At 47.0% G+C, this 57,671-nt stretch carries 50 protein-coding genes, 1 tRNA gene and 3 rRNA genes (2 of these 54 running past the window's edge); 17 read left to right on the forward strand and 37 right to left on the reverse strand.

The genetic code is table 11. The features are described from left to right. A protein-coding gene (locus EXU85_RS02755) for a DUF3748 domain-containing protein (protein ID WP_246859409.1) crosses the window boundary here: on the forward strand, window positions 1-424 show its final stretch. The gene continues 902 nt to the left of window position 1, outside the view; only the last 424 of its 1,326 coding nucleotides appear in the window; its start codon lies beyond the left edge, outside the window; the stop codon is at window positions 422-424. 674 nt (window positions 425-1,098) lie between these two features. On the opposite strand, the gene EXU85_RS02765 is transcribed toward EXU85_RS02755, so the two are convergent. The 8 genes from EXU85_RS02765 to EXU85_RS02805 form a co-directional block, all read right to left on the reverse strand. Continuing rightward, window positions 1,099-1,629, reverse strand: a complete 531-nt coding sequence (locus EXU85_RS02765) for a TspO/MBR family protein (protein ID WP_142770606.1) — start codon at window positions 1,627-1,629, stop codon at window positions 1,099-1,101. Window positions 1,630-1,724: 95 nt separating this feature from the next. Continuing rightward, window positions 1,725-2,666 carry an AraC family transcriptional regulator gene (locus tag EXU85_RS02770; RefSeq protein WP_142770607.1) on the reverse strand — a complete coding sequence of 314 codons (942 nt, stop codon included), beginning with the start codon at window positions 2,664-2,666 and terminating at the stop codon, window positions 1,725-1,727. A gap of 120 nt (window positions 2,667-2,786) precedes the next feature. Beyond that, window positions 2,787-4,379, reverse strand: a complete 1,593-nt coding sequence (locus EXU85_RS02775) for a DNA mismatch repair protein MutS (RefSeq protein ID WP_142770608.1) — start codon at window positions 4,377-4,379, stop codon at window positions 2,787-2,789. Between the two features lie 8 nt (window positions 4,380-4,387). After that, window positions 4,388-5,020: a hypothetical protein gene (locus EXU85_RS02780; protein WP_142770609.1), complete on the reverse strand. Its 633-nt coding sequence runs from the start codon at window positions 5,018-5,020 to the stop codon at window positions 4,388-4,390. Between the two features lie 3 nt (window positions 5,021-5,023). Beyond that, on the reverse strand, window positions 5,024-5,509 hold the full coding sequence (locus tag EXU85_RS02785) for an RNA polymerase sigma factor (RefSeq protein ID WP_142770610.1): 486 nt from the start codon (window positions 5,507-5,509) through the stop codon (window positions 5,024-5,026). 22 nt (window positions 5,510-5,531) lie between these two features. After that, the gene (locus tag EXU85_RS02790) at window positions 5,532-6,026 is read right to left on the reverse strand and encodes a hypothetical protein (protein ID WP_142770611.1); all 495 of its coding nucleotides are present in this window, start codon (window positions 6,024-6,026) and stop codon (window positions 5,532-5,534) included. Window positions 6,027-6,047: 21 nt separating this feature from the next. Then, window positions 6,048-6,323 carry a hypothetical protein gene (locus EXU85_RS02795; protein ID WP_142770612.1) on the reverse strand — a complete coding sequence of 92 codons (276 nt, stop codon included), beginning with the start codon at window positions 6,321-6,323 and terminating at the stop codon, window positions 6,048-6,050. Between the two features lie 656 nt (window positions 6,324-6,979). Next, window positions 6,980-7,201 (reverse strand): hypothetical protein, encoded by a 222-nt coding sequence (locus EXU85_RS02805; protein ID WP_142770613.1) that lies wholly within the window; start codon window positions 7,199-7,201, stop codon window positions 6,980-6,982. A gap of 160 nt (window positions 7,202-7,361) precedes the next feature. Here EXU85_RS02805 and EXU85_RS02810 point away from each other — a divergent pair, with 160 nt between their 5' ends. After that, window positions 7,362-8,267, forward strand: coding sequence for an NAD(P)-dependent oxidoreductase (locus EXU85_RS02810; RefSeq protein WP_142770614.1), 906 nt, complete (start codon window positions 7,362-7,364; stop codon window positions 8,265-8,267). Between the two features lie 253 nt (window positions 8,268-8,520). Here EXU85_RS02810 and EXU85_RS02815 read toward each other — a convergent pair whose 3' ends face one another. From EXU85_RS02815 to EXU85_RS02860, 11 genes are all read right to left on the reverse strand, one after another. Beyond that, complete coding sequence (locus tag EXU85_RS02815) at window positions 8,521-11,784, reverse strand: histidine kinase dimerization/phosphoacceptor domain -containing protein (protein ID WP_142770615.1); 3,264 nt, start codon at window positions 11,782-11,784, stop codon at window positions 8,521-8,523. A 28-nt stretch (window positions 11,785-11,812) separates the two neighbouring features. Further along, entirely contained in the window at window positions 11,813-12,325 is a 513-nt protein-coding gene (locus EXU85_RS02820; protein ID WP_142770616.1) for a DUF4440 domain-containing protein, read from the reverse strand. A 21-nt stretch (window positions 12,326-12,346) separates the two neighbouring features. Continuing rightward, the gene (locus tag EXU85_RS02825) at window positions 12,347-12,751 is read right to left on the reverse strand and encodes a hypothetical protein (protein ID WP_142770617.1); all 405 of its coding nucleotides are present in this window, start codon (window positions 12,749-12,751) and stop codon (window positions 12,347-12,349) included. An 83-nt stretch (window positions 12,752-12,834) separates the two neighbouring features. Then, on the reverse strand, window positions 12,835-13,371 hold the full coding sequence (locus EXU85_RS02830; RefSeq protein WP_142770618.1) for a GNAT family N-acetyltransferase: 537 nt from the start codon (window positions 13,369-13,371) through the stop codon (window positions 12,835-12,837). Window positions 13,372-13,846: 475 nt separating this feature from the next. Further along, window positions 13,847-15,091, reverse strand: coding sequence for a DUF1624 domain-containing protein (locus tag EXU85_RS02835; RefSeq protein WP_142770619.1), 1,245 nt, complete (start codon window positions 15,089-15,091; stop codon window positions 13,847-13,849). A 110-nt stretch (window positions 15,092-15,201) separates the two neighbouring features. Then, window positions 15,202-15,696 carry a RidA family protein gene (locus EXU85_RS02840; RefSeq protein ID WP_142770620.1) on the reverse strand — a complete coding sequence of 165 codons (495 nt, stop codon included), beginning with the start codon at window positions 15,694-15,696 and terminating at the stop codon, window positions 15,202-15,204. 60 nt (window positions 15,697-15,756) lie between these two features. After that, window positions 15,757-16,296, reverse strand: a complete 540-nt coding sequence (locus EXU85_RS02845; protein WP_142770621.1) for a nuclear transport factor 2 family protein — start codon at window positions 16,294-16,296, stop codon at window positions 15,757-15,759. Between the two features lie 71 nt (window positions 16,297-16,367). Further along, window positions 16,368-17,474 (reverse strand): DUF4440 domain-containing protein, encoded by a 1,107-nt coding sequence (locus EXU85_RS02850; RefSeq protein ID WP_142770622.1) that lies wholly within the window; start codon window positions 17,472-17,474, stop codon window positions 16,368-16,370. Then, the gene (locus EXU85_RS35935; RefSeq protein WP_256366026.1) at window positions 17,461-17,586 is read right to left on the reverse strand and encodes a hypothetical protein; all 126 of its coding nucleotides are present in this window, start codon (window positions 17,584-17,586) and stop codon (window positions 17,461-17,463) included. Before EXU85_RS35935 ends, EXU85_RS02850 begins: the two co-directional genes overlap by 14 nt. A 156-nt stretch (window positions 17,587-17,742) precedes the next feature. Continuing rightward, window positions 17,743-17,955 carry a hypothetical protein gene (locus EXU85_RS02855; protein WP_142770623.1) on the reverse strand — a complete coding sequence of 71 codons (213 nt, stop codon included), beginning with the start codon at window positions 17,953-17,955 and terminating at the stop codon, window positions 17,743-17,745. 190 nt (window positions 17,956-18,145) lie between these two features. Beyond that, window positions 18,146-18,883 carry a LytTR family DNA-binding domain-containing protein gene (locus tag EXU85_RS02860; RefSeq protein WP_142770624.1) on the reverse strand — a complete coding sequence of 246 codons (738 nt, stop codon included), beginning with the start codon at window positions 18,881-18,883 and terminating at the stop codon, window positions 18,146-18,148. Between the two features lie 654 nt (window positions 18,884-19,537). Here EXU85_RS02860 and EXU85_RS02865 point away from each other — a divergent pair. Beyond that, window positions 19,538-20,680, forward strand: coding sequence for a hypothetical protein (locus EXU85_RS02865; RefSeq protein ID WP_142770625.1), 1,143 nt, complete (start codon window positions 19,538-19,540; stop codon window positions 20,678-20,680). Window positions 20,681-20,780: 100 nt separating this feature from the next. Here EXU85_RS02865 and EXU85_RS02870 read toward each other — a convergent pair whose 3' ends face one another. After that, a complete protein-coding gene (locus EXU85_RS02870) occupies window positions 20,781-21,731 on the reverse strand; it encodes a FlxA-like family protein (protein WP_142770626.1) in 951 nt (316 codons plus the stop codon). 160 nt (window positions 21,732-21,891) lie between these two features. Here EXU85_RS02870 and EXU85_RS02875 point away from each other — a divergent pair, with 160 nt between their 5' ends. Continuing rightward, the gene (locus EXU85_RS02875; protein ID WP_142770627.1) at window positions 21,892-22,305 is read left to right on the forward strand and encodes a response regulator transcription factor; all 414 of its coding nucleotides are present in this window, start codon (window positions 21,892-21,894) and stop codon (window positions 22,303-22,305) included. A gap of 71 nt (window positions 22,306-22,376) precedes the next feature. Here EXU85_RS02875 and EXU85_RS02880 read toward each other — a convergent pair whose 3' ends face one another. Continuing rightward, window positions 22,377-22,703, reverse strand: a complete 327-nt coding sequence (locus tag EXU85_RS02880) for a YXWGXW repeat-containing protein (RefSeq protein WP_142770628.1) — start codon at window positions 22,701-22,703, stop codon at window positions 22,377-22,379. A gap of 373 nt (window positions 22,704-23,076) precedes the next feature. On the opposite strand from EXU85_RS02880, the gene EXU85_RS02885 reads away from it, so the two are divergent. Next, a complete protein-coding gene (locus EXU85_RS02885) occupies window positions 23,077-23,499 on the forward strand; it encodes a BLUF domain-containing protein (RefSeq protein ID WP_142770629.1) in 423 nt (140 codons plus the stop codon). A gap of 1,359 nt (window positions 23,500-24,858) precedes the next feature. After that, on the forward strand, window positions 24,859-25,140 hold the full coding sequence (locus EXU85_RS02890; protein ID WP_142770630.1) for a hypothetical protein: 282 nt from the start codon (window positions 24,859-24,861) through the stop codon (window positions 25,138-25,140). A gap of 364 nt (window positions 25,141-25,504) precedes the next feature. Here the strand turns inward: EXU85_RS02890 and EXU85_RS02900 are convergent, their stop codons facing one another. From EXU85_RS02900 to EXU85_RS02915, 4 genes are all read right to left on the reverse strand, one after another. Further along, a complete protein-coding gene (locus EXU85_RS02900) occupies window positions 25,505-26,587 on the reverse strand; it encodes an acyltransferase family protein (protein WP_142770632.1) in 1,083 nt (360 codons plus the stop codon). Between the two features lie 670 nt (window positions 26,588-27,257). Further along, window positions 27,258-27,330: transfer RNA gene (locus EXU85_RS02905), tRNA-Gly, on the reverse strand. Window positions 27,331-27,384: 54 nt separating this feature from the next. Continuing rightward, window positions 27,385-28,656: an adenosylmethionine--8-amino-7-oxononanoate transaminase gene (bioA, locus tag EXU85_RS02910; RefSeq protein ID WP_142770633.1), complete on the reverse strand. Its 1,272-nt coding sequence runs from the start codon at window positions 28,654-28,656 to the stop codon at window positions 27,385-27,387. A 100-nt stretch (window positions 28,657-28,756) separates the two neighbouring features. After that, the gene (locus EXU85_RS02915; protein ID WP_142770634.1) at window positions 28,757-29,269 is read right to left on the reverse strand and encodes an HAD family hydrolase; all 513 of its coding nucleotides are present in this window, start codon (window positions 29,267-29,269) and stop codon (window positions 28,757-28,759) included. A 47-nt stretch (window positions 29,270-29,316) separates the two neighbouring features. Between EXU85_RS02915 and EXU85_RS02920 the strand changes: the two genes are divergently transcribed. From EXU85_RS02920 to EXU85_RS02930, 3 genes are all read left to right on the forward strand, one after another. Continuing rightward, entirely contained in the window at window positions 29,317-30,753 is a 1,437-nt protein-coding gene (locus EXU85_RS02920; protein ID WP_142770635.1) for an RNA methyltransferase, read from the forward strand. Next, entirely contained in the window at window positions 30,750-31,802 is a 1,053-nt protein-coding gene (locus tag EXU85_RS02925; protein WP_142770636.1) for a carboxylesterase, read from the forward strand. The genes EXU85_RS02920 and EXU85_RS02925 overlap by 4 nt, the downstream gene beginning before the upstream one ends. A gap of 110 nt (window positions 31,803-31,912) precedes the next feature. Next, complete coding sequence (locus tag EXU85_RS02930; protein ID WP_142770637.1) at window positions 31,913-32,728, forward strand: enoyl-ACP reductase; 816 nt, start codon at window positions 31,913-31,915, stop codon at window positions 32,726-32,728. A 73-nt stretch (window positions 32,729-32,801) separates the two neighbouring features. On the opposite strand, the gene EXU85_RS02935 is transcribed toward EXU85_RS02930, so the two are convergent. Then, window positions 32,802-33,623, reverse strand: coding sequence for a hypothetical protein (locus EXU85_RS02935; protein ID WP_142770638.1), 822 nt, complete (start codon window positions 33,621-33,623; stop codon window positions 32,802-32,804). Between the two features lie 252 nt (window positions 33,624-33,875). Further along, complete coding sequence (locus EXU85_RS02940) at window positions 33,876-34,895, reverse strand: alkaline phosphatase D family protein (RefSeq protein ID WP_142770639.1); 1,020 nt, start codon at window positions 34,893-34,895, stop codon at window positions 33,876-33,878. A gap of 328 nt (window positions 34,896-35,223) precedes the next feature. Between EXU85_RS02940 and EXU85_RS02945 the strand changes: the two genes are divergently transcribed. Further along, a complete protein-coding gene (locus EXU85_RS02945) occupies window positions 35,224-35,973 on the forward strand; it encodes a nuclear transport factor 2 family protein (protein ID WP_168207727.1) in 750 nt (249 codons plus the stop codon). Window positions 35,974-36,256: 283 nt separating this feature from the next. On the opposite strand, the gene EXU85_RS02950 is transcribed toward EXU85_RS02945, so the two are convergent. Continuing rightward, a complete protein-coding gene (locus tag EXU85_RS02950; protein ID WP_142770640.1) occupies window positions 36,257-39,367 on the reverse strand; it encodes an AAA family ATPase in 3,111 nt (1,036 codons plus the stop codon). Further along, window positions 39,364-40,590 (reverse strand): exonuclease SbcCD subunit D, encoded by a 1,227-nt coding sequence (locus EXU85_RS02955; RefSeq protein ID WP_142770641.1) that lies wholly within the window; start codon window positions 40,588-40,590, stop codon window positions 39,364-39,366. Before EXU85_RS02955 ends, EXU85_RS02950 begins: the two co-directional genes overlap by 4 nt. A 722-nt stretch (window positions 40,591-41,312) precedes the next feature. On the opposite strand from EXU85_RS02955, the gene EXU85_RS02960 reads away from it, so the two are divergent. The 7 genes from EXU85_RS02960 to EXU85_RS02990 all read left to right on the forward strand — a co-directional run bounded on the left by EXU85_RS02960 (window position 41,313) and on the right by EXU85_RS02990 (window position 48,996). Next, window positions 41,313-42,819 (forward strand): 16S ribosomal RNA (locus tag EXU85_RS02960). A gap of 211 nt (window positions 42,820-43,030) precedes the next feature. Next, window positions 43,031-45,864: ribosomal RNA gene (locus EXU85_RS02965) — 23S ribosomal RNA — on the forward strand. Window positions 45,865-45,995: 131 nt separating this feature from the next. Further along, a 5S ribosomal RNA gene (rrf, locus tag EXU85_RS02970) occupies window positions 45,996-46,106 on the forward strand. Together the 16S, 23S and 5S rRNA genes form the textbook arrangement of a ribosomal RNA operon. A 158-nt stretch (window positions 46,107-46,264) precedes the next feature. Then, window positions 46,265-46,618: a transposase family protein gene (locus EXU85_RS02975; protein ID WP_142770642.1), complete on the forward strand. Its 354-nt coding sequence runs from the start codon at window positions 46,265-46,267 to the stop codon at window positions 46,616-46,618. A gap of 19 nt (window positions 46,619-46,637) precedes the next feature. After that, a complete protein-coding gene (locus EXU85_RS02980; protein WP_142770643.1) occupies window positions 46,638-47,591 on the forward strand; it encodes a transposase in 954 nt (317 codons plus the stop codon). Window positions 47,592-47,669: 78 nt separating this feature from the next. Then, a complete protein-coding gene (locus tag EXU85_RS02985) occupies window positions 47,670-48,032 on the forward strand; it encodes a transposase family protein (RefSeq protein WP_142770644.1) in 363 nt (120 codons plus the stop codon). A gap of 46 nt (window positions 48,033-48,078) precedes the next feature. Then, window positions 48,079-48,996: a transposase gene (locus EXU85_RS02990; protein WP_246859410.1), complete on the forward strand. Its 918-nt coding sequence runs from the start codon at window positions 48,079-48,081 to the stop codon at window positions 48,994-48,996. Window positions 48,997-49,043: 47 nt separating this feature from the next. Here the strand turns inward: EXU85_RS02990 and EXU85_RS02995 are convergent, their stop codons facing one another. The 8 genes from EXU85_RS02995 to bla form a co-directional block, all read right to left on the reverse strand. Beyond that, window positions 49,044-49,505, reverse strand: a complete 462-nt coding sequence (locus tag EXU85_RS02995) for a hypothetical protein (RefSeq protein WP_142770646.1) — start codon at window positions 49,503-49,505, stop codon at window positions 49,044-49,046. 115 nt (window positions 49,506-49,620) lie between these two features. Next, on the reverse strand, window positions 49,621-50,760 hold the full coding sequence (locus tag EXU85_RS03000) for a 2-isopropylmalate synthase (protein WP_142770647.1): 1,140 nt from the start codon (window positions 50,758-50,760) through the stop codon (window positions 49,621-49,623). Between the two features lie 258 nt (window positions 50,761-51,018). Continuing rightward, window positions 51,019-52,095: a 3-isopropylmalate dehydrogenase gene (gene leuB, locus EXU85_RS03005; protein WP_142770648.1), complete on the reverse strand. Its 1,077-nt coding sequence runs from the start codon at window positions 52,093-52,095 to the stop codon at window positions 51,019-51,021. A gap of 178 nt (window positions 52,096-52,273) precedes the next feature. Next, window positions 52,274-52,969, reverse strand: coding sequence for a bifunctional 2-polyprenyl-6-hydroxyphenol methylase/3-demethylubiquinol 3-O-methyltransferase UbiG (locus EXU85_RS03010; RefSeq protein WP_142770649.1), 696 nt, complete (start codon window positions 52,967-52,969; stop codon window positions 52,274-52,276). 176 nt (window positions 52,970-53,145) lie between these two features. Further along, complete coding sequence (locus EXU85_RS03015) at window positions 53,146-54,666, reverse strand: alpha-isopropylmalate synthase regulatory domain-containing protein (RefSeq protein ID WP_142770650.1); 1,521 nt, start codon at window positions 54,664-54,666, stop codon at window positions 53,146-53,148. 103 nt (window positions 54,667-54,769) lie between these two features. Then, window positions 54,770-55,366 carry a 3-isopropylmalate dehydratase small subunit gene (gene leuD, locus EXU85_RS03020; protein ID WP_142770651.1) on the reverse strand — a complete coding sequence of 199 codons (597 nt, stop codon included), beginning with the start codon at window positions 55,364-55,366 and terminating at the stop codon, window positions 54,770-54,772. Between the two features lie 96 nt (window positions 55,367-55,462). Continuing rightward, a complete protein-coding gene (gene leuC, locus EXU85_RS03025) occupies window positions 55,463-56,872 on the reverse strand; it encodes a 3-isopropylmalate dehydratase large subunit (protein WP_142770652.1) in 1,410 nt (469 codons plus the stop codon). A gap of 325 nt (window positions 56,873-57,197) precedes the next feature. After that, on the reverse strand, window positions 57,198-57,671 hold the 3' portion of the coding sequence (bla, locus tag EXU85_RS03030; protein WP_142770653.1) for a BlaB/IND/MUS family subclass B1 metallo-beta-lactamase. 264 nt of this gene lie beyond the right edge of the window; only the last 474 of its 738 coding nucleotides appear in the window; the start codon falls outside the window, past its right edge — the gene reads right to left on this strand; the stop codon is at window positions 57,198-57,200.

A 57,671-nucleotide genomic window follows, 5' to 3' on the forward strand; every position in this document is an offset into this window, starting at 1 on the left:
ACACCAAAGACGGCTTACTTATTCTGAAAAAGGGCTTTCGGATACCCGGCATTGGTTGCGTTCAAGCCCTGATGGGAAATTTATTTACGCGTTGGCGAAGGGCCAGAATGAGTATAGTCAACTTGTTGAAATTGAGGGAAATACAGGGAATTTGAGGTTTTTGACCAATAATAATTTTTCCATTGACTACTCTTTTAATCTGAATAAAGAAGGCAACAAGATAGCGTATGTGGCTCAAAATTCTGTTTATCTTTTCGATCTGATAAAAGGGGTTTCTACAAAACTTACCAGCAGCGAGAACGGAAAAATCATAGGCGCTCCTTCTTTTTCCCCTCGTGATCATTTATTGGTTTTCAATCAATATAGTAAAGACCGAAACGGAAACGATTTTTTGCAAATTCGAAAGATTGGTCTGCCTGAATAAACCGATTCTTCTCAATTACTTAGTCCGTTTGTCTTAAAGAAGGGTTCCCCGAACGTAGATTGTGTATACTCCATTTGGTGAGTGTATGTGACAGATAGCATTGGACAGCTATTAAAATTTTCGCACGGGGTCTCGATCCGAATCGGAGGGTTTCGTAAACGAATTTTCTGATTATAAAATGCTAACTAACGTCTTGACGATTAGTAAATTGACTTGTTCAATAAATATAGAACAACTGCCTTTTACTTGACAGATCTGAAAATGACTTATGCAATGATTCGCTTTAGTAATTGCACCCTATAAGATATATTCTCCATCTACCGCTTCGATTAGGCTGGGGACCGCTGAACAGTTAAGAACGTGTTTGGGAATTGAAAGGAACCGGTAGCGGGGATCAACTTTGTGGTCGCCAAACTACAGAGCCATGACTCCCGGCCTGAGTCAGCCAGGGGATTTGCACCGATTGCCGAGCGTTGGTTGTCGAACGGAGCATCAGTTGGACAACCAACGCTCGGCTAGTGAAAGACTACGAGCACACCGTATCATCTTCGGTTAACTGGTTGTATTTAGCCAATATACAAATCATGTTGAAGCGAATTCAGCACAAGAACCAAACCTAATTCCCCAATACACTCTAACAAGTTTACAGGTTTATGTTTATGCGCTTAAGTGTTTTACGGGTTGGACAGCCATAACAAAATTTTAAATAAGGCCGTTATAGGCATCCAGAGAATCAAGGGCAACAAATAGTAAAAAGCCGTTCGGGAGTACCTGGAAAAAAGCCATCCCAGTAGTACCGCCGTCAGAATGCCGTTTATGTCCATAAAGGTCATGATGGCAGGATTTCCCTTCGATACATTGGCAATGGGTAGAAACATGAAGTTTGTCAATAAGACAGACAGGTAGAAAATCATGGCCCCCCGAATGTCGTACTCATCTCGTTTTAACCAGATATGCCCCGCTGCTAAACCCATGGTAGGGTAAAGAATAAACCAAACCACCCAAAACAACCACTGAGGTGGATAAAGGCCTGGCAACTTGTAGGTGTGATCGAATGGGAACAGCGAAAAGCTGAGATAGGCCGTCAGCATGCCTACAACCAACGTACCGATTGCAAAGAAAGCCAGCACATACCACGGTTTACTTCCGGTTCCCGACATAGTCGGTGCACTGCCCTGTGGTTGAACAAATGATGTCGTTTTCATGACTACAGTGCCGCTCCCATAGCTGAGCGACAGTACAAAAGTAGCTGGTCTGCTCAGGACAGGGGTAGGACAAATTGGGGCGACAGTCGCACAAATTATGCCTGTTGCCGGTAGTTAGTCGGGTTCAGACCCGTGTGTTTTTTGAAAAAACGGGCAAAATACGATAGGTCGTCAAAGCTGAGCCGGTAGGCAATCTCCGAAATGGACAAGCCCGGTTGACCCAGCAGCACCTTCGCTTCCAGGAGTAGCATCTCGGCTATCAATACGCTCGCGGGTTTGCCGGTGGTTTCTTTAACACATTTGTTGAGGTGGTTCGGGGTTACGGCCAGTAGGTCGGCGTATTCATTTACGGTGCGTTTGCTTAGGATGTGACGGGTCAGTAACTGCCGGAAGTGAGCGGTCAGTAAGGCCGACGATGATAGTTGACGGATCTGTTTCCGATGACCGTAGTGCTGCTGTATATCCAGCAAAAAGGCATAGAACAATGAACTGATGTACAACTGGCTATCCGTACGCTGGCTTTTGAGCGCCTGTTCAATTCGGCCCAGTTGCGCCAGCCAGTCCGATTCGGTAGCTGTATCGAGGAGTATCAGTGGGCTGGCATCGGGCTGAAAAAAACTCAGTTCGGCTAACGCATGCGGATTTTTGAGCGTAGTTAATACGTACGCTGCATCGAACAGACCATAAAATCCGGTAGCATCGGCACTACAGCTATCCGTTGAGACGATATCACCTGCCCGGTACGCTGAAAACATGCCTGGGCCAATCGTATACGATTCCAGCCCATACGTTCGTTGAATGGATCCGTGGGTCAGTAGCATAAAATCGTAATGAAAACTCCGGCTGGCTGGTATCGGGAAACTAATCTGGCGGGCAAAATCCTCAATCCGCATCAGAGTAAAAAAACAGCTGGCCGGAAAGCGGTTATGGCTATCGGCTGGCGAGTGTAGATGCCGTGCCTGCTCACGCGCTTCGCTGGTGACATATAGATCTACAAATGTGTCTGGGTCGATTATCGGGATAGCGGGCTGGTTCATGGATCAGTGATTGCTGGTATACTTATTAACCAACGCCAGGGTGAATTTGCCCCGCTAGGTTGCGTTGTTGCCTTACCGGCCGCAAGTTTTACGAACTAGGCTTTTGGTTCATCAGGTTAGTTATAGTTTGTTAGTATACATACGTCTGGCTAGTTGAGCCGCTTCTCTGGTGACCTCTTCTGGATACTTGTTCAATTCTAGGATTCGGATGGCATTCGTATCCGTTAAATTGCCTGGTTTGAGTTTGTAATCAAACACTACCGTATCCCGCTGTACGATCTCGGTAAAATGGAAGAGTTGAAAGGAGTCTTTTAACAGGTCGGCTAACTCCAGATCATGGGTAGCGACAAAAACAAAATTAAGCGCTCGATTCAAATAGGTTAAAACCGCTTTTCCGGATGCGATCCGCTCAACCGTATTCGTCCCTTTAAACAGTTCATCGACTAAAAAAAGGTGTCCTACAGGCGATTGGCTTTCCTCAAGCAAGGTTTTGATCGTCAGTACTTCATCGAAATAATAACTTTTAGCGCTTAACAGATTATCAGTACTGCGGATAGCTGAGTGAACTTTTAGCAGGGGCATACGCCATTGCCTGGCAAAACACGTATTCAGGGTTTGGGCCAGGATCGCATTTATACCAATCGTGCGAATAAACGTAGTTTTCCCCGACATATTCGATCCACTTAGTAAGACTGATTTGCTCAATACGTCAATCGAATTAGGCACAGCCTGGTCAATCAGCGGATGATACGTATCCAGAGCCACTAGCTGTTTTTGGTCGACCAGGTAGGTCGGCAGGCAGAAAAAAGGCAGATCCTGTCGTAGGAAATAAATCGACATCGCCACGTCTATTTCACCTATATACTCGTAAACGGCCTGTATCTGGACTTGCTTCCGGTTGATTTCATCCAGGACATTATAAAAAATCAGGGGCTCTAGTAGAAATAGTGCTTTTATCAGCTCCAGCCCGTAATCAGCGATTAATCCCAGTTCACTTTGCAATTTTGCTTCCAGTTTAAACAGGGACATTTGGGGCCCCAATCGTTCTATCGCTTCAATTGACTGACTAATCCCGGCGTTTAAACTGATGACCTCTTTCTGCTGGCTAATCTGTTTGGCCGCTTGATTCATACGGGCTAGTTGTGGAATTGAACCGGCATATTGATACAGATTATTTTTGTTCCAATAGTGAATGGAGAAATTGATCGCCAGTAAAGGCAGAAGCAGTAAAAGCGTTTGGGGAAAAATAATGGAGAGTAATACGCTGGACAGACTGGCAATCGCCAGAACCTTAAGCAGCCAAAACCAGGTAGGCTTTTGAAGATGATCTTTGAGGAATAAGGATGTGATCGAGTAAGCATTCGCCCTGTTAAGGGTAGATAATTCTACTAACAAAGTCTCTTTAAGGTCCTTATTGCCCTGAATAAGCCCGATGATTTTCTCAAACCGCTCGCTCCTGAGCCGCTGATTAGGTATCGTCCGTAGTGTGTAATAAAGAAGCTGCTGGCCCACCTTTGAGCTAGTCCGATCAATAAACATGAATACCTCATCCAGGTCAAGGTCCTGACAAGTTCGATCGGAGATAACCTGGTAAACGTTCTTTTTATCCGTTAGCTGAAAGAAGCGTTTGATTTTGTCCAAATCAAACGCTTCGTGCTTCACTTTTTTTGCATTTATAGTGAGTTCCTCTAGTTCTTTCCTCGATAGGGGCATATTATTCTTTAGTCAAGCTGCGTGATACAGGCCTTGAGTTCATCCAGATACTGGCCATATAAGCGCTGAATGTACCACTTGAGCATAAAATAAGTGCCAATGACCAACAATACAGAAAATACAAGCCACATCACAACAAATAGGATAGTAGGCCTTTCTGGTAAGGCTGAAAAGGCGGGGTCGGTCCTATTGTCGGTAACCCCCACATAGCCACCAAACAAGCCACCTACGACCATCGCCACTGGAATTGAACGCATACAATAGCGATAATAAACCCGCACAAACCGACTAACAATAGCTTCCATTTCCTGTAAATACTGCTTTACGGTCCCTGGTGACCAATTCAGTCGAGCGCTAAGCTGACGGTATTGCCGGATAAACGCAACCACCTGGATCACACTAAGCATAACCAGGAAGCCACCTACCCACCGAAAGACAGTCGACGACCACGTGACCATCACAAAGGCCAATACGAGCAGGATGACCAGGGCAGCTCCGACTTCCCACAGCAGGTTTCGTAAAATACGCTCGATAGCGGTATACGATCGCTTCCGAAGCATTTCCTCCAGAGCAGTCCCCGACTTGTCAGGAACTAGCTCAAAATGAGCCTGGTAAAGGGCTTTAAACTCATCCAGCTCCATCGATTAGTTTTGTTGTACAGTTTGTTTGAGCTGCTGCCTGATCCGATTCATTTTTACAGCTACGTAATTAGGTGTAATCCCCAATAGTTGGCCAATGGCCGTATAGTCGTATTCATCAAGATAGAGCATCACGACCGCTTTATCAATCTTATCCAACTGCCCAATGGCCTGATAAAGCGTAACAAATTGCTGTTCTGTTGCGTCATCAGTCAAATCAGGAAGTTGAAGATCCTCCTCAAGTCCCTCTTGAGATGGTTTTCGTTTTGTTTTCCGCAAGAAAGAGATAGCCGTATTCAGCCCGATTTGGTAGAGCCAGGTCGTGAACTTAGCCTCCCGTCGGTACTTGCTATTAGCTTTCCAGGCATTCAGCAAGATTTCCTGAAACAGATCTTCGCGATCTTCCGGTTTGTCTGCATAGAGGTGACAAACTTTAAGGATGATTTTCTGATGCTGGCGAATCTGTCGGATAAATTCCTGCTCTGATAGCATGAGGAACAATGGCGAAGGACAATTAAGGCACTGAAAGCACTATTTTCTGTTGAGTCAAACTGGTCAATAACTGATACCGAAGCCGATCCTCGCTGCGGGTTAGAGTGGCGGGCAATTCCGCTAACCCTTTGGCTACCCACTCATGAATCTGCTCGGCTGATTCCCCCTGCGCCCGGGAAAGTGCCGCCCAGAACAAATACCCAAAAGCCGAGGGGAATCCATCAGGTGACGGCTTTATCTTACTCCAGTTGGCCAGCGCCTGCTTCATATCCCACTCGATATAGGCGTAGGCAAACGCTAACTCTTTCCAAACTTCTATTTTCATCATCTCTGGTTGATCGTCGAGGAGCGTTTCTGCCTGTTTCAGGTGATTAAACGCATCCATTATTTTTATCGCATCTTCCCAGCCTGTGCTGGAACGTAGCATATTTTTCAAAACGGCAACCGGGATAAAATGCAACACTACCCGAATACTAATGAAGCTAAGAATAGCACTGGCTAGACCAGTCACCAGCATGTATAGAGCCTCATGATCGATTTAAGCGCTGAAGGTTTTCCAGTAAACCAAACCGATTCCTGCCATGACCAGCAGATGGACAAGTAGCCAGGCGCGTTGCCAACGTGGGCGATTCTCCCAACGCACCATCTGATTGAAGGGGTCAAAAATCAGGGCGAGTCCCAGATTACTTGCGGCATCCTGATATGAGCCGTTCAGAAAAAAGTAGAGGCTCAAGAGAACAAATGCCCCATACAGGACACGATTAATCCTGATTGATAGTGGTTTAGCGCTGGCAGATTGATTAGTAGCCTGCATAGTTTTTTTAGTTTTAGCTTATTAGTCGCCGGACTTCATGAATTATTACAGAGAGGTTAAGATTTATTATTGAGCAAACGAAATACGAATGCAAGGGGTGGATAGAATCAATATGAGTTAATATCAATAGCCCTGCGTTAAAGCAGAAGAAAGCCACTAATGACCACTCCATAGCTTTCTTCTGCATTGGTGACTATCAACTTTAGGTTATTACAAATAATTTTCAAACTGTTGATTGTATTAGAAAGGCATAGGAATTGAGTACCTTGGCCTGAAACTATTCGGAGGATTAATTGAAGGGTGATGGTAAAGCATCGTAAACAGATCAAAAAAAGACTCCCGGGTATCTTGGTAAATGCTAAAACCCAGTTTATGACTCTTTGCCATATCCGTTATCACTTCAATGGGTCTACCCAAATTCAAGTCTGTATGCCAAGCTGAGGCCAGACGCTCCAGAGTAGGTTCTTTTAAGTTCTAAATGCTACTTCCTTTTTATAATTAGTTGTACCCTAACAGGCAAGCCAGACAGCTACCCCAAAAGTGGGCCAAATACGGTTTACATTATCGTGAAATTAGTTGGAGTTTTTCTGAACGCCCGTTTGACAGTAGAGGAATTGCCTAAACAAAATCAGCTGTTTATGTCAATCCGAATGTCACTAGAAGTGACCACTTTGCTCCACATCCATGGGCGGAAGCGGTTTACTCTTTTTGGCCAACTTAGTTTGACTGGCATTCCAAGCCTGAACTTTAAGTTGTTGATGGAGTTCAGGATAGATGGGTACAAAACTCTGGAGCGAGTGGGTCACATCGTCGGTCTTCAATTGCCAATAGGCGCGATCCGCCGTATCGGGGATGCTGGTGTAAAGAAGTTGCTCCATGCCTACATAACGGCGTATCCTACCGAGTATTCAAGGACCTAACTCAGAGCTACCCTTACGATCACTCAATGAACGAATAAAGTTTAAATTGACCTGCAATAAGTAGGCCAAACAAGATCAATTTGTAACCAGAAAAATCATAGATTAATCAGCAGCATACATGACTAAAAAGCGCATATTTTTCACCGGTGGATCGGGAAAAGCGGGAAAGCACGTCATTCCCTACCTGCTCGACCAAGGCCATAAAGTGTTGAATGTAGACCTGATGCCCTTTGATCATCCCGGGGTCAATAATCTCGTCGCTGATATTACGGATTCTGGACAAATGTTTAATGCCATGAGTTCGTATGCCGGCTTAGATGAATTGGAGTCAGGTACTGGCGTCCCCAAATTTGATGCGGTCGTCCATTTTGCGGCCGTGCCCCGAATTTTACTTAAACCCGATAATGAAACGTTTCGGGTAAACACCATGGGTACCTATAATGTGATTGAAGCGGCTGTTAAACTGGGCATTCGAAAGATTATTATTGCCTCTTCAGAGACTACCTATGGGATCTGTTTTTCCGATGGCCAAACCAATCCTACCGTGTTGCCTTTGGAAGAGGATTATAACGTTGATCCTATGGATAGCTACGGCTTATCGAAGGTTGTCAATGAACAAACGGCACGCAGCTTCCAGCGCCGGTCGGGCTTTGATATGTATGCCCTTAGGATCGGTAATGTGATTGAACCGCACGAATACGCCGAGCTGTTTCCCTCTTATTTTACCAACCCTGAGTTACGACGTCGGAATGCCTTCTGTTACATCGATGCGCGTGACCTGGGCCAGATTGTGGATTTGTGCTTGCAAAAAGACGGCTTAGGTTATCAGATTTTCAATGCGGGCAACGATCAGAACGGGGCCATACTTCCCAGCCTGGGACTTGTGGAAAGGTTCTTCCCTGGTGTGCCTCTTACGCGCGAGTTGGGAGAGCATGAAGCCTTGTTTTCAAATCGCAAAATTCGGGAAGTGCTAGGCTTTAGGGAACACCATAACTGGCAGAAGTACGTGACCTGGGAGTCATAAAGTAACCGAGGGTTTCGTGGACGATTTCTATAACTGCAACCAACAGTGTAAATGGCTTATTATTAGTAGTTTGTCAGTCAATTTAGTCAAATAAATGACCCTTTTAGTGGTCGAAAACGGCCAGGACGAGGAGACGAAAAGGTACGGTATTCAACAGGCTCGTTCCATAACAAAAACGCACCCTATAGAAAGCCGGAAATTGGTTACCAGGTAAGCAAACGGTCGAATACAGAGTTCTGATTTTTGACTGGATTTAGGCAATGGGTGGCCGGTTGAAGCGAAGTTTGACAAGCGTTCCGTCCTGGTTTTCGTAGGTCAGCCTACCTTCGAGCTGGCGGGTAAGCAGTTCCACTAACTGGGTGCCGAAACCCGTTTCGTTAACGGATTCCACGAGTTGCTTGCCAATACCATTATCGGCCACTTGCAACAACAATGAATCATCGTCCATCCGCGTCAGACTGATGCGAATTGTGCCGTTGTCTTTACCGATAAAGGCATATTTAAGCGAGTTGGTCAGTAACTCATTCGTTATTAGTCCTATGGAAACCGCCGTGTCAATATCCAGTACCAGCTCGGGCATCGAACAATAGATGGTGATCCGACTGGCCGCATCGAACGAATCGAGGATGCTTTCGCTGAGGTTAAGAAAATAATCGCGCATCTCAATCGCCCCTAACTGCTTGCCCTGGTACAGTTTCTGGTGAATGATGCCCATACTCTGCACCCGGTTCTGACTGGCCTGTATGGCTTCCTGTACGTTAGGGTCAGTAACTTTAGCCGATTGTAATGCCAGCAAACTTGACACCACTTCCAGATTATTCTTGACCCGGTGATGAATCTCTTTCAGCAGGAGTTCGTTCTGTGCGTTTTTCTGAGCAATCTCGTCGCGCTGTTGTTTAATGACAACGGCTTCCTGCAGGGCCAGTTCACGGGCCTGTTCACGTAAGCGGAACCTCAATAAGTACCAAAAGCCGAGTAGCAGTAGCAGCGCATAAGCCAAATATGCCCAGGGGCTTTGCCACCAGGGCGGGCTGATGCTGATGCGGAGGGGTGCCAGATTTGTCCAAATTCCGTCGCTGTTGCGGGCTTTCAAGTGGAACAGGTACGTTCCTGGCTTCATCTGGGCAAAATCAACGGTGTTTTTCAGGCCGATGCTTACCCATTGTGGCTCGTCATTCGGTCCGGTCAGGGAATAGGCATAGGCACGACTGCTGGTGTTTCGGTAATCCAGCAGCGCAAATTTTAGTTCTAAAGTGTTTTCCCGGTGCGACAATGCCAGCTCATTGGCTCGCCAGCGATCTGGGGGCAGGAGACGCATGGTTTGCGTCCCGTCGATGTCGAAGCAGGAAACGCCCACCAACCGCAGCGGTGATGAGGCTTTAGGAATGGTATGGATGGTATCGTTTGGCCCAAACCTCCGTAAGTTGTTCTGGCAACCGAAATATATTTCGCCGGTAGTAGCCAGTGCTGTAATGGGCGTAGAATAAACCGAGTTGCCTACAAACTGCGGAAACGTGGTTACGCGCTCCGTAAGGGGGTCGATACAGGATACCACCTGATGCTGGTTGAACCAGATTTTGCCGGTTCTGTCGAGGGTAGCGTGGGCAAAATAATCATCCGTGAACCCGTTTGCTGCACCATATTTTTTGAATCGCCCCGTTTTGACCGACAGCTTCTGTAAGGGAGCCGCATACCCACTCGTTACCCACACATCGCCCTGCTGATCAATCAGGGGCGCAAACGTGTAGTTGCTGGCTAGTCCATAAGGGTCGCCTTGCCGGAGTACAAACCGCTGCACGTGTCGGGTTCGTTTGTTCACCCGACTAAGGCCGTGAGCGGCTCCGCACACCCACACCGTGTTCTGGGCATCGACCGCAATCTTTTGCAGCGTGTTCGACAATAAACTATTGGCGTTGGTGGGATCGTTTTTCCACTGTTCACAGGTATTCACCAGCCCCGTCTCGACCGATAAGCCGCCTTTCGGAATGCGGAAGAGCCCCTGCCCCCAAGTTGAAATCCAGAGGTCACCATCCTGGTCAATAACCGAAGCGATGGCATTCGGGATCGTCTTACTCCCGGCCTTATCTAAACGGACGGGTGTGAGACGACCCATTTTTTTTTCGTAAACGAACAAGCCAGCCTCCGCACCTACCAGCAGGTATGGATCGTAGCTGGTCCCGGCCGCACCTGGAAGCGGTAGGGTGAAATAGGTCAAGGGCTGTTTCAGTACAATCTTCATCTCATTCTGGCCCGGCCTGGATTGGCCCGGCCTGGACTGGCCCGGCTTGTATCGAATCAGGCCCAGATCGGTACTGATCCAAAGGAAGCCTTCCGAGTCGGGCATGAGGGACTCCGTCACGGGCCGGGCCAATCCAGGCCGGGCCGGAACCGCACCGGCGGTGTTAGTAAATTTTGGCAGTGGAATGTTGGGGTGACGTTCCTGGCGGGGATCGAAAAAAAGCGGATTTTTGTCGCTCGCCCTCTCCAGCCAGATTAACCCCTGTTTATCTTCATACAGAGTTACCAACTCTTTGAGTTGTTCCCCATTGCTGATGGCTACAGGTGTGCATTGCTCCATGATGGTCCGGTCGGCGGAAATGCGGAAGATGTCGTTATCGCAGCAAAGCCAAAGCCGCCCCGCCCGATCTTCCAGAATCACGTTTGGAAACGGAATGGGTTTGCCGTCGACCGTTCGCCTATCGAACCATTTGATTTGACCTGTTTTGGGGTTAAAAACCCGCAGCCCGGTTTGGTCCGGAACACCCATCCAGATCAGGCCCTGACGATCTTTGCAGAGGCCGTTAATCACATTGAGACCATCAGGGACGTTAGGGATGGGCACCCCTGATTTATTTACAGTCGGAAAGCACCGCCATTGATTATTTGATCGATCAAACTGCTCGAATCCAGCCGTTGTGCAAACGTAAACATCGTGCGATTCCACCAGAATAGGCGACAGCGGGTTGCCCTGCAACTGCCCTGACTCGCCTGGTTTGGGCAAAAAACGGACAGTACGGCCCGTTTTGGGGTCGAATCGATTCATGCCCCAATCGCTCCCGATCCAGAGATAACCGGATTCATCACGTTGAAGAAATCGAAGCTTATCCGACGATAAACTGGTTTTGTTTGCAGGCAGGTGCTTAAAATGGGTCACGTTGCCCGTTCGCTGATTGTAGGCATTAAGGCCCCCGTCGCGAGTGGTTATCCAGAACGTGCCTCGCTCGTCCTGAATCATATCCGCCACCCGCGCTGAGGAGAGGGAGTTCAAATCCGCCGGATCAGAGCGTACCGTTACAATCTCATGGCCGTCGTACCTGCTCAGGCCACTGCCGGTGACGAACCAGAGAAAATCGTCGCGGTCGGTAAAGAATTGATTGATGGTTAATTGATTTCGGTTGCGGCCCAGCGTCTCTTTGGGGGGTTCGTCGAAGTAAAGCACCGTGGATTGTGCCTGCCCGGCGGACGCGGACAGGCACAATAGCAGGAGGAGCCACCCAAAAACAACGCATCCATTCATATTGACCGGTTTCTTAGCCCAAGCTACTTCACTTGTCTTTCTGATCCTCGTTGTTAATATCGCGGATGCAGATAAATTTTCCGTCGCGTTTTTCAAAAATGCCCATGTATTTGCCGGTGCTCACCACGTTGCCAGCCTCGTCTTTAATCGTTGTCTTCCCGACTTCGGTCACTAGGTTACCATCGCCGTACACGTCCATCGTCTCGTAGGAAACCGTCATCCCGGCCTTGCGCGCTTTCATACTTTTGAGCAACACCTGCCGGATCGCAGCCTTTCCCACGGACATGGGTTCGTCATCGGCCATTTCTATGGCATCGTCTGTGTAGAGTGCCATTACTTTGTCGATGTCCTTAGCAGTTGTGGCGCTGGCCCATTCGGTTTCGATAGCTTGTATCTCCGTTTTGATGGCGGCCATATCGGGTTTAGCAGATAGCTGCTCCGTGGTAGCTTCTGTTTTTTTTGCGGGGGCGTTGCAACCCGTAACGCAGACAGACGTGATGGCAACAATGGCCAGGAGTAGGGTAAATGGATTGGTTTTCATTGGGTTTTGATGGTTAGACGATTAAGGCACTCTTACTAAGCGACGGTAGAGTTCAACGGCTTTTATTTTCTCGTACACCGTACCCAATTTTTTATCTGCTTCCTGAAACGATTTGTCGTCGTGGATTTTCTGATACGCGTTGGCATTGGGCCAATTGCCCTCGAAGAAGTAGCGGTATTTGTCGGCTCCTTCTCCCGCTACTTTGTAGAGTGTGTATCCGGCGTTACTGTACCCTAAGCGTTTAATGATCGTGTTCAACTCGCCAATCACCGCCGATAGTTGGGCCTCCGTTACACCTGCGGGCATATCGAATAGGTGGATACTTTTGAGTGAAGGCGTTGCCGTTTGCTGAGCCTGTGCAGATGCCGACAGGCCGAGGCTAACCAGCAGCCAAAGAGCAGAGAGGGAAATCAGGAAATGTTTCATGGGTTTGATTGGTTAGTTTGACTGTTTTAAGATCGATCCCCCAGCAGTATAGGCTGGGCTTACGTGTGCTTATCATTTCGGATTTACGTAGTGTCGTCCGTCAAATCCAATTCCATAAACAGCAAGTAGTCTTTAAATTCTGCAGGGATTTCCATTTCCGGATACGCTTCAATGTCACGAAATCCAAAACTTCTATATAAAGAGTGAGCTGCTTCCATAAACTTCGGACTGTCAAGCCGAATTTTTTTATAACCGACTTTTCTCGCTTCAAGTAAAAGTCGGTTAAGGATAGCACGTCCAGCTCCAATCCGTCTACTCGCTGGATCAACAAACATTCGTTTCAGTTCACCGATATCGGAGTTGATACGTTTTAGGCTTCCAAGTCCGCATAGTTTATCTTCATAGATAGCAAGGATTAGCTGTCCGTAAGGTGGTTGAAACTTGCCAATCTGTTGGATGTCCTGTTCAACAGCTTCTGTTGGATTATGAGGATGGACGCCATAGCGTTCCTGCATGTTGTCATTACCCCAAACTAGATAGTCGAACCATAATTTTTTAACGGCTTCCAGGTCGCCAGGAATGACAACCGTTCTTGTTTTTACTTTTTCACTTTTGTTCATTTCCTGAATAGGTTTTGGTTGGACTGTTTAAACGTTTATTTTTCTAGCCTTCTTTACCCCTAAATCCCCTGAAGGGGACTAAATTCCTACTTAGACAAAGTCCCCTTCAGGGCAGGGCCGTTAAGTTCTAGCGTTTTTACCCCCCCAACCCCCTGAAGGGGGAGTACTCCGAAGTGGATTTTCTCCCCCTTCAGGGGGTTGGGGGGTAAAAATAAGCCAACAAAAGAGGCTGGTTAAGTAAAGAAAATTCAGAACTTAACAGCCCTGCCCTTCAGGGGATTTAGGGGTAAAGAAGGCTGAGTCACATATATCGTTATGATGTAGATAAAAAAGTTTAAACAGGTTCGTTGGCTACTTTCTGTGGTAGCCTGGCCGCTAAAACGCCGATCTATATCATTCACAATTGGGAAAGCAAGGGCCATATAGGTTTGGACTTTATGCCCGAAATCCTGTTGTTTTATCCCGAATTGGTTGATCACAGATAGCTCAGCCACCACTGCTCTTTGTGGGTTGTCTTGTAGGTATCAAACCAGCGACACAGGGGATACAACGACGCGACAACGGCTATCCAGATCAGGTAAACCAACCCAAGGTTGTAGCCTCCATCGCCGGGTAGCACAAACCGCATCGGTATGGTTTTCAGCGCTTTATCGGCCTCCGTCATGGTATGGCCAGCGGCAAAAAAGACAATCATGCGCAGGGTATGTAGGACATACCAATGGATCGTGTAATAAAAAAAGGCCGTTCGTCCGTAGGTGCGTAGCACGCCCGTAACGCGGTTGTGTACGTTCTCCAGCAACGCCAGTCCCAGCAGTCCCGGCCCTACCGTAATGCACATATACAGCAGCGATGGGGGGTATTTATGCACTTTCAGGAACGAGAACAAGGTAGTGAGATCGTCTTTCTGGACGCTCCAGGGGAAGGGGTCGCCGTATCCATTCAGCAAACGCAGCACCACAAATAACCCAATGGCACCGGCACCGAGAGAAAACAGCCACTGTTGTCGCTTCGTGGGCGAAACCGCTGGCTCAAACAAACGGCCCAGGCAGTAGCCCAGCATCATTAGCCCCAGCCAGGGAAGAAACGGGTACAGTACCACAATGACCCGACCGGGAGCGAATTCAAACACACGGTGATCACCACCATGAAACAGCGCCCACCAAAAACCCGACGTAAATCCCGGTGCCTGTTCCACCGCATCCAGCAGATTATGGCCTAAAACGATCGCTAAACCAAGGCTTAGTATGGCCCGGAACGGCAGCCACGTCAGCCCGGCCATGAACACCATACTGATGCCCAGCGACCAGAAAACGACCAGCGTGATGGTATTAAACAGTGTAAACGTATCCGCCGGAACAATCAGGAGTACCTCGGCTGCAATGAGCCATAGACCCCGTTTCAGCAGGAACAGACTCAACTCGCTACGCGATTTTCGTATGCCCTGCAAGTAGATGGACGTACCGGAAAGCAAGGCAAACGTAGGAGCGCAGAAGTGGGTAATCCAGCGGGTGACGTACAGGACCGGTGTAGTGGTATCGAGATTGAGCGGATCATCGGTATAGGCCTGGGCGTGGAAGAAATCGCGCGTATGGTCCAGCGCCATAATGATCATAATCAGGCCCCGCAGTACGTCGATGGACTCGATGCGGCTTTTGATTGATGAAGGTACTGGATTGAGGGCGCCTGCGGTTGTAGATGTATGGGGGAGCGGAACGGTCATGTCGGTATAGCAGTTAACACTCGTCTATGTGAGATGGGAGATTGGGGCTAGCCTCATGCAGGAATCCGTAAAGAAACGATGAGTCTTATCGTCGAATCCGATTAAACAAATTAGCGCACTTTATAGGCTTCTAACTCAATCTCAATTAGCTGGCCGGGCAGTGCTAATTCCTTTACACCAAACCACGACCCGGTCGGAAACTGCTTTTTATAGATCGTATTTCGGTAAGCCGACTGTTTCACAAATTCGGGCATGTTCGTGGTCAGAATATTCTCCACCACAACGTCGTCCCAAGTGTAGCCATAGTGCTTCAGAATTTTGTCCAGATCGGCGTAGCAATTTTTCATTTGTTGGCCCAAATCACCTTTAGCCGTCAGGTTTCCTTTCTCGTCCATACTGACCGCACCCGATATTTTCAGTTCATTGCCAATCCGAACGGCATGGGAATAGCCATACGCTTTTTCGACTTCGGGCCGTAACATAAAGTACTCCGGTGTATCGGATTGAATCGCTGGTTTCTCATCTGCTTTTTGGGGAGCGGTATTGCAGCCGACGGCAAACAGGATCAGGGCGGCAAAAACAGGAATAAGTTGCTTGATTTTCATGGGTCTATCGAATAGGGAAAAGGCTGCGAGGATATAGGTTTTATATGCACTTAGTAGCTGCTACTTGACGGCGACCGGTGCTGCTGCCGACTCCTGGTAAAACGTCGCTTTCCACGCGCCATTGATTTTGGTGAAGAGCATCGTTCCCGCTACGTGTTCAAATTTCATTTTCTGGCCGGTTTTGAGCGTTGCATTCTGTTCCATCGAGAACGTATAAAGCACCAGTGAGTCAGTCAAAACCCGAATCGCTTCCTTGGCTGGCACGACACTCAACGTCTTCATCTGGCTAAACCCATCTGCGTTCAATTTTTTGAGTGCGTTATAATCCCCGAAGGTGCCATCGGGATTGACGGCCTGAAAATCAGGCGTATTTTCAAAGTAGGTCATACACTTTTCAATGTCCAGTTTTTCGACCTGTTGGAAAAATTCTTTGATAAGGCCAGAAATTTCCTTTTCAATCGCTTGCTTTTGTTCAGGTGTTATGGCCGACGCGTCGGTCGTTTGGGTAGCCGTTTCCTTTGCGGGTGTATTGCAACCGGCGGCAAACAGGAACAGGGCCACGAAGGCAGCCAAAACGAGGGTAACTTGGTTGGTTTTCATTGATTTGGTTTGGTTGTTTCGCCCAGTATGCGACGTTGCATACCAGGCGACTATGGTGGGGGTAGAGTCGGTTATTTCTTGCTCATAATTAGCATAGTAGGCTTACCAATGACACCGTCTTTTCGCATCGTTTCCGCCAAATCCGGGCGGGCAAAAAAAGCCTTCGGTGCGTCGGGCGAGGCCCACTCGCTGATGATACAAACCATGTTGGGGTCGTCGGCCAGCGTACTGACTTCGGCACTTAGTTCGCCCGCCAGCATTCGTTCGTTATAAAACAGATCGAAGCCTTTTTTCCAGGCGGCATAGTCGGCCACTTTGTGACAGACCATCGCTTTGATGAGTTTGGATTGTGTGTTGCGGCTGATCTTCCACTGCCCGTTCTCTTTGACCGCAGTATTGCTGTAAGCCCCCTCCCTCACGATCCGGTCTCCTTTTGCCGACCGCCCCGTGAGCCGATAGATTCCCGTGAAAATCACGCTGCCATCGAATTGCGGGCTAACATTGGCCAGCGAAACGACGTTGGTCACGTCTGCATCGACAAAGCCCTGTGTGTAAAAGTCAATTATCGCAGCCCCTTTTGTGGTGGTGCCGTCCGTAGCCGTCCGCACGGCATCGGCGGTGAACATCGTTTTTAGGGTCGCTGCTTCCTCGCGGTTGAAGGCATCCTGAAACCGCTTCATCAGGTCGCGCATCTCAAGCCCCACCATGTTCATACTCCACTTGACCTGACTGATTTTCCACTGTCCGCCGACCTTGCCGATCAGCATCTCGTAGGTGCCTGCCGTGGGGTTGAGCTTCACGCCGGTTTTCCGCACAAAATCGTAGCCGCTAACGGTCGTGCCGATTTTCACCTTGCCATCAGGCTTGCCCTCGGTGCTGACCACCGTGAAGTCCATATACGACCCGGCCGTTTCGCCGAAATCGCGTACATAGTCGGCTTCAACATCGGCTTTAGTACCGGGCGTTACACTGCCATCGGGGTTTACCCAGCCCACATTGTCGGCAAAAAGGGTCATCAGCGTGGGCCGGTCGCCTTTATTGTAGGCTGTCTGGTAGGTTTTGGTCAAGGCAACAGCTTCGGGGTTGAGGCCCTGAGCGAGGGTGGTGGCTGCGAAAGCCGGGAGGAGCAACAGCGTCAACAGCCGGGCCATGACGAGAAATAGGTTACTGGTTTTCATGGGTGTGTATGGTTATTTGGATTGATTGAGTGAATTTCTGAGCCAGCAATGCTACACGGCCTGATGTAGCGTTTCCAGCGTCGGCTCCGCCAATAATGCCTACCGTTTGCATAAAGTTTTTGGCTTAAGCTGCCATATAGTCTGCACTACCCGGCAGGAATTGACCAGACGTGGTTATAGAAGATAGAAGATAATTAGTTTGTAGTCGAACATAGCAAATCGGGCCAGACGTGGCCAATTCGCAATTCGGTAGGCAGGGTAAGGGCTTTCAACTCAGCGAAGAGTTTTTGAAACCCGGTTCTGAATGCGTTGGTGTTGTATTCGTATGGCCACGCTTGTCGGCCTGACGAGTCTTCGTGGAAGTGCTGGGGTTTTTGCGGGTGGGGCCTGCGCCTGCAATACGGCCGCTGGCATGAGCCACAGGAAGCAAAAAATCGCTGGCGAACGAATAGTAGCAAACGGGAACGGCATGGTTAAACATAGTTTGGGTGTGGTCTGAAACGGAGCGGCCCAATCAGCCCGGCAAAGCGATTTGGCTGATAACGGATCTAAACTATCGCCAGTGTGTTCCCCAACCAAGTTCGCCCGGACGAGCGTATCCTTTTACTGTCCGAAAGGGGGTATTTTCTTACCGGATGTGTGAACGGTAATGCCGGTTATGTCCGGCGGCCTCAAATGGTCTGGATTCGTTTCAGTAGTGCCTCGCGCAGGAGGTGGCTGAGCGGAATCGTTTTCCCCCCGATTCCGATATGGCCTTCACCTACTTCATCGACCTGCGTCAGATTTACCAGATAGGAGCGATGGACCCGCACAAAAAAGTTGGCCGGGAGCTTATCTTCCATCACCTTCAGAGTCGTAGTCAGCAGGTATTCTTTGGTGGCCGTGCAGAGGTGGCAGTAGTTGCGGTCGGCTTCTACGTAGAGAATATCGGCGATGAAAATCTTGACGATCTTTTCGCGGTGCCGTACAAAAATCCGGTCACTGAGCATAAACGGCGCGTCGGGGACAGGGTTGGCAGAGGTGGGCGGCTCGTCGGCCAGGCGGCTCATGGCCAGCTCGATAGCCCGTTGTAGCTCAATTGCCCGGATCGGCTTGGCGATGTAAGCGTAGGGATGCGTTTTTTTTGCCCGGGCAAAGGTGGCCTCGTCGGTATTGGCCGTAACGTAAATAATCGGGATGTTCCACTGCTGGTGGATAGCATGGGCTGTGTCGATACCGTCGAGTGAGCCTTTGAGACTGATATCGAGCAGAATCAGGTCAGGCCGGTTGGTTTCAGCATGTAGAATGGCTTCTTCGCCCCTAGGTACAATCCCGCTCACCTCATAGCCAAGTTTAGTGAGTTGCAGGGCGATGTTGGCAGCAATGATCATGTCGTCCTCCACGACGAGCAACTTTAAAGGGGTGTACATTCTATTTGTTGATCATTCGTCAAGTAACCATTACGCGCGTACCGAAGGTTGAATTCTGTACCGCGTATCCTCGGTAGCGCTGGCAGTGTAATCAACCCTGTAAATCTGCTACGAAGTAAACTCAAATTTTATAGTTATGAAAACCAATGGCTTGATTAAGTGAAGCCATTAGGATAAGATGTATTTGTGACATTCAGTAAACCTATCAAAAGATTAAGTTTTATAACCTGTCTTGTCCGTGATTTAGTTGGATGTTTTAACGGTAGCTGAGTTGTAGAGAAGAGACTGTAAACTGTCTTTTTTGCGTTCAGAAAAGCCGTTCAGTTTGGTAGTTCACCATTTTTAGCCAAGTTTTTGTTTTGTGGACGTATGACATCTTTCTGGGTAACTTGCTTATAAAGTTTGATCGTCGATCCTTTATCCTTTATTGAGTAACTTCGCCGATGTGGAGTCGTGTTCCTTACGATTCCATCTTATTCAAAAAGACTTCTTTGCTTTCCCTACTAAATGAATCAATTAGTTTCTGAAATTAGGCAGATTAATTAGTCAATCAAGATAAAGTGCGGCTCGATCTATCAACCATGCATTGGCGGTTTATACTGGCAGATTGGTCGGGTTATCGTCTTTTATGATCACTTGACCCTATACCTCACAATGAGATTTCTACGCGTGTTTTTGCTTCTCGTGCTGGCGGTTACGGCCGGGGCCTATGCCCAAAATACTTCCTTGCCTGATTCGACACGACGCAACGTCCTCTTCAGCAGCGACTCGGTGCTGGCCTTTACCCTCACGGCTTCGTTTCAGCGCATTTTGAAAGACCGGGGTGACACCACAATGGCGCACTCTGCCCAACTCAATTATCACAGTACCCAGGGTGAAACTGTAACGCTTCCTGTTAAACTCCAGGTGCGCGGCAACTTTCGGAAGCTGTGGAACAACTGTTCATTTCCGCCCCTGTACCTGAATGTACCCAAAAAGAAAGCCAGCCAGACAGTGTTTGCCAACCAGAATAAGCTGAAGTTGGTCACCCACTGCGAAGGTGAGGAGTACGTTGTGCGGGAGTATCTGGTGTATCGGCTTTATAACCTGCTGACTGACTACAGCTTTCGGGCACGACTATGCCGGGTGAGCTATGTGGATTCGGCAGGCAAACGCCCCACCGAAACCCGGTGGGGCGTGCTATTGGAAGACGAATCTAGTTTGATGAAACGAAATGGTGGGCTGCCCAATCAACTCCGGCAAGTCAGCATGGCTAGCATGGATTCCCTACACATGGCCACACTGGCGGTGTTTGAGTACCTTATTGGCAACACCGATTGGTCAGTACCATACCGGCATAACATCCGGCTGCTAACACTTCCTACGCTTAAGAATCCTGTGCCGGTTCCCTACGATTTCGATCAGGCGGGTATTGTTGAGGCTTTTTACGCCCTGCCATCCGAGAACATTGGAATTACCTCGGTGCGGGAACGGGTCTATCGGAGTATAGCCTATCCGTCAGCGTTTTTTCATCGAGTCTTTGATCGGTTCAACCAACTGAAACCCCAAGTTTATGCGCTGTACTCGAATAATCCCCATCTGGATTCTGCCTACGTAAAGCGCACGCTAAAGTACTTCGATGAATTTTATGCTGTCATCAACAACCCGGTTAAAGTTTTTTTGGGCCGTGTCCAGCGCAGCGAGGTTATTAAAAAGCCGAAGGCGCTTCTGGCGGTGCAAAAAAAGAGTACCCCCAAGGCTACGGCTACGAAGTCTGCTACCAAAAAATCAATTGTGAAAAAAGTAGGTCAGAGTTAACCATTGCTACTATCGGCTCCAGCGTGTTGCTATAAACTACGCATGGCTTTACAGATCGTCGCTATTTATTGTCGGTCAACTCACCCACAACAGATCAAACTTACAGATACTCTTCACGATTCGTTTTTGTATTAATCACCGGTAAACCTGCGATGAGGGGGCTACGCTCAACACCATCCAGCATGGACATTTGTCCTGCCTGATCTCTGCTTTCTCGAAACCGTGAATAAACATAACCCTCCTTGGCCGACAAAGCCGTTAAACCATTTAATTTTTCCTTCTTGACAAAGTACGCATTATTACCTGCCTGATTACAGCCCACAAAAGCATAGCCCTTCTCAATAGCTAAGTCACATAAAGCGGGTAGTGAAGCGCCAAAGTACAAATAGGAGTAATGGGCTTGCTCCCGCATAAAATCCGGTTGATAGGGAATCGTAATCGCTCTATCTGAGCCAAACAAACTGTTGTATTCGATAACTACAATGTCGGCTTCGACCGCCGTAATGGCTTTCCATACCCAGTAATCATTCCCATCGATATCAATACTGAGCAAACCAATCTGGCCAGTAATCCCATTATCAACCAGTAGTTGGTTTATGTTTTCGGCGGTAACAAAACTCGCAACGGCTTTTAAGCTGTATCGCCAATAAAAAGTACTGGACTTAATGAAATCAATAAACGTTGACGAACCATCGATAATCAACCCCTTCCAATTATTATTCATTAACAAAAAGCGGGTGTTTGCTTCTTCATAATCTTCTACTCCAAATTCAACGAATGTATCCAGGCTGGGTTTGACCCAACTTATCAGATACTGAATAATGCCATCATCCCCAAACTGAGAAAATACCTTAAATTCGGCTTCCTTCATAGATGTAGCCTGTCTGGCTAGTTTAGTCAGCCCTGCCCCCATCACTAATTTAGTGGCCGCATTATCTGCTTTGGCTTGCCTAAGTTGCTCTTGTACTTGATTGATTTGCGCTTGCACCTGATTGATTTGTGCTTGCAACGGTTCGGTAAGTAATCGCCTTATTTTTTGGATTAATTTCATACGACACGACGGTTGTGGACTTGCTCTCTAGTATAAGAGAGTAAGATCAGGCTTTTTTCAAACAGTAATTTTGTTGCCATTTTTTTCAATCTTCGAAGCTATAGTTAATAAAAGAAGCTAATTAGCTGTCTCATTCCAAAGTTGATTACTACTCTCTCATATGCCTACTACTGTTGCCATCGTCGACGATCACCATTTGTTTCGTGAAGCGCTGGTCGCTTTAGTCCAGAAAGTTGATGGCTATGAAGTACTTTATGAAGCTAAAAACGGGCGGGATTTGCTGGTACAGATACAATATAGAAGCCAAGCTCCTGATCTGGCCTTAGTGGATTTGCACATGCCGGAAATGGATGGCTTTGAAACGACTATTCAGCTACGACACTTATATCCAGTTGTACGGGTGCTCATCGTGACTATATCGGATCTGAAAGAAGATATTGTGAAGGCCGTTCGAGCTGGAGCACATGGATATGTGGTTAAAGGTCTCTCACCCAACGAAATCCAGCAGGCGATGAATGAATTGATGATCACGGGTTATTATTTCCCGAGTTTGCCGAATGCTAATGGCACTTAGAGAAGATTTAACACCAATGTATGATAGGCAGAACCGTTCTGAGTTAACCCTCAGAACGGTTCTGCCATTATCTAATAACTCCAATAACCTTCAACCCAAACCTGCCCTCGGGGGGTTTGTCGCCAATAACCGGGATTCCAGGTTTTATACCGGGCTGGTTTTGAATAAGTGGCATACTGGACGGGTGTTGTCCGATAATAGCCATTTACCCAGATATAATCGCGTCCTCGACGGACGTGGTGACCCGGAACCCACACTTGACGGGCTACAGGTGCCCTAGGAATAACGATGACCCTTCTGGGTCCGGGTGCTTGTGCAACGGCAGTATCTGAAGCTACTGTACACAAGGCAGTGAGCAACAAGCTTGCTAATGCCACTACTTTCATGTTCGTTTTCATAGCGTTTACCGATTAAGTTCGACAGAGAATCGGTTTCTTCATCTAATTAGATGGCCGTTTTCTGTTCCAATTATCTCTACTGGCTATGGTTTATAAACCGAAAGGTTTCAAACCTGGCTATATATCAACCTATCCTAATGCGATATTGTTAGAGAATTTTGCCGAGCCGATAAATTGATTCAATTTGACGGACAATTCTGGTTCCTTATAACAGCCTACTACCGCCAATAATAAAGTCCATAATCCTTATTCAAGCTTCGGAACTCATCTTTCAATTTTATTTGTTACTATTTTATAATTTAAATAAATATATATTTATCTATATTTGTCTATATTTATTGAAAAGCCATCTTATGATACTTTATATACCATAATGGAATATTGTATTGTGTACATCAGTTCGTCAAAAGGTTTATTTTCCGAAGAACAATTAACAAACATCCTGGAACACAGTCAACAAAACAATAGCTTTTTAGGCATTACGGGTATTATGCTGTACTTCAACGGTTCTATCATCCAAGTCTTGGAAGGGGAGGAAGAACGAGTTAAAACTTTGTACAATAGTATTACACAAGACCCCCGGCATACCGGTATTATCCCGTTCTTCAGTCATCCGATAGAGAAACGCTCTTTTTCCGAGTGGGCAATGGGCTATAAAAGCTTATCCGCCAATGAGCTTGGCCGTATAAAAGAGCAAGTGCCGTTCATTGGTGATCCAACCTTACCAGCATTAAAGCAGGATAATATCATTCTATCTGTATTACAGACATTCTATTTAAATAATTACCGCAACTGAAGCTTAGATTTACTATTCCTGTGTGAAGCGGTGTTTACTAGGTAATCAGGTATTACGCTAAGGGCATTTGTGTTGTCTTGCCGTTCTGACGCCATTTCGCATTTTCCTTATCAAGGACAAAACGGTCATGATTATACGTTCAACTTAATACATTCTGATTTAATACACTAGCAATACGCTCATTGAGATTGTTAATAATATTGACATGATTTTCTAGCCTCACGTACTTGTGATGTAGGTCTGAATCTGGAGGGCTTAATTCATGCTCTAGGATTAGGAGTGTCTGATGCATGGTTTCTAACAAACTATGTAGTTCATCATTTGTAGACTTGAGATCATCAATGTGATGACTGGAAAGTTGTGGAACTATTCGATTGGCTTCAATTAGGCTGGCAATCTTTCTATAATTAGAATCATACTGCTGAATAGCCTGCACCCACTTCATAAGTATTAGCCCCAATTGATTGTTCATATATAGTATATTGCCCCTAGTCAGGCGAAAAGTTGTAGAAATCTGGTGAGATTGATTCCAAAAAAGTTAATCTGAACATAGATACACCTTGTTGTAACTTTTTGTTTTTATATGCTTATATTAAACTATTGACTTTTATTTTTCACCTTCATTCTTCACCTCGTACTTTAAAAAAAAAGTACGAAAACTGGCATCCATTTCACTCTAATTTCCCGCACTAAGCTTTGTATTTGGGCATTTCAGGCTGCTCTATTTCCGTATTTTCTAGGATAGTACTGTCCTATGACTCCTTAGTTATAATCGAATTGCTAGCGCTTACTCGGTAGCTTTCTCCATATCATAATGAAAAACGAGCTTACATTCGAGTGGGCTGGGCGGATAAAATTGAATGATAATAACAGTATCCCGTTTTATCATTTCGATCTATACATCTTTTGAGATTGCTTTTGCAGCCTGTCTATCAACTCAATCATCGGTGAGGTACTTATTGACGGAATCATCTGTATTCTTGTGAGCATTATAAAAAACAATGACCTCTGCCTGACAACAGTCAAACAGTTTCTGGATAGTGCTCATTTATAGATGAAGCGAGTGATTGCGGTAAATACCTGTTAAGCCCTATTACAATAAAACATCCGATCTTGAAACAGAAAGCGACCCTGCTGTCGGAGCGTATATCCCAGTACGAGATTGCCTTTTCGTCCGAGTCGATCAATGATGTCCGTCGGATGAATTAGATTAGAGGGGTTCGACATCGAAACAAGCAAACGCTGGCTTTACCTACATGAACTAGGGAGTAGATCCCTCTCCGGTTTTATGAGCTTTTTAAACCTTTTTACCTCCTATTTTCGTTATATAGGTAAAAAATATCTTTAAATAGTACTCTTATGATCACCGAGGCCAACAATCTTATTCCTACCCTTACCCGAGGGGACATCTTACAATATGTTGCTACGCATGAGTTTAACGAGATTGGCGACCAGGAGTGGTTTCGGCTCATTCCTCATGGTGAGAACCTGTTTCGAACCCCCGAGTACGGTTTCTTTTCCGGTATAGAGTTAACGGTAGGCGATATATTATGGATAGCAGCCGGGCTTAGTAACGGTTATCAGGCGAGACCCTATGCGGCTGAACCAATTTCAGTTCCACATCTTGCTACAATGAATTAGTAAGTGATAGGTAATCAGTTGATACTATGGGTAAGCAGGCCCGGTTAAGCTACCAGGCCTGCTTACCCATAGTATTCATGTTCGGCATCCCATCGGCGACCCGGCCAAACCGCAATAACTCGCGTCTGAGCGTTTATTTTATTCAAATCAGATCCCCCGGCAATGACACAATCATTTTCCAGAGCGCGGTAGGAACTCTTAGTTTGTCGCTGGCAATAGTTGTAACTCGTTCGTTGTCTCCTTCACCAACTTTCCAGTTTTGATATTGAGCCACCGACGCCGTTTGATGTGGAGGAAAACTTGATGACCGCGAATAGAAAAGTCCTGGACGGTGATGGTGGGGGAAAAGGGGAAGACGACAAACCTAGAAAAATACAACCCGCTTCACAACTTTTGAGATTGCCCCCCTTAGCTTTGTGCTAACCCAATCATAACCGGCTCCGCCAGCGAGTTGGAATACCAGTTGCTTATGGTGAAGAGAAGGTAACGAGTTGAAATTCCCACTCAACAAACGAAACAAATTAGGCGTAACCCGATCCAGAAGTAAGAATATGGGTAACGTTACCGACATTGTCCATAAGGGGCTAAGCCAAAAAAAGATAGGACTAGCTTTGGTTGTAATTAAAAGCTGGAAGATAAAATAGTTGATAATGGGATGATAGAGGTAAAGCAGTTGTGAGTACATGTAACCTAATCGACTTAGGATAGAGGAAGGTATAGTCAGTTTCAAGGATAATAAAAATATACCCACCGCATACAGGAGAGTTCCTCCAACCAACGTAATCGTCAATGAATCCTGCCAGTTTCTCGACAAGAAATTCATTTCGATAAACTGCAAGCTGATACCCATGCCAATTAGTAACCAACATGCCCATTTAGAAATAGACTGTTCAATCCGATATTTATCAATTAAAAAACCAATACACAAAAAAGGAATAGACAACAGCATGCGGGAATAAATAGGATGTGCGTTTATACCTACTAAGGAGTGATAGGGATTTATAACTACTATGATCACAATAACTAATGCGGACAGATAAGGTAATAAGCTTTCCAGTTTACAAACCCAAAAGAACCACAGTACCAGATAGCCCAGTAAAAGCGAGGTTAAGAACCAAAGGTGAAAGTACGTACCTACGATTAACGTAAAATGGTTAGCGAGGGAGGTTAAGGACCCAACCGTCAGCAACATAAAAAGGAGATAAAACCCATTGGCAAACAACGAGATGGATAGTAAGGTCTTAAACGTTTTGGTAAAAGCATGCCCTGCGTGTTTGCTGTAGCTTTTGTGGAAATAGTAGCCACTTACCATAAAAAAAAATGGCACAGACCACCTTCCCATTAAGACCAGGACTGGCATTTTAGAAGCATAAATGCCATGTGCTATGAAAACCGAAAAGGCCCCCAGAAATCGGCTAAGATCCACACTAGCGTTACGTTGATTCATTATCTGTGCTGTACTTAGAAATATTTATATAATGGTCTGGCGTTGTGGTGTGCACTACCGTTTGTTAATCTCACTCCGGACGAATGACCTACTCTGCGAGATAGTCATTTGTAGGAACCTCAGTCGCTTCGATAATCCAATTTAGTTTCAAAATCGGTGCTTGTGAACCTTGTTGAGCCATCCGAAAAATCGAAACTTGAGTTAACATCACGGATATTGACAGGTGATATTTTCATCAAGCTGATCAATTGAGACGAATATAGAAAAGGTTGCTCAAGTACACTTGGCCCCTACTTTCCTATACACAAATGATAGACCAATTAAGTTTATTGGTATAAATTATTGAATATCAGTGCGTTATTTTGGGGCTGCTTGGGGAGTATTCCAAAATATGGAAATAAAGTCTACTCCTTATAAAGTAATACTCCCGTTTATAGACAGGTTGTTTTTACAATTAGATGGGTTTATCCCAGACGACTTATAAAGAGTCATAATCTACTGCGTTCGAATTTTATCAAATGATCTAGAATTAGCTCAAAACTCAAACTCAGAAAAATACAACGCCCTCCGCAGCTTTTGGAATTGATACGTGCAAACCGCTCCACACCATACATAAAAAATGCCGGCCAACCTTTCGGCTAACCGGCTAATTTTCATATAGTTATGGGCGAGCGGGAAATGGGTCTCGAACCCACGGCCTGCAGCTTGGGAAGCTGCCGCTCTACCAACTGAGCTACTCCCGCTTAATTTATACGACAAAGTTGATTCTTTAAAATCATAATGTCAAGGGCTGGTAGTCAGATAGTTTGTGCCAGATATATTATCTGTTGATACACATAGGCTAACTGCTCATTTGTTGTGCAATAGGGGGGCATTAGATATAATACGTTACCTAGGGGACGCATCAGTACGTTTCGTTCCAGTAGAAAATTATAGGCTGTATCGCGAATGTTATTAAAGTATGACGTTTGTTCTCCGGCTTTTAAATCAAAGGCAAGTAAGGTGCCGCGTTGCCGAATGGTTTCAATGGTGGAGTAGGTTGCTAACTGGTCTGCAAAGGCAGTATGTTGCTGGGTAATACGTTGAATATTGGCTTGTGTTTCATCGGATAATAGCAAGTCCATGCTGGCTAGTGCAGCTGTACAGGCTAACGGATTTGCGGTGAAGGAATGCCCATGAAAAAGCGTTTTGAATTTGTTGTCCGAGAGAAAAGCATCGTAAATGGCTTGGGTACAAGTTGTGACACCTAACGCCATTGTTCCACCAGTCAGCCCTTTGGACAAGCACATCAGGTCGGGTTTCTCCTGCAAATAATGAGATGCAAACAGTCGACCTGTTCGGCCGAAGCCAGTCATGACTTCATCGGCAATAACGAGTGAACCCTGTTTCTTGGCCAGTTGAAACAATTTATCCAATACCTCCGGTTCGTACATGACCATGCCCCCTGCGCCCTGTACTAAGGGTTCGGCAATAAAGGCGGCTACTTCATCGGTAAACAACGTTGCGGCACGTTCCAGAACGATTTCTTCCTGACCAGCTATAGGAACGGGAAGGTATTCTACATCGAACAAAAAGGGGACGAACGGGGCTGTGAATGCACTTCGTCCACCTACCGCCATTGCGCCAAATGTATCGCCGTGGTAGGCATTTTCAAAGGCAATAACTTTACGGCGTGGTTTGCTCAGGTTGTGCCAATATTGAAAGGCCATCTTCAGGGCGACTTCAACTGCTGTTGATCCGTTGTCGGAGTAAAAAATTTTGGCTTGATTTTGAGGGAGAATTGTTACTAATCGCTCGGCCAGTTCAACGGCTGTTGGGTGGGTAAAGCCTGCGAAAATGACATGCTCGAGGGTTTTTAGTTGCTCCGACACGCGTTGAGCAATATACGGTTGAGCATGTCCATGCAAGTTGACCCACCAGGAGGAAATCATATCCAGATATTCCCGGCCATCAGCACCGTAAAGCACCGAACCTTCACCCCGTACAATTGATATGGGCAATGGAGCCGTCTGCATTTGCGTGAAGGGATGCCAGATAACGGCCTGATCACGTTCAGCTAAGTTGTTCATTTAACTCTCAATGTAAAATGAATAACGTATAATGCCTAATGGCTAGTGGGATGAAGTTTTGCCCCATTATCCATTTTATAGTAGTCATTATCCATTATGATTAAACGCCCCATTTGCCCTGGGCTTTCAGTACCTGTTCAATTACATCCCGAACGGCACCCCGTCCTCCCGAGCTAGGCGATATATACTGGCAAATCCCCCTAATTTCGCTAACGGCATCAGCGGGGCAGGTACTGAATACGGCCGGTCGGCTCAGAATTGTGGAGTCGGGAAGGTCATCGCCCATGTACAAAACTTCGGATTCGTTTATACTTTCGCGGGCTATATAGCCAAGGTAGGCGTTGACTTTCTGGTCAGTAGGGCCACCCATGAAAATGTCTTTCACATTCATGTTCACGAGCCAGTTCCGAACGCCGTCGGCATTGGAAGAGGATAAAATACCTACCCGGAAACCTGCTTTCAGGGCTTGCTCAATAGCATAGGTATCGCGGATGTGAACTGTGCGGAACCGCTCGCCAGTGGCTAACAGATGAACACTGCCGTCGGTGAGTACACCATCGACATCGAAAATAAATGTTTTAATGTGGGCAAATCGGTCTTGTGTTGCTGCCATGCTGCAAGTTTAGTGAAAACCGCCCGACAGTTGCGTATTTTTGTGGAATGAATCCTCATAACCTGCCCCCGGCTGGACTGCCTCCAGTTGGATTGCCTCCGGCGTTTCAGGCACAGATGCAGGCGCAGCTGCCAACCGAATTTCCTGATTTTCAGGCTGCGCTTACGGCACCTACGCCGGTTAGCATACGCTTGAATCCGCGTAAGAAAGTATATAATACAACTGGTTTAGAATCGGTTCCCTGGTGTCCAGAAGGCCATCCTGTCGAGGGGTTTTATCTTCCCGAACGGCCTAATTTTACACTTGATCCGCTGTTTCAGGCGGGCGCCTATTATGTTCAGGAGGCATCGTCGATGTTGTTGTATGAAGCTCTTCGGCAAACCGTTAACCTGGATCGGCCGTTACGGGTTCTGGACTTATGTGCGGCTCCGGGTGGAAAAAGTACACTGCTGGCATCCGCTTTGCACCCCGATAGTCTGCTGATTTGCAACGAAGTGATCCGTAGCCGGGTGTCGGTATTGCGCGAAAATCTGGATAAATGGGGGTATCCAAACGTTGTCGTTAGCAATCACGATCCAGAAGATATGAGCAATCTGACGGGATTCTTCGATCTGGTTTTAGTTGATGCTCCTTGTTCGGGCGAGGGACTTTTTCGGAAAGACCCGGATGCTATGCAGGAATGGTCGGAAGCGAGTGTTGATCTTTGCTCGGCCCGGCAAAAGCGCATTCTGGCCGCAGCCGCTCCGTTGCTGGATAAAGATGGCATCCTCATGTATAGTACGTGTACCTATAATGACCAGGAGAATGCTGAGAACGTCGCCTATTTAACGGAAAATGGGTTTCGAAATCGACCGCTAATTTTGCCATCGGAATGGAATATAGTCGAAAGGCAGGCTGGTGACCCGGAAACCGGCGAAGCCGTTGGGTATCAGTGTTATCCACACCGAGTACGGGGCGAAGGTTTTTTTATTAGTGTATTTAAGAAGACTACGTTTACCGCCCCTGTAAAATTAGATGCCCGTACGTTCCGAAGTATCCGGGCCTTGCGCCCTCGAGAAACGGCATCAGCAGCCAGGTGGTTACAAAATCCAGCGGATTTCTCATTCTGGGAAAAACCTAATGGTGATGTAATGGTACTACCTAAAAGCCTGGAAAAGACATTCTTGTTTCTGGATAGTGCCCTGAAAAATAAAGGCTTTGGCGTTGAGATAGGTCAATTTAAAGGACAGGATTTTATCCCATCTCATGGGCTGGCACTCAGTACTATCGTTAATCAGAAGCTACCTGCTGTTGCGCTAAGTAAAGAAAACGCCTTGCGCTACTTTAAGAAAGAGAATCTGGTGTTCGATGAACCCGTAAAGGGATGGTTGTTAGCCCAATATAACGGCCTGAACCTAGGTTGGGTGAAAGGAGTGGGTAACCGGGTAAATAATTATTTGCCAAAAGACTGGCGCATTCGAATGGACATAAAAGAATACGTATGAAACGATTTCTTGCTGTTTTGAGCCTATTGCTGGCTGTTATGATCGTTGGGTATTTACTGGGCCCAACGGCTCATTCCGATCCTATTAAAGATGAACCAATTACACTTGACCCAGATTTAGTGAAGCTTGAACAGAGCATTGCTGAGTCGGAGCGAAAGCAAAACCTGCGTCTGGATAACGAAGCGCGCATTATCTGGGCCGATAGCCTTCATAAAATCAAAACACCTTATAGCATCGTTTATCTGCCAGGTTTCTCGGCAACCTGGGCTGAGGGTGATCCTGTTCATAAACAAATTGCAGCCCACTTTGGCTGTAATCTATACCTCGCCCGTCCGGCCGAACACGGGGTTAACTCGCCGGACGCGCTCAAGAATATAACGCCATCAAATTATGCGGCTTCTGCCGAGCAAGCGTTGGCGATCGGTAAGGAACTGGGGCAGAACGTAATTGTAATGGGTACGTCGGCGGGTGGAATGCTGGCACTCTACCTGGCTGCCCATCATCCTGAAATCGACGGATTAATCCTTTATTCGCCCTGTATCGCAACAGCTAATCCAGCGCTGAAACTGGCTACGGGCCCTTGGGGTAAGCAAATACTTGATCAGGTCTTTCAGGGAGAGCACCTGATCAATACACACTATAGTGGTGCCCGTGCTAACTACTGGCTACCGCAGTACCACACGAATGGACTGATTACGCTACAGACTATGCTCGATGAGTTTATGGTACCTGAGCAGTTCCAGAAAGTGAACCAGCCCTTGTTTATGGGATACTATTACAAAGACGAAGCTCATCAGGATAAGGTTGTGTCGGTGGCGGCTATGCTGGATATGTATGATGAAGTAGGGACGCCTGCTGATAAAAAAGAAAAAGTGGCTTTTCCCAATGCAGGTGAACATGTCATTGCCTCTCATTTCACATCTAAAGACTTATCAGGGGTTTATAAAGCCACCGAGAAATTTATGGCCGACGTACTGAAGTTGCCACCGGCACCTGTACCAACAGCTGTTGTAGCCCTTCATCGTAACGGCGATTCGACCAAAAAATAACCTAACTTTGGGGTAATTAATGAATAATGAATAATGTGTAATGAATAACGTTCTAGTACGTCATCTGCCATCTATTGTTCATTCTTCATTCTTCATTATACATTAAACACATGGCTTACGGATTACTGAACGGAAAACGCGGCATCATTTCGGGTGCCTTAGACGAAAACTCAATTGCCTGGAAAGTCGCTCTGAAAGCGAAAGAAGAAGGCGCCATCTTTACACTGACCAACGCGCCGATTGCCATGCGTATGGGTGCCATCAAAGAATTGGCTGCACAGTGTAATGCTGAAATCATTCCGGCCGACGCTACCTCTGTCGAAGATATTGAAAACCTGTTTACCAAGTCAACCGAAGTGCTTGGCGGTAAACTGGATTTTGTTTTGCATAGTATCGGTATGAGCCCGAATGTGCGGAAAGGAAAAGCCTATACTGATCTCAACTACGATTGGTTTAAGCAGAGTATCGACATCTCGGCGATATCGTTCCATAAAATGATGCAGACTGCCTATAAACAGGATGCCATGAACGAATGGGGGTCAATCGTTGCCTTGACGTACATGGCTGCTCAACGGACGTTTCCGTTTTATGGAGACATGGCTGATGCCAAAGCTGTCCTGGAATCAATAGCTCGTAGTTTCGGGTATCAATATGGCAAATACCGGAACGTACGTGTAAATACAGTTTCGCAATCGCCCACACCAACAAAGGCGGGTAGTGGCATTGGTGGATTTGATAAATTCTTCGACTTTGCCGATAAAACGGCTCCCCTTGGCAACGCTACTGCCGATCAGTGCGCTGATTATGTGATCACGCTATTCTCCGATCTGACACGCATGGTTACGATGCAAAACCTGTTCCATGATGGCGGTTTCTCGATGACCGGTATTTCGGAAGATGTGATGGCATTGATCAATAAGGAATAGTAGGTACAGTAAGTGAAATGAGTGCAGTAAGTGGAGTGAGGTTTATCTTCTCCACTTACTGCACTCATTTCACTTACTGCATACCAGCATACGTATATGTGGCTGTTTGGGTGCCGCCCTGATCCGTTTCCGTATGCGAAACAGGGTAACCTTCAGCGTTGTAACGGTACACGTATTGCGAGCGGTGCAGCTGAATTTCAGCACCATCCTGATCCTGGCTATATTGGGTGATGGTGGCTGGGTTATTTAGTTGAAAGGTAACGTTTGGCAGGAGTGGATAAATGGTCCACAGACTCGTGACGTTTTTATGTGAATCATAGTCTGAGAAGCGCGTTATGTAGTCAATCTGATACACACCTGTTTGCGCATCTTTGGCGAGGTTAACCACTTGAGACAGATTCCCTTTGGCATCGTAGGTAAATGTTCTGGCTGTTTCTACTGTCGATGCGCCTTCTCCTCTCGTTTCATCCAGGCGTATCAACCGATTTTCGGACGAATAGGTATATTGCCTTGTCGTTAACAGCTTGCCCATTTTAGTAAACTCCTGCGTACGACTGACTTTATTACCATCGTAGCTATAGGTAACATATGAGCCGTTGGACGCTTCTACACGTGTTAACTGTGTACTGGAATAGATCAGATTGTAGACGACCTTAAGCACTTCGCCAGTTCCCTCATTGTACAGGCTTTGTCTGGTGTACCGAATGGGTTTGTTCCCGGCGTCATACTCGACTTCTTTATAATCGGTATTGGTCCAGCTAATCTTCACTCGCTTAAAAACGCTAATTGAGTCGGTCGGTTTGCCCGGTGTCGTATCTGGCAATACTGTATTCGATTGGCACGCTACAAAAGCTATCATCATGCCCAGCACGACTATTGGTAAGTTGGTTTTCATTGTGTTTACTGTTTTATGCTATTGATAGTAATTGGTGGTTTGATTCATATTAAGGATAGCTATAGCTTACTAACCGTTCTGTAAGGGCTAATGAATCGACATAAAAGGCATTTGAACTGCTATATTGTTCGGATGAAGCGTACGCTGTCTGATTGGCTTGGATAAAAGAAAAGCGGTGAACGTTTGGTCGTTCACCGCTTTTCTGAATGAATTTCGTTCTCCTGCTATCAGCTATTCAGTAATGCTGATGGTTCAAAATTTAATTTCCTGGGTAAGATACGTTGCCTGATTATCTCCGTTAATTCGAACAGTAGCCGTTATTGGTTTGGCCCGCCAGTCAATAGTAATCAGACCGTAGTTTAATTCGGAAACGATTTTGCCTACACGGTGACGATTGTCCTCTTCGTGTGGTGCCGAAACGTGGGTTAAGCCGCTGCTGGTAATATCGAAAAGATCATAGCCTAATCCGGGTACGCTTACTTTCGATACTTCCGCCATATGCCGGTCGCCACTGATGAATAGGGCCCCTTTGGGCTTTGTCTTCGCTAACAGATCCAATAACCGCTGGCGGGCAGTGGGAAAGTTGGCCCATTTTTCATACACATGCTCTTCGGGTAAAACCTGAATGCCACTGCCAATAATATGTACGTCGGCATCCGAGTTCGTGAGTTGTTGCTCCAGCCATTTCCATTGCGATTCGCCCAATACATCGCCCGATGGATCGGGTACGTTTTTTTTATCCTCTTTCTTGAGTGGGTCACGGAAATAGCGGCCATCCAGCAGAATTACTTTTACCCGTTGCCCTTTAGGCCCATACGTGTGTACAGAGTAGCCCCCTTCCTGGGTGCGCAATGGGCTATTGGTAGGGACGTCCAGAAAATCCAGCATGACCTGCTGACTTTCTTTCCGCTTGGGATACTCCTTGCCGCCATCATTGACACCGTAATCATGATCGTCCCAAACGCCAATGATGGGTGTCGATTGCCGTAACTGCTGGTAAACCGGATTCGATTTTTGACGAGTGTATTTTGCGCGAAGCGTATCCATACTTTCGGAGTCGCCGTAGATGTTATCCCCCAGCCAAATCCAGACATCAGGTTTTTGGGCCACAATATCATCCCAGAGAGGTTGCGGCCGTTTTTGGTCGCTGCATGACCCGAAAGCAATGGTAGTAAGCGGTTTCGGTTGTGAAGTGGTAGATGCTGGTTTGGTTGTATGGCAACCGGATAGCACTAAACAGCCGAGAACGAAAGTCGTAACAAAGTTTTTCATTGGAACGGTATTGATCAGTTAGCTGGTAAAAGTAAAAAAGCTACGTTGTTTCCAAAGCGCGTTCAAGATTTGTTAACTTTGGGCACTGCAACGTAGAATAACATACCGCCAACCATCGCTGAAAATGCTTATCTACTAAGATAGTGCCTTTCAGCGCATGCTGCCCAACTTCAGGCAGCAGTAGACTCACCATTTCCGTTTGGTGGGTTCCTATTCATTCCGTTTTAATTTACTATTTCTACCGATGAAATTTCAACATTTCATCACGGGTCTCCTATGCGTAGGCGTATCCCTGATTTTGTCGTGTTCCAAAACGATTTCTACTAAAATGCAGATCATACAACAGGAAGTAATAAATAAATCCATTATCCGCGATTTCTATCGTCGGGCGGTTAGTCAGGGCGATCTTGACTTTGCCAGAGAAATAATAGCGGACGATTACATACAGCATAGTCCGATGGTTAAGCCTGGAAAGGAAGGGCTGCTGGAAGCTCTTGCCTACATGAAGCAAATGCCCAAACCCGCCACAACTTCGACGCCCTTTTTACGATTAATTGCCGAAGGGGAGTACGTTGTAACGAATATGAGTTTCGGTTGGGGAGATAAGCAGAAAATTGTGGTTGATTTATTCCGGTTTCGGGATGGTCAGGTAACGGAACATTGGGACGCCATTGAAGACCAGCCCGAAACGACCCGAAACGGAAATCCCATGATGGACGGTCCGTTGTCTATGGATGCATCTGACCTGACGATAGCGAATAAAGCTCTTGTGTCGGAATTTTACGAACGGGTTTTCGTGAATCACCAGCTCGATGTTCTTCCAGATTTTGTTGATGCCAACCTTATTCAGCACATTCCTGACATTGACAATGGTCTTGCTGGATTAAAAAACTACTTACAGCAGGAGACTGTCCAACTCTCAGTTGAAAAGGTGACTCATATTATAGCTGAAGGAGATTTTGTGGTTGTTCAGGCAGTCGGAAAACTGGAACAAAAAACGACCACGTTCTACTCCATTTTCCGCTTGAGTGAAGGAAAAATAGTGGAGCAGTGGGGTGTAAAGCAGATTGTTTCGTAGTTGTATAACCCCACCACCGGCCTCTATCCTTAAACTAAGGATAGAGGCTAAAAAGCTTCCTGTAGTATTCATGTTCTCGCTTGGCTTCGCCGAGTGAGGGCTATTCATTCTAGGGCCTCTGGCCCGTTTTCTACTAATTGGTTATTCTCCGGCCAGAGGCCGTTAAAACAATATTACTCACTCGGCGAAGCCAAGCGAGAACATGCGGGGCGGGACTAAAAAGCTGTTGATAGTATCCCCTCTCCTAAAACAGGAGAGGGGGCAGGGGGTGAGGTGAGCATCTCTACTCATCCCAACTCCTTCGAATACGACTCCCATTTTCTGTGGATTCGGCTCGAATAAAGTTTTCCACTTCTTGCTGCAATTCTTCTACATGTGAGATAATACCCACTACCCGATTTTCGGATCGCAGGGCTTTGAGTGTTTTAAAGACCGTTTGTAGTGAATCCTTATCGAGCGTACCGAAGCCTTCGTCCAGGAAGAAGAGGTTCTGTTTAGCTTTGGTCAGGTGCTGAATATTGTCGGATAGTGCCAGTGCAAGCGATAAAGCCGCCTGAAATGTTTGCCCACCCGAAAGCGTTTTCACGCTCCGGGTTTCTCCCCCGTTGAGGTAGTCGCGTACCTGGAAATTGTTTTTATCGTCTAACTCAAGCTTTAACTGGTTGTTCGTTAGTTTGAAAAACCGATCATTGGCCGATTCGCACAGGTTCTTTAAGTAGACTGACGATACATAATTGACAAAACCCTGCGCCCGGAACAACTCGTCCATTTTCTTCAAATCCTGCCGACGAAGGTCTAACTCATCATGGCGTTTTTGATGTTCCTGTTTTTTTGCCCATTGCTGCTTTAGCGTTATCAGAACATTGGTGAGCTGCCCCAATTCTTTATTCAGGCTATCTTTCTGATCACGGAGGGTTTTTAAATGGCTTTGCACGTTCGTAAGTGCAATCGCATCAAAGGGAGATTTGAAAAGCTCGTTTTCTAAATCAGTGATTTGCTTCTGGAGCCCAGCCCGTTTTGTATCATAGTCGCGGATGCGCTGCTTTTCCTGATCGATGTCCAAATTACTCTGCAATACCTGCTCCACTACGTCGCGGGTTATGGACTGTTCAGCTAGATTTTGGGCCAGATTACCCTCAACAGCCTGAATATCATTGTCCAGGTCTGCCAACTGGTTGATTACCTGTTGAAGTTGTTCAGCCAGTGTAGCCTGTAGTTTCTCCGCATCCGATTTTTGCTTATCGGCTTCTTCAAAATTTGTTTTTGTCTGGTCGTATGTACGAGTGAGCGAATCGCGCAAGTCGGCAATCTGGCGCAGGTTCCATTGTTCAACTTCCGAAAGCCGATAATAGTCCAGCGATTCGACCGCCGTTTTTAATTGACCATTTAGGCCCGCAATTGCTGTATCGAACTCGCTTAATTGCTTTTCCTCTTCACGTAAGGCCGTTTCAACCTCATCAATTTGTTTGCTCAACTCCCGAACGACCTTCTGACCTTCCTGAAGTTGTTTTTGCTGCTGACTCTCCTGCTGGATGGCCCCTGCCAGATCAGACTCCCGATCCTTGTCAAACTCGTGCCAACTAAACTGGTCCTCATGTTCGGTAAGTTGCCGTATAATCTCTGCTCGTTCCTGAATTAGTCGTTTGCTGTTGTCTAAAGCGCTCCGAAGATCTTTGGTCATGCCTTCAATAAGTAACCTTAGGGCAGTTGTATCATCAATACGTTGGTTGACTTTGTTGAGTGCATTTTCGCTTTTGAGCACCTCCTGCCTGATTAAATCAGCATCCGAGTTGCCCTGACTAGCTGTATGTTTAGCTGGATGGTGCTCGGACCCGCAAAGCGGACAGGGTGTACCATCGGTCAGGGAATCAGTAAAGTGGACTAATTCCTGTTTTACGAAAGCCTGCTGGTACACCTTTTCGCGGTCTTTGCGGATGGCTTTCAACTGTTCCAGCGCATCGTCAATCTGGGCAGGCAATGTTTTTAAGGTAAAAGCAGCCCACTCTTCCGGAAAGCCTGCCAGTACCTTGTCTTTTTGCTGTTTGATCTGTTCGATCAGGGTCTCATGATCAGTCAACTGTTTTTGTAACTCGTCGGCCTGTTTTTTGAGCGGCTTATAAATGGCGAACCATTTTTCTGCCTGATAGAGCCGCTCTAACTGCGATGTCTGCCGAAGTAAACTGTCGATCAGTGTCTGGTGCTTTTGCCGTTCAGCTTTATATCCATCAAGTGACAGTATCTGCCGCCCGATCCGAATCGCTATTTGCTGCCGATTTCGTGTTTGAAGCTCAATCGATTCCTGTAAGAGACGGATCTGCTGCACCGTATCTAACTCATCAATCTGTTGCTGCAACTGATTCCGGCCTTCATAGGCTTTTTTGGTGGCCTCGTAAACCGACTGTAGGCCCAATAATTGACCATCTGTTACTGAAAGTTGCCTGGCTGTTTTGTTCTTTGCCTCAACCAGACCCGTTTGCTTATCCGTCAGCTTTCGTAGCATGACCAGATCCGACTGAAAGACTAACCGACAGGTTTCGTAAAGGGCAATTGTTTGTCGGAGTTTGCTATAGGTCGGTTCTAATGTTTGCAGACCTGACAACTCCCGCTGTAGTGTTGCCAGATTCTGACTCTGCGTTTGGGCGTGTAACAGTAGTCGTTCGGTTGGCTCCACTTGCTCAATCTCCGTCTCTTTTGCCCGAACTGCATCGTGGCTGGACGCAATATTGGCTTCGGCATGTTCAATAGCCGCAGGGGTAACCGTTGCCAATGGACTTAATAATCCTCGAAGTTCGGCCAATTGATCGTCGTTGGCTTTACTCAATTTGCCTACGCGTCCGGCCAGATCGTATTGATCCAGTTTGAACAGCTGATTCATCATCTTGGTCCGCTCTGTGGGACTAAGTTCCAGAAACTCGCGAAACTGGTTCTGGGGAATGATAATCGTACGCTTGAAATTCTCGTAGTCTAAGCCCAGAATCTGCTTCGACAGTACGGAAATATCTTCTTTTTCATTTCCGATCGGATGCCAGTCATTTTCCTGCCGAATGAACATTCGACGTTCGCCGGGACCTATCTCGTGGTGTTTCTTAGGATGTCGTTTCGCTTCGTAGACAAATTTATAGATATGCTGATCGGGGCCAGCCTGAAACTCGAAGTCAATCAGCAACTGCTTCGACTTCAGATTCATCATATTATATTGTCGATTATCGCGGCTGTTCAACCGTTCCGTTTCGCCATAGAGCGCAAAGCTAATCGCTTCCAGCAGGGACGTTTTGCCACTGCCCACCTTACCGAATATGCCAAACACACTCGACCCGGTCAGCCGCTGAAAGTCTATTTCCTGTAAATCCTGGTATGAATAAAGGCCTTGAATCGATAATTTAATGGGTATCATTCAGGTTCGGTGGCTAAAATCTCCCGAAACAGGTGCTGCAATCGCTCATTCGGCTCCTGTCCTTTGTTTCGGTTCTTAAAATAATTCGCGAATAGCGTTTCCATACTTTGGGTAAGGTCGATGGCGGGTGCAGATTCCTGCTCCGGCTCATCCACCGTCCGAACATCAGGAATAATCGTTACCAGCGATTCATGCGCCTGCTGAAGTTGCCTACGTTCTTCACTCGTCAGATAAGTGGTCGTTTGCAGCGTAATCTCAGCGAAACAATTAGGATTTTCCCGGAGCCAGTCAACAGCCTCGTTGACGAGCTTAAATTTAGGGCGAAGGAGTCGCTTACCGGTTTTCAGCGGAACCGGTGTAAAGGTTACGGCCTGATTGGGCTCAGCCTCAATCCGTACAACATACTTTTGTTGATCGGCCTCCGCAAAGCTATAAGCTAACGGGCTACTACTATATACAACTGGGCACGGGCCACCTCCCATTTCCTGATAGCGATGCAAATGGCCTAAGGCTGTATATTGTATTTGCGGAGGAATCATATCGGTATACACCATCGAAGCGCCACCAACCTGCAAAATACTCCGCTCATCGTCCGACTCTTCGGGTTGTTCGCCACCCCGCTTCATAACAAAGAGGTGCGCCACCAATAAATTGATACCCTTTTTATCCATATAGGTATCAGCCAGTGTTGCCCAATGACCTTTCAGGCTTTGCCGGAGTTCATCGTCAAGATGAGTCATCCCGAAGTACGAGCGCATTCGGTTTTCATTGGCATAGGGTGTTAAAATGATTCGAACCGGCGCATCGTGTCTGGGGAGTTTCAATTCAATAAAGCCAGGAGCGGTCTGAAGTACCTTTGCTTCACAGCTTAATTCATGGGATTGAATGTTTGTCTTTGGAAAACCAGCGAAGATAATTCCACACTCCCGACCAAAATGGTCTTGGGCTTCAATTCGGTCGGGGTTGTCATGATTACCCGCAATGGCGACCACAGTCCGACGCCCACCTGCCGTTAATTGCTTAAGCGTACTATATAATAAGTCCTCTGCTTGTGGATCGGGATTAAACGTATCAAACAAATCACCTGCCACCAGTACCAGATCTGCATCTTCATCATCTGCCACCTGTACAATTTCAGCCAATACTTCCTGCTGCTCCTGTAATCGTTGAAAATCCTGTAGCCGCTTGCCTAAATGCCAGTCAGCAGTATGTATTATTTTCATCGTATGAATAATCATACCCTAAAACAGGGCCCAAAAGAAAGATGCAATATACTTCATAGTACTCGTATTAGGGTTAAAAAGAGCATCCCTTGAGGGTCATTCTACCGCTCTATACCAGTTGCGTATCGATTGTTTGAAAAAAAGTTAGAATTTTTCTATTGTGTAAGTGCTTGATGATGGGGGGCTTACCAAATAATGTTTGGTGGTCCTCCATTTATTTTGGGGGAGGGCTTGACAAAGCTAGTTCAAGCCCCTACCTTTGCAGTCCCAAATCAGGGAAATGAGTTGAAAACAAACGCGAAAGCGGCTGGTAATCAATTCATTAAGTGCAACTCGCTGAGAATCAATTGCAAAATTTATTTTCAGATTTACTTGACAAAGCAAACTAAGTCTCGTACCTTTGCACTCCCAAACAACGGGAATGATTGACGAAAAAGAATTAACCCTCTCATTGTCAATCAATTACAAGGAAAAAGTCGAAAATTAATTTTAAAAAATAATTTCACTTTCACTTGACAATCGGGAAATAAGGTGTACCTTTGCACTCCCAAACAACGAGACACGGTTTAAGGTTTTTAAATCACTTCTCAACCACGCTTCGGCCAACGGGCCAGGCGCACAGTTCTTTGACAAACGGTCAGCACAACAATAACGCAACTTTGTGATTTCGATCACCGGTTGAACAACATCGAGATTAACTTTGGTTAGTCTCACAATTATTTACGATGGAGAGTTTGATCCTGGCTCAGGATGAACGCTAGCGGCAGGCCTAATACATGCAAGTCGAACGGGTCGCAAGACCAGTGGCAAACGGGTGCGTAACGCGTAAGCAACCTGCCTCCTACTGGGGGATAGCCCGGCGAAAGCTGGGGTAAACCCGCACGGTCCCCTGAAGTCACCTGGCTTTAGGGGTAAACATTTATGGGTAGGAGAGGGGCTTGCGTCTGATTAGCTAGTTGGGGGGGTAACGGCCCACCAAGGCGATGATCAGTAGGGGTTCTGAGAGGATTGGCCCCCACATGGGTACTGAGATACGGACCCAACTCCTACGGGAGGCAGCAGTAGGGAATATTGGGCAATGGACGCAAGTCTGACCCAGCCATGCCGCGTGCAGGATGAAGGCGCTCAGCGTTGTAAACTGCTTTTATCAGGGAAGAAAAGTAGTCCTGCGGGATTATGTGACGGTACCTGAGGAATAAGCACCGGCTAACTCCGTGCCAGCAGCCGCGGTAATACGGAGGGTGCAAGCGTTGTCCGGATTTATTGGGTTTAAAGGGTGCGTAGGTGGTTTTCTAAGTCTGGTTTGAAAGCTGGTGGCTTAACCATCAGATGTGGCTGGAAACTGGAGGACTTGAATGCGTTGGCGGTAGCCGGAACGGGTCATGTAGCGGTGAAATGCATAGATATGACCCAGAACACCGATTGCGAAGGCAGGCTACTACGACGATATTGACACTGAGGCACGAGAGCATGGGTAGCGAACAGGATTAGATACCCTGGTAGTCCATGCCGTAAACGATGATTACTGGCTGTGTGTGTTTAAGCATGCGTGGCTGAGCGAAAGCGTTAAGTAATCCACCTGGGGAGTACGCTGGCAACAGTGAAACTCAAAGGAATTGACGGGGGTCCGCACAAGCGGTGGAGCATGTGGTTTAATTCGATGATACGCGAGGAACCTTACCTGGGCTAGAATGTGCGTGAAGGGCTCAGAAATGGGTCCGTGTAGCAATACACACAAAACAAGGTGCTGCATGGCTGTCGTCAGCTCGTGCCGTGAGGTGTTGGGTTAAGTCCCGCAACGAGCGCAACCCCTGTACTTAGTTGCCAGCGAGTAATGTCGGGAACTCTAAGTAGACTGCCTGCGCAAGCAGAGAGGAAGGGGGGGACGACGTCAAGTCATCATGGCCCTTACGTCCAGGGCGACACACGTGCTACAATGGTCGGTACAGCGGGTAGCGATAGGGTAACCTGGAGCCAATCTTGTAAAGCCGGTCACAGTTCGGATTGGGGTCTGCAACCCGACCCCATGAAGCTGGAATCGCTAGTAATCGCGCATCAGCCATGGCGCGGTGAATACGTTCCCGGACCTTGTACACACCGCCCGTCAAGCCATGGGAGTTGGGGGGACCTGAAGTGGGAGGTTATAGTCCTATCAGGGTAAACTCGGCGACTGGGGCTAAGTCGTAACAAGGTAGCCGTACCGGAAGGTGCGGCTGGAACACCTCCTTTTTGGAGCCGATTAATGTCATTGCTTCGGCGTGCATTAAGAAGTTGAGTTGAGTGCTGACGTTTGTTAAGGACTTTGTCTTTCCCTTCGGGGCGAGACAAGTTGTTCTTTGACCTACAGGGAGAGACTGAATTACGAGTAGTCGTAGTTCATGAAATAGCAGTCAATTGATTGATTGCTGGATAGACAAGTAGAGCATTTTAAGTAAAGCGTAAACACGCAGCAAAAGGGTGTCTGGGGGATGCCTAAGGCTTCTGATGGCGAAGAAAGACGTGGCAAGCGACGAAACGGTACGGGGACCCGCTGGCAGGGGCAGATCCGTATGTGTCTGAATGGGGCAACCCGGTGGTTTGAAGAACCATCATCATGCTTACGCATGAAGCAAACGCGGAGAACTGAAACATCTAAGTACCCGCAGGAAGAGAAAACAATTGTGATTCCCTGAGTAGTGGCGAGCGAACGGGGAACAGCCCAAACCAATCACGTTACGGCGTGGTCGGGGTAGTAGGACCTGACATCAAGTCAACAACCGAACAAAAAGCACTTGGGAAAGTGCACCATAGAGGGTGAGAGTCCCGTATTGGTCAGTGCGTTGATGGGTTGGGATTCCTGAGTAGGGGGGAACCGGAGAAATTCCCTCTGAATCTGCCGGCACCATCCGGTAAGGCTAAATACAATCAGAAGACCGATAGCGCAGAGTACCGTGAGGGAAAGGTGAAAAGTACGGGGAGTACCCGGGTGAAATAGATCCTGAAACCAGGCACTTACAAGCGGTTGGAGCCCCCAGTGTGGGGTGACAGCGTGCCTTTTGCATAATGAGCCTACGAGTAACCGTCACTGGCGAGGTTAAGATCGTTGACGATCGGATCCGAAGCGAAAGCGAGTCTGAACAGGGCGTCTAGTCAGTGGGGGTTGACGCGAAACTTGGTGATCTATCCCTGGCCAGGTTGAAGGGGTGGTAACACACCGTGGAGGACCGAACCGATAAGCGTTGAAAAGCTTCCGGATGAGCTGGGGATAGGGGTGAAAGGCCAATCAAACTGAGAAATAGCTCGTACTCTCCGAAATGTTTTTAGGAACAGCGTTACGTGTTACTGTCTGTGAGGTAGAGCGACCAACAGGATGCGGGGGAGTCACATCCTACCAACTTCTGATGAACTCCGAATGCGCAGAGAGGTGCGTGGCAGTGAGGGCTTGGGTGCTAAGGTCCAAGTCCGAGAGGGGAACAACCCAGACCATCAGCTAAGGTCCCTAAGTGTGTGCTAAGTTGAACAAAGGCGGTCCGGCTGCTGAGACAGCCAGGAGGTTAGCTTGGAAGCAGCTATTCCTTTAAAGAGTGCGTAACAGCTCACTGGTCGAGCGGGGCGGGCGTCGATAATAAACGGGCATCAAGCACATCACCGAAGCTATGGACCTATACTTGGAGTATAGTGTGGTAGGAGAGCATTCTATGGGGGGTGAAGTTGAAGCGTGAGCTTTGGTGGACCGCATAGAAAAGCAAATGTAGGCATAAGTAACGAGAATGAGGATGAGAACTCCTCACACCGAAAAGCTAAGGTTTCCTCCGCGATGGCAGTCATCGGAGGGTTAGTCGGGGTCTAAGGAGCAGGCGAATGCCGGGCTTTGAGGGGGAACAGGTTAATAGTCCTGTACTATCTATGCAGGCAGTCTCATGACGGAGTGCCAGAGATGCTACGTCCTGACGGAATAGGGCGTTGAGCGGAGGCTTCGGCTGAAGCGAAGTGTTGACGGGGCTTCCAAGAAAAGTGAGGGTGTGTTAAGCGTATGGATACCCGTACCGTAAACCGACACAGGTAGCTGGGAAGAATATTCTAAGGTGCGCGAAAGAATCATGGTTAAGGAACTCGGCAAGATTACCCTGTAACTTCGGGATAAGGGGGGCCGTCTGGCAACAGCGGCTGCAGAGAAGAGGCCCAGGCGACTGTTTACCAAAAACACAGGACTCTGCCAAAATGAAAGTTGACGCATAGGGTCTGACACCTGCCCGGTGCTGGAAGGTTAAGGGGGGAGCTTAGGGGTAACTCGAAGGTTTGAACTGAAGCCCCAGTAAACGGCGGCCGTAACTATAACGGTCCTAAGGTAGCGAAATTCCTTGTCGGGTAAGTTCCGACCTGCACGAATGGTGTAACGATCTGGGCACTGTCTCAACCATGAGTTCGGTGAAATTGTAGTAGCGGTGAAGATGCCGCTTACCCGCCACGGGACGGAAAGACCCCGTGCACCTTTACTACAGCTTAACATTGAATGCCGGTCAGTCATGTGTAGGATAGGCGGGAGATTGCGAAGGGGTGTCGCCAGGCATGCTGGAATCAACCTTGAAATACCGCCCTTGGCTTACTGGCGTTCTAACTGGAGACAGGACCGTGTTTGGTGGGTAGTTTGACTGGGGTGGTCACCTCCGAAAGGGTAACGGAGGTTTCCCAAGGTCCGCTCATGCCGGACGGTAATCGGCAGGGGAGTGCAATAGCAGAAGCGGGCTTGACAGTGAGGCCTACAAGCCGATCTGGTGCGAAAGCAGGGTATAGTGATCCGGTGGTTCCGCATGGAAGGGCCATCGCTCAAAGGATAAAAGGTACGCCGGGGATAACAGGCTGATCTCCCCCAAGAGCTCACATCGACGGGGAGGTTTGGCACCTCGATGTCGGCTCGTCACATCCTGGGGCTGGAGAAGGTTCCAAGGGTTCGGCTGTTCGCCGATTAAAGTGGCACGCGAGCTGGGTTCAGAACGTCGTGAGACAGTTCGGTCCCTATCTGTGGTGGGCGTTGGAATATTGACGGGCTCTGTCCTTAGTACGAGAGGACCGGGATGGACTCACCGCTGGCGAATCGGTTGTTTGGCCGCAGGCACGGCCGAGTAGCTACGTGGGGAACAGATAAGCGCTGAAAGCATCTAAGTGCGAAACTGGCCTGAAGATGAATGTTCCGGTATAAAGGGGTGTTGTAGACGACGACGTTGATAGGCGGTAGGTGTAGGCATCGAGAGGTGTTAAGCCGAGCCGTACTAATGGCCCCGGACGCGTGTTTGTGATTTTGCTTAGTAAGAATGCTCTAAAGGAAGTCTAGTATTGATCAGAAGTTGAATGCAAATCAGAGTCTCTCTCTGTGGGGAAAAAGACATATAAGATCTTGATCGTAACTGATCAGAAGGGTCAATCAGGTTGGTGCTGGTAAGGCGGGTGTTCACCTCTTCCATCTCGAACAGAGCCGTTAAGCCCCGTACTGCCGATGGTACTGCTGTCACAAGCGGGAGAGTAGGAAGGTGCCACCTGAATGAAATTAAGTAAAAGGCCTGTCCAAACGGACAGGCCTTTTGCGTTTGCTCATTTTATTATGGATAATGCTTTTGCGGTAAAGCGGGATCAATTCCAAAAGTTGTGGAGGGCATTGTATTTTTTTAGGTTTGTGAATTAATCAAATCTAGTTGTTTTGGAGAGTTTCTTGCCCATCGTTCAGTTTCTGTTGCCTGAGTTCATCCTACAAAATTTTGAATTGACCTCCATCGACCGCCCTGAGGGAGTCTTTCATGTTCATATCGAAGAGAAAAATGCCGATGAGACGGACCCTCAACGGAAGAATCTGCTCTCCAAAGGCTTTTTCCCCACTATCACCGTCCAGGACTTTCCCATCCGGGGCCACCAGGTATTCCTGCATATCAAACGCCGTCGCTGGCTCAATACCCAAACCGGCAAAGTCGTCTATCGAGACTGGACTCAGGTAGCAGATGGAACGCGGATGACCAGTGAGTTTTCCGCTTTTTTAAAACAAATCAGTCGATACTAACCCGACTAATATCAACTCCATTGGCGGCTTTTATGGGGTTGGTGGCAAAATTCTATTACGCCAATACCGTGATTATCAGAGTGGATTTGCCAATTGGCAACAAAAGCAACATGCCAAAGACTGGTTGCTTTATCCCCAAAACCTGGGTACGCATTTGTCGCTAGATGAAACGAGTCTTTCACAAGGGGAACTCTATACGATTCTGACCAATAAAGCCGCTAGAGGAGGCAAGGGCAGTATCGTAGCCATTGTGGCGGGTACTAAAGCCGAGACGGTGATTGAGATATTGCGTAAGTTATCTGAAAACCAGCGCAAAAAGGTAAAGGAAATTACCCTGGATATGGCAGGCAATATGGCCCTAATCGCTAAAAAATGTTTCCCTAAGGCTATCCAAGTGACCGACCGTTTCCATGTGCAACAACTGGCTCTGGAGGCCGTCCAGACTATGCGAGTTGAGTACCGCTGGCAAGCCTTGGAGGCTGAAAATGAGGCTCTTGAGCAGGCTACGTTTAACCAGATCGACTATCAACCAGAGTTACTTACCAATGGGGATACAGTGAAACAATTGCTGGCTCGCAGCCGCTATGTGCTTTATAAAAAGGCGACTGATTGGACGATCAGCCAGCAAGAGCGGGCCAGTCTGCTTTTTGATCGATATCCAGACCTGAAGCGAGCTTATGAGTTGAGTCAGTCCCTAAGTCACCTCTTTGAGCAGACGACCGATAAACTGTACGGCTTAGCTCGCTTGGCCAAATGGCATGAGAAGGTCCGCCAAACTGGCTTGAAGGCTTTCAACACGGTGGCTCGTTCGATTCAAAACCACTACAAAACAATTTTGAATTATTTTGACAATCGCAGTACGAATGCCTCGGCGGAGTCCTTCAATGCTAAGATCAAGGCATTTCGGGCTCAGTTCCGCGGGGTTCGCCACGTGGAATTCTTCTTATATCGGCTGACTCAATTATATGCTTAATCCAAGATGCTCCACAACTTTTGACCTTGATCCCATTGTATTTATCTAGGTTTGTGCGTTTAATCAAACCGCGTCGTTTTGGAAAGCTTCTTACCCATTATCCAGTTTCTATTACCTGAGTTCATTCTAGAAAATTTCGAATTGACAGCCATTGACCGGCAGGAGGGCGTTTTCCAGGTGCATATCGAAGAGAAAAATGCGGATGAGCAGGATCCAGAGCGAAAAAACTTACTCTCCAAAGGCTTTTTCCCTACCATCACTGTCCAGGATTTTCCCATCCGTGGACACCAGGTTTTCCTGCACATCAAGCGCCGTCGCTGGCTTAATACCAAAACAGGAAAAGTCGTTTATCGAGACTGGACTCAAGTAGCAGAAGGAACGCGGATGACCGGTGAGTTTGCCGCTTTTTTAAAAGACATCAGTCGATACCAACCCGATTAATATCCGATCAATTGGCGGATTTTATGGGGTTGGTGACCGAGCCTTATTGCGCCAATATCGTGATTTTCAGAGTGGCTTTACCGATTGGGATCAACGAGGCCACGCTAAAGAGTGGCTGTTGTATGCCCACAATCTGGGGTCGCATCTGTCATTGGATGAAACCAGTCTGTCGCAGGGAGAACTCTACACCATCCTGACGAATAAAGCGGCTAAAGGTGGCAAAGGAAGTATCGTGGCCATTGTCGCCGGAACTAAAGCCGATACAGTCATTGAAGTCTTGCGTAAGTTGCCTGAAAGTCAGCGCAAAAAGGTAAAAGAGGTTACTCTGGACATGGCGGGTAATATGGCTCTGATTGCTAAAAAATGTTTTCCCAAGGCTACTCAGGTGACTGATCGGTTCCATGTGCAACAATTAGCCCTGGAGGCTGTTCAGGACATGCGGATTGCGTATCGCTGGCAAGCCTTGGAAGCCGACAATGAAGCCCTGGAGCAAGCTAAGCTTAACCAGACCGACTATCAACCAGAGATGCTTGCCAATGGCGATACGGTCAAACAACTGCTGGCTCGCAGCCGCTATGTGCTCTATAAAAAGGCGACTAACTGGACAGAAAGCCAGCGTGAGCGGGCTATGCTGCTATTTGAGCGTTATCCAGATTTGAAGACAGCCTATGAATTGAGTCAATCCTTGAGCTACATCTTTGAGGCTACCACCAATAAGCTTTACGGCTTAGCTCAGTTGGCTAAGTGGCATGAGGGGGTACGTCAAGCGGGCTTTAAAGCCTTCAACACGGTGGCCCGCTCCATTCAGAACCACTATGAAACGATCTTGAATTATTTTGACAATCGCAGTACCAATGCCTCAGCCGAGTCCTTCAATGCCAAGATCAAAGCGTTCCGGGCTCAGTTCAGAGGGGTTCGCAACGTAGAATTCTTCTTATATCGGCTCACTCAGTTATATGCTTAATCCAAGTTGATCCACAACTTTTGAACTTGATCCGTAAAGCGCTTGAGCTACGCAAACTCAATATCTTGCAGAGCTGGAAGCGTTATTTGAGCTAGTAATTGCTCTTCTAATAGCTCTGCCCAAGCATTCATGTAGGAAATGACATCTTCCCGTACGTTATGCCTTAAAAAACGCTTCTCAAGAGGAAAACGGACCAGAACCTGACGATCATCAAGTCGTTCAAGGTGTTTTAAATCCTCCAGCATCAATCCTGCATTAAGCATTTCATTGATCAGGAGATCAATAGGCATCTGACTAGTTGAACAATAGTCCTCTGCCTGTTCATTCCAATCCCCATGCCGTTGCATAGCGTATTGATGAATCTGATCTTTGGTAAGTTTGGTTAACTCTTGTGCCAAATTACCGCAATTGCAACCTCCCATATGTCCCCATTGGTAAGGGGCTCCATTCTTTAAGCTCTGTACAGTTCGGCGAAGGGCATTAATTAATTCAGGAGTTGGACGGGCCATGGTTGTGAGGATTTATCCTGGTTTAGTGTCATCTAATATACTGGCGAAACAGACTGTATTGCCGTTTTGTTCAGCTGACAAACTAAAAAGCCCGTCGTGGGAGACGGGCTTTTTATTAGCGGATCAATTCCATTAAATCTTTATCATTCACTTCTTTACGAATATCGGCCATATCAAGGAAGCGGGTGTAGATTCCATCGAGTGTTGGTTTGTCATAGCGGAAACCAAGTAGTTCAAGTCGGTGCTTTAAGGCGTGACGGCCGGAGCGCGCAGTGAGTACGATAGAGGATTTTGGTACACCAACATCATGTGGATTCATGATTTCGTAGTTCTCCGAGTGTTTAAGAAAACCATCCTGATGAATACCTGACGAGTGCGCAAAGGCATTACGACCAACAATGGCTTTATTGGCCTGAACAGGCATACGCATCATCTGAGATACTAAATTACTTACAGGGTATAAGCGAGTCGAATCGATATTGGTATATAACCCTAATTCTTTCTTGACTTTTATCGCCATCACAACCTCTTCTAATGAGGTATTACCGGCACGTTCACCAATACCATTCATTGTTACTTCAACCTGCCGTGCGCCGTTCATAACGCCCGCGAGCGTGTTTGCTGTCGCCAGACCCAGATCGTTGTGGCAGTGAATTGAAATCGTAGCTTTATGCACGTTTGACACGTGTTCATAGATGTACGCGATTTTCTTTCCGTATTCGTCCGGTAGGCAATAGCCTGTTGTGTCAGGGACATTAACGACCGTTGCCCCAGCATTAATTACGGCTTCCGTTAATTGAGCCAGGAAGACGAGATCGGCGCGGCCAGCATCTTCAGCGTAGAATTCTACGTCTTCTACGTAGGTTTTAGCATGCTTGACCGCAGCAACAGCCTGTTCGAGAATTTTTTCCCGTGTACTACCGAATTTATTCCGGATGTGAATGTCCGACGAGCCAATTCCCGTGTGAATACGCCCGCGTTTTGCCCATTTGAGCGCTTCGCCAGCCGCATCGATATCGCCTTTTACAGCCCGGCTAAGCGCGCAAATCGTTGGTTCTGTAACGGCTTTCGAAATTTCAACAACTGAGCGAAAATCACCTGGGCTGGAGATGGGAAATCCGGCTTCAATAATATCGACCCCCATTCGCTCCAGTTCTTTAGCCACCACAATCTTTTCTTCGGTGGTTAACTGGCAGCCTGGCACTTGTTCGCCATCGCGCAAAGTGGTATCGAAAATATAAACTCGTTGGCTCATGGTCCGATAAATATTGAATACGTAAGAATTCGTTAATTATAAAAAAGGCCCTTTCCTGTGGAGAAAGGGCCTTTTTTGTATGGCATATCCTTCGCTCCGTTCTTAGAAAACGTTTAGTTTTTGCAGTCGGTAGGGAAAGGAATTGGTCATAAATTATCTGCGAAATTTCGCTGATCGCGTAAATACGCTACAAAAATAGCCATTTTGAAAAAGTTTGCAAGCGAATAAACAAAAATTTTCAATGGTATATCGCGCCTATTACGCTTGTAAGCGTTGCAATAACTGTTCGCCCATAGCAGTAGTCCCCAAAAGTTTATCGGCTGGTGTGCTACTATTCGCGATATCACGTGTACGGAAGCCTGCTTTTAAAATAGCATCTACGGCGTCAATAATAGTCTGGGCTTCTGTTTTAAGGCCAAATGAAATATCCAATAATAAGGCTACGCATAGAACCGATGCTAGCGGGTTTGCTACGCCTTTGCCTGTAATATCGTGTGCCGATCCATGAATAGGTTCATAAACCCCCGTGCTGTCGCCAACCGAAGCCGACGCCAGCATACCCATTGACCCAGCAATCTGACTAGCTTCATCGGTTAGGATATCACCAAAAAGATTACCTGTTACTACTACATCAAAACGCTTGGGATCTTTAATAAGTAGCATTGCCATAGCATCAACAAACTGGTGCTCAACAGCCACATCTGGGTATTCAGGAGCAAGTGCCTGTACAACCTCGCGCCATAAGCGACTACTTTCTAACACATTGGCTTTATCAACCGAGCATAGCTTCTTGCCACGTGTACGAGCCGCTTCAAAGGCTTTTCTGACAATACGCTCTACTTCATATTTGCTGTAGATCATGGTGTCATAAGCAGTGTTTCCATCATCAATCCGTTCGCGTTTGCCGAAGTAAACATCGCCCGTCAATTCCCGAAAGAAAAGAATATCAGCCCCACGCAGGATTTCAGGTTTAATACTGGATGCATCGAGTAGCTCGTCAAAGAGTTTAATAGGGCGCAGATTAGCATATAGCCCTAGTTCTTTGCGCATCTGCAAAAGCCCCTGTTCAGGCCGTACTTTCGCCGACGGATCATTGTCATATTTGGGATGGCCTACTGCACCAAATAAGATCGCATCGGAAGCCCGCATTTTTTCCAACGTTTCGGCGGGTAGAGGTGAGCCGGTAGCTTCAATAGCCACGTGACCGATTAATGCTTCGTCGTACGAAAATTCATGCCCGAACTTTTGAGCAATAACTTCTAAAACCTGTTTGCCAACGGCGGTTACTTCGGCGCCAATGCCATCGCCGGGTACTACAAGGATGTGTTTTTTCATTTGGAAAACGAATGAGTGAGCACCTTAGGCTCTGCCATTCTTTGGGAATAAGTAATTGGACTTGTTTAAATGAATAATGAACACTGTACAATGATAATGAGTGTACTGATAGTGAGTTGTGTAGCTATTGTTCATTTTACAGTATTCATTATCCATTGTTCATTTACTGGTTGGCTTGCTACTTGGGACGGATTGCTTCAGCAATAACATTTTTTCCAATGATCTGACCAACCGTTAACTTATCAAATACGCGGCTCACAGGGAAAATAACCCGATCGTAAAGAATAACGGAATCCTTTGTAATTCGGCCATCTTTACCCATCCATTTGTAGAGTAACGAGATGAAGTATCCGGCGAAATCATAATACCGACAATCTGTAACTTTCAGTCCGGCATCTTCCAGAATCTGGCGAACCAACTTTTTATCGTAGCGCCGGTAATGACCAACATGCTCGTCCATATTACTGAAAATTTCCTGACGGGCTGGAACGAACACTTTCAGGCGGCCCCCTGGCTTGAGTTTGGAATATAATTCCTTTACAATTTCGCCGTGATGTTCAATGTGCTCCAGTACGTTGATTGTATAAATCAGGTCATATTTTTTAGCGAGCTGGCTGATATCGGTATAAACGGGTTGTTTGATCAATGGCAATAGATCCGGGTCAATTTCGGCTGCGTCGACACTTCCTATCGGAAATCGGTTCGCATATTCGCCATTTCCAGCCCCAAAATCCAATATGGCTTCACCAGGTCGAATATCTCGGGCGACCCACTTGTACAGACCGCTGTTATAGTTAACAGCGTGGCTCATCATGGCCAAATTGTCGGACCCATTGTATTCAACTTTTTCCGCCGTTTGTTTTGCCTGATTCATAAGGACGAATTGAATGTGATAACGTTTGGTGCTTTAATTTATAAAACACGAAGTTATTAAGTAAATGGACAATGTAAAATGAGCAATGAATAATGAAAATTAGCTTGACAAGCAGGGTATGTACATTAACCATTATTCATTTTACATTGTCCATTCGCTTAAGTGAATTGTCATTTTTAATCCAGCGTATTCAGCATTTTTTGGGTTGCCTTAATGGCCGATACGGTCTGGTCGGAATCGAGACCTCTGGTTTTGAACTCACGGTTGTTTTGCTTCCAGGTAATAATCGTTTCGCAAAGGGCGTCGGTTCGGCCTCCGGTCGGAATTCGGACGGCGTAATCGGTCAACAAGGGTAGGGTTAACTTTTTCTTACCATAAATCTTCTTGAGGGCATTCATGAATGCATCGTACTGACCATCGCCCTGAGCATTTTCTTCAAACAGTTCCGTATCGATCCGTACCCGTAAGGTAGCCGACGGTTTAAGGTCTTTGGAGTGTGTGAGTACGTAATTAAGGACTTCTACCCGAGAAGCGATGGCATTGGTATTCAGAACATCGGAGATGATATACGGTAAGTCTTCCCGAGTGACCGCTTCTTTCTGATCGCCCAGCTCGATAACCCGCTGCGTCACCTTTTTAAGGTCGCCTTCTGATAACAGAATACCCAGTTCGCGGAGGTTGTTCTCGATATTCGCTTTTCCCGACATTTTGCCGAGTGCATAGCTTCGTTTGCGACCAAACCGTTCGGGCAACAGGGTGTTGAAATACAGGTTATTTTTTTTGTCGCCATCGGCGTGAATACCCGCAGTTTGGGTAAACACGTTGTCGCCAACAACAGGCTTGTTATCGGGAATCCGAAGCCCGGAAAATGTCTCAACAATCTTACTGACTTGATACAGTGATTTCTCGACTACACCCGTCCGTACATCCGGCATAAAATCCCGTAAGGCTGCAATGGCGCTGGCCATGGGTGCGTTGCCAGCGCGTTCGCCCAGGCCGTTAACGGTTAGGTGTATACCATGTGCGCCTGCCCGAATCGCTTCCATCACGTTGGCGATGCTGAGGTCATAGTCGTTGTGGGCGTGGAAATCGAAATGTAGGTTCGGATACCGGCTTACCAACGGGCTAATAAATGCATAGGTCTCGTTTGGCGTGAGTACACCCAGGGTATCTGGTAAGAGTACCCGACGAATGGCCTGGGTTTGCAGGAAATCCAGGAACTGACGTACGTAATCGGGCGAGTTGCGCATGCCGTTGCTCCAGTCTTCCAGGTATACATTTACTTGTAAACCTAGTTGCTGAGCGTCGCGAATAACTTGCTGGATTTCATCGAAATGTTCCTCAGGTGTTTTCTTAAGCTGGTGAATGAGGTGATTCAACGAGCCTTTTGTGAGCAGGTTCATGACCTTTGCTCCCGATGCTTGCATCCAGTCGAGAGAAGCCTGTCCGTCGACGAATGTCAACACCTCCACTTTATCAAGCATACCGCTTTTGGCAGCCCAGGCGGTAATCTGCTGGACGGCCTCCAGTTCCCCTGCCGATACGCGTGCCGAAGCTACTTCAACCCGATCTACTTTGACTTCGGTAAGTAGTAATTGCGCCAGAGCTAATTTCTCAGACGCTGAAAACGACACTCCGCTGGTTTGTTCACCATCGCGGAGCGTCGTATCCATGATTTCAATATAACGACGTTTCATTTTCAATGAGTGAAAGAGTGAATGAGTGAAAGAGTGAGTGAGTAACTGACATATAAAGGCTTTTTCACGACAGCCACTCTTTCACTCTTTCACTCTTTCACCTTTAAAATGGTCTCGCTTCGGCGAAGGCTTCGATTTCGGTTTTCATCGACAGCAGGTAGTCGATGTCGTCGTAACCATTAATGAGGTTGTGTTTCTTGTACTCATTGATGGCAAAGTTTTCGTTATCGCCCGTAGCCAACAGCGTGATCGTCTGTGTAGGCAGGTTAATCTCCAGTTCTGTTGTGGGATCGGCTTCGATGGCTGCGAAGATTTTTTCCAGGAATTCGGGACTTACCTGTACCGGCAAGATGCCGACATTGATCGAGTTGTTCCGGAAAATATCGGCAAAGAAACTCGATACCACGCAACGGAAACCATAATCGTAAATGGCCCAGGCTGCGTGTTCGCGGCTCGATCCACTGCCAAAGTTTTTACCGCCAACCAGAATCTTACCCGAGTAAGTGGGGTCGTTCAGTACGAAATCAGCCTTGGGCGTATTGTCGTTGTTATACCGCCAGTCGCGAAAGAGATTGTCGCCAAATCCTTTGCGCTCAGTCGCTTTCAGGAAACGAGCAGGGATAATTTGATCAGTGTCAACGTTCTCGTTCGGCATGGGAACGGCACTGCTACAGAGTATAGTGAATTTGTCGTAAGCCATTTTTGATGAATGGATAATGAATAATGTGTAATGGATAATGTTTGAGTAAGGTGAAATCAGGCTCCAGTCAAAGAAGCCATCATTGTACATTATTCATTACACATTATTCATTAAACCTCTTGGATCTGTTACAACACCCGTAACGGCGGCAGCGGCAGCTACTAATGGGCTGGCCAGCAGTGTGCGTGCGCCGGGTCCCTGACGACCTTCGAAATTTCGGTTCGACGTTGAAACGGCATATTTCCCCGCCGGAATCTTGTCTTCATTCATGGCTAAGCAAGCTGAACAACCCGGCTGACGTAGTTCAAAACCAGCCTGGGTCAGGATGTCCAGAATACCCTCCTCCTGAATTTGTTTCTCAACAACGTGCGATCCCGGTACTAACCAGGCTGTGATGTTATCGGCTTTCTGACGACCTTTCACAATAGAGGCAAACGCCCGGAAATCTTCGATACGACCATTCGTACAACTGCCGAGGAATACAAAATCAACGGGTTTGCCAATCATGGATTCGTTTTCGGCGAAGCCCATGTACTGGAGTGATTTTTTGTAGCTCGCTGAACCGTCTTTTACGCTCTCGGCGGTTGGAATCTGGTGGGTTACACCTGTTCCTAGCCCAGGGTTTGTACCATAGGTAATTTGTGGCTCGATGTCGGCCGCGTCGAAGGTCAGGTCGAGATCGAACGTAGCGTCTTCGTCGGTTTTGAGTGTCTGCCAGTAGGGAACCAGTTTGTCCCACTGCTCGCCTTTGGGCGATAGTTCGCGGCCTTTCAGGTAATCGAGTGTGGTTTGGTCGGGCGCAATCATGCCGCCCCGAGCACCCATTTCGATGGTCATGTTACAAACCGTCATCCGGCCTTCCATGGTCATATTCTCGAACACCTCACCAGCGTATTCGACAAAGTAACCCGTAGCGCCACTAGCCGATGTTTGCGAAATGATGTATAGAATCACGTCTTTCGGTAACACGCCTTTGCCTGTTTTACCGTTGACGGTAATGCGCATTTTCTTAGGCTTGGGCTGCATAATGCACTGGGTCGCCAGTACCATCTCAACCTCCGATGTACCAATCCCGAATGCAATGGCTCCGAAGGCGCCGTGGGTTGAGGTGTGTGAGTCGCCACAAACGATGGTCATGCCCGGTAGGGTTATGCCATTTTCGGGACCTACTACGTGTACAATTCCGTTTTTGATATGGCCAAGTCCCCAGTGGGAGATGCCATATTTAGCCGAATTGCGCTCCAATGCATCTAGCTGATTAGCCGACATCGGATCGGCTACAGGTAGGTGCTGGTTTAGGGTTGGGGTGTTGTGATCGGCGGTGGCAAACGTGCGTCCCGAGAATAATACGGGTGCATTACGACCCTCGAGGCCAAGAAACGCCACCGGACTCGTTACTTCGTGGATAAAATGCCGGTCGATGAACAACACATCGGGACCATCTTTAACCTGCCGGATGACGTGCGCGTCCCATACTTTGTCGAACAGGGTTTTTGGGGTACTCATAGATGTAGTAGGTAACTGTTCCAGGTAATTAATCTATTTCTCGAGTGCCGCTATGCGGAGAAATGAGGTTACAAAATTGCGGAATCTTCTTGAATCATGTATCCCGCCATTCGTCCAGTAAATAGCGATTTTAGTTCAAGTGACTTGTTTGGGTGTAAAACCGTATTTGGGGATAAAAAGACAAGGTTACCATGTTCTCTGCAGGGGGGAAAGACGGCAACTTAATTCGCGTAGTTAGCGTAAGAGAGGTTTGTCAAACTAACGGTTTGTGGCTTGGCTCAACTACTTTATAAAAGCATGTCAGCCATCAGATGCTAAACCGATGTTAGCGGTATTTTTTCTTTTTTAGCGCTTCTGCCATCATTAACGAATGTGTCAATGAATTTATGTTTTTCCAGTCGCTATGTGCTACAATAATAAACTTTGGGTTTGGGCATTTCTTCTGAACTCTCTTAAGCGTAGAGGCATATTCTGTTACATTTCCGTCGCCTAAATAACCCAGATCTTCATCATCGGCCCCTTTTATTAAACAGCCACCGTAAAGAATTTTTTCTTTTTTAAACCAGATTATGATATTGTCTTCAGTATGCCCTTGTCCGGGATAATACGTTTCAAAGGAGTATTGCCCGACGTTAAAGACGGTATCCTTTTTCATTAAAAATTCAGCCCTTTTTTTATTATTCTTTTTACTTAATTCATCCGTAAGGACAGTCGTATAGGTTTTAATCCCCTGTTGCCTATAATACTCAAGACCGGCCGTTTTATCGCTATGCCAGTGCGTTGCAAAACACATTAACAC

This window comes from Spirosoma sp. KCTC 42546 (assembly GCF_006965485.1).
Taxonomy (GTDB): domain Bacteria; phylum Bacteroidota; class Bacteroidia; order Cytophagales; family Spirosomataceae; genus Spirosoma.

Coding starts and splice junctions, on each gene's coding strand:
- EXU85_RS02765 (WP_142770606.1), bottom strand. CDS start 1,629: ATGAAAACGACATCATTTGTTCAACCACAGGGCAGTGCACCGACTATG.
- EXU85_RS02770 (WP_142770607.1), bottom strand. CDS start 2,666: ATGAACCAGCCCGCTATCCCGATAATCGACCCAGACACATTTGTAGAT.
- EXU85_RS02775 (WP_142770608.1), bottom strand. CDS start 4,379: ATGCCCCTATCGAGGAAAGAACTAGAGGAACTCACTATAAATGCAAAA.
- EXU85_RS02780 (WP_142770609.1), bottom strand. CDS start 5,020: ATGGAGCTGGATGAGTTTAAAGCCCTTTACCAGGCTCATTTTGAGCTA.
- EXU85_RS02785 (WP_142770610.1), bottom strand. CDS start 5,509: ATGCTATCAGAGCAGGAATTTATCCGACAGATTCGCCAGCATCAGAAA.
- EXU85_RS02790 (WP_142770611.1), bottom strand. CDS start 6,026: ATGCTGGTGACTGGTCTAGCCAGTGCTATTCTTAGCTTCATTAGTATT.
- EXU85_RS02795 (WP_142770612.1), bottom strand. CDS start 6,323: ATGCAGGCTACTAATCAATCTGCCAGCGCTAAACCACTATCAATCAGG.
- EXU85_RS02805 (WP_142770613.1), bottom strand. CDS start 7,201: ATGGAGCAACTTCTTTACACCAGCATCCCCGATACGGCGGATCGCGCC.
- EXU85_RS02810 (WP_142770614.1), top strand. CDS start 7,362: ATGACTAAAAAGCGCATATTTTTCACCGGTGGATCGGGAAAAGCGGGA.
- EXU85_RS02815 (WP_142770615.1), bottom strand. CDS start 11,784: ATGAATGGATGCGTTGTTTTTGGGTGGCTCCTCCTGCTATTGTGCCTG.
- EXU85_RS02820 (WP_142770616.1), bottom strand. CDS start 12,325: ATGAAAACCAATCCATTTACCCTACTCCTGGCCATTGTTGCCATCACG.
- EXU85_RS02825 (WP_142770617.1), bottom strand. CDS start 12,751: ATGAAACATTTCCTGATTTCCCTCTCTGCTCTTTGGCTGCTGGTTAGC.
- EXU85_RS02830 (WP_142770618.1), bottom strand. CDS start 13,371: ATGAACAAAAGTGAAAAAGTAAAAACAAGAACGGTTGTCATTCCTGGC.
- EXU85_RS02835 (WP_142770619.1), bottom strand. CDS start 15,091: ATGACCGTTCCGCTCCCCCATACATCTACAACCGCAGGCGCCCTCAAT.
- EXU85_RS02840 (WP_142770620.1), bottom strand. CDS start 15,696: ATGAAAATCAAGCAACTTATTCCTGTTTTTGCCGCCCTGATCCTGTTT.
- EXU85_RS02845 (WP_142770621.1), bottom strand. CDS start 16,296: ATGAAAACCAACCAAGTTACCCTCGTTTTGGCTGCCTTCGTGGCCCTG.
- EXU85_RS02850 (WP_142770622.1), bottom strand. CDS start 17,474: ATGAAAACCAGTAACCTATTTCTCGTCATGGCCCGGCTGTTGACGCTG.
- EXU85_RS35935 (WP_256366026.1), bottom strand. CDS start 17,586: ATGCAAACGGTAGGCATTATTGGCGGAGCCGACGCTGGAAACGCTACA.
- EXU85_RS02855 (WP_142770623.1), bottom strand. CDS start 17,955: ATGTTTAACCATGCCGTTCCCGTTTGCTACTATTCGTTCGCCAGCGAT.
- EXU85_RS02860 (WP_142770624.1), bottom strand. CDS start 18,883: ATGTACACCCCTTTAAAGTTGCTCGTCGTGGAGGACGACATGATCATT.
- EXU85_RS02865 (WP_142770625.1), top strand. CDS start 19,538: ATGAGATTTCTACGCGTGTTTTTGCTTCTCGTGCTGGCGGTTACGGCC.
- EXU85_RS02870 (WP_142770626.1), bottom strand. CDS start 21,731: ATGAAATTAATCCAAAAAATAAGGCGATTACTTACCGAACCGTTGCAA.
- EXU85_RS02875 (WP_142770627.1), top strand. CDS start 21,892: ATGCCTACTACTGTTGCCATCGTCGACGATCACCATTTGTTTCGTGAA.
- EXU85_RS02880 (WP_142770628.1), bottom strand. CDS start 22,703: ATGAAAACGAACATGAAAGTAGTGGCATTAGCAAGCTTGTTGCTCACT.
- EXU85_RS02885 (WP_142770629.1), top strand. CDS start 23,077: ATGGAATATTGTATTGTGTACATCAGTTCGTCAAAAGGTTTATTTTCC.
- EXU85_RS02890 (WP_142770630.1), top strand. CDS start 24,859: ATGATCACCGAGGCCAACAATCTTATTCCTACCCTTACCCGAGGGGAC.
- EXU85_RS02900 (WP_142770632.1), bottom strand. CDS start 26,587: ATGAATCAACGTAACGCTAGTGTGGATCTTAGCCGATTTCTGGGGGCC.
- bioA (WP_142770633.1), bottom strand. CDS start 28,656: ATGAACAACTTAGCTGAACGTGATCAGGCCGTTATCTGGCATCCCTTC.
- EXU85_RS02915 (WP_142770634.1), bottom strand. CDS start 29,269: ATGGCAGCAACACAAGACCGATTTGCCCACATTAAAACATTTATTTTC.
- EXU85_RS02920 (WP_142770635.1), top strand. CDS start 29,317: ATGAATCCTCATAACCTGCCCCCGGCTGGACTGCCTCCAGTTGGATTG.
- EXU85_RS02925 (WP_142770636.1), top strand. CDS start 30,750: ATGAAACGATTTCTTGCTGTTTTGAGCCTATTGCTGGCTGTTATGATC.
- EXU85_RS02930 (WP_142770637.1), top strand. CDS start 31,913: ATGGCTTACGGATTACTGAACGGAAAACGCGGCATCATTTCGGGTGCC.
- EXU85_RS02935 (WP_142770638.1), bottom strand. CDS start 33,623: ATGAAAACCAACTTACCAATAGTCGTGCTGGGCATGATGATAGCTTTT.
- EXU85_RS02940 (WP_142770639.1), bottom strand. CDS start 34,895: ATGAAAAACTTTGTTACGACTTTCGTTCTCGGCTGTTTAGTGCTATCC.
- EXU85_RS02945 (WP_168207727.1), top strand. CDS start 35,224: ATGCAGATCATACAACAGGAAGTAATAAATAAATCCATTATCCGCGAT.
- EXU85_RS02950 (WP_142770640.1), bottom strand. CDS start 39,367: ATGATACCCATTAAATTATCGATTCAAGGCCTTTATTCATACCAGGAT.
- EXU85_RS02955 (WP_142770641.1), bottom strand. CDS start 40,590: ATGAAAATAATACATACTGCTGACTGGCATTTAGGCAAGCGGCTACAG.
- EXU85_RS02995 (WP_142770646.1), bottom strand. CDS start 49,505: ATGGCCCGTCCAACTCCTGAATTAATTAATGCCCTTCGCCGAACTGTA.
- EXU85_RS03000 (WP_142770647.1), bottom strand. CDS start 50,760: ATGAGCCAACGAGTTTATATTTTCGATACCACTTTGCGCGATGGCGAA.
- leuB (WP_142770648.1), bottom strand. CDS start 52,095: ATGAAAAAACACATCCTTGTAGTACCCGGCGATGGCATTGGCGCCGAA.
- EXU85_RS03010 (WP_142770649.1), bottom strand. CDS start 52,969: ATGAATCAGGCAAAACAAACGGCGGAAAAAGTTGAATACAATGGGTCC.
- EXU85_RS03015 (WP_142770650.1), bottom strand. CDS start 54,666: ATGAAACGTCGTTATATTGAAATCATGGATACGACGCTCCGCGATGGT.
- leuD (WP_142770651.1), bottom strand. CDS start 55,366: ATGGCTTACGACAAATTCACTATACTCTGTAGCAGTGCCGTTCCCATG.
- leuC (WP_142770652.1), bottom strand. CDS start 56,872: ATGAGTACCCCAAAAACCCTGTTCGACAAAGTATGGGACGCGCACGTC.